Annotated in this window: 68 protein-coding genes (2 of these 68 running past the window's edge); 47 read left to right on the top strand and 21 right to left on the bottom strand. The window is 61.4% G+C overall.

Annotated elements, in window-relative coordinates; translation table 11 throughout:
* Positions 1-25: the 5' end (the start) of a helix-turn-helix domain-containing protein gene (locus HTY61_RS04840; protein ID WP_175275728.1), read on the bottom strand. 389 nt of this gene lie to the left of the window's left edge; 25 of the gene's 414 nt are visible here — the first part of the coding sequence; the start codon lies at positions 23-25; its stop codon lies off the left edge, out of view.
* 13 nt (positions 26-38) lie between these two features.
* Here HTY61_RS04840 and HTY61_RS04845 point away from each other — a divergent pair, with 13 nt between their 5' ends.
* Genes HTY61_RS04845 through HTY61_RS04855 form a run of 3 tightly spaced genes read left to right on the top strand, consistent with a single transcriptional unit; the run spans position 39 to position 954 of the window.
* Entirely contained in the window at positions 39-311 is a 273-nt protein-coding gene (locus tag HTY61_RS04845) for a hypothetical protein (protein ID WP_175275729.1), read from the top strand.
* The gene (locus tag HTY61_RS04850) at positions 308-787 is read left to right on the top strand and encodes a YdaS family helix-turn-helix protein (protein WP_246272932.1); all 480 of its coding nucleotides are present in this window, start codon (positions 308-310) and stop codon (positions 785-787) included. Before HTY61_RS04845 ends, HTY61_RS04850 begins: the two co-directional genes overlap by 4 nt.
* Entirely contained in the window at positions 784-954 is a 171-nt protein-coding gene (locus HTY61_RS04855; RefSeq protein WP_175275730.1) for a hypothetical protein, read from the top strand. Before HTY61_RS04850 ends, HTY61_RS04855 begins: the two co-directional genes overlap by 4 nt.
* Before the next feature lie 2 nt (positions 955-956).
* Here the strand turns inward: HTY61_RS04855 and HTY61_RS04860 are convergent, their stop codons facing one another.
* On the bottom strand, positions 957-1,202 hold the full coding sequence (locus HTY61_RS04860) for a hypothetical protein (RefSeq protein ID WP_175275731.1): 246 nt from the start codon (positions 1,200-1,202) through the stop codon (positions 957-959).
* Between the two features lie 88 nt (positions 1,203-1,290).
* Between HTY61_RS04860 and HTY61_RS04865 the strand changes: the two genes are divergently transcribed.
* Entirely contained in the window at positions 1,291-1,818 is a 528-nt protein-coding gene (locus HTY61_RS04865; RefSeq protein ID WP_175275732.1) for a hypothetical protein, read from the top strand.
* 194 nt (positions 1,819-2,012) lie between these two features.
* Here the strand turns inward: HTY61_RS04865 and HTY61_RS04870 are convergent, their stop codons facing one another.
* A complete protein-coding gene (locus tag HTY61_RS04870; RefSeq protein ID WP_175275733.1) occupies positions 2,013-2,195 on the bottom strand; it encodes a hypothetical protein in 183 nt (60 codons plus the stop codon).
* 606 nt (positions 2,196-2,801) lie between these two features.
* Between HTY61_RS04870 and HTY61_RS04875 the strand changes: the two genes are divergently transcribed.
* The 5 genes from HTY61_RS04875 (at position 2,802) to HTY61_RS04895 (ending at position 5,757) form a co-directional block, all read left to right on the top strand.
* Positions 2,802-3,587: a DNA cytosine methyltransferase gene (locus HTY61_RS04875; protein ID WP_197945366.1), complete on the top strand. Its 786-nt coding sequence runs from the start codon at positions 2,802-2,804 to the stop codon at positions 3,585-3,587.
* Positions 3,587-3,865: a hypothetical protein gene (locus HTY61_RS04880; RefSeq protein ID WP_175275735.1), complete on the top strand. Its 279-nt coding sequence runs from the start codon at positions 3,587-3,589 to the stop codon at positions 3,863-3,865. The genes HTY61_RS04875 and HTY61_RS04880 overlap by 1 nt, the downstream gene beginning before the upstream one ends.
* A 25-nt stretch (positions 3,866-3,890) precedes the next feature.
* On the top strand, positions 3,891-4,343 hold the full coding sequence (locus tag HTY61_RS04885) for a hypothetical protein (protein ID WP_175275736.1): 453 nt from the start codon (positions 3,891-3,893) through the stop codon (positions 4,341-4,343).
* An 8-nt stretch (positions 4,344-4,351) separates the two neighbouring features.
* Positions 4,352-4,840 (top strand): helix-turn-helix domain-containing protein, encoded by a 489-nt coding sequence (locus tag HTY61_RS04890; RefSeq protein WP_175275737.1) that lies wholly within the window; start codon positions 4,352-4,354, stop codon positions 4,838-4,840.
* Positions 4,841-5,172: 332 nt separating this feature from the next.
* Positions 5,173-5,757, top strand: coding sequence for a hypothetical protein (locus HTY61_RS04895; RefSeq protein WP_175275738.1), 585 nt, complete (start codon positions 5,173-5,175; stop codon positions 5,755-5,757).
* A 1,189-nt stretch (positions 5,758-6,946) separates the two neighbouring features.
* On the opposite strand, the gene HTY61_RS04900 is transcribed toward HTY61_RS04895, so the two are convergent.
* Together HTY61_RS04900 and HTY61_RS04905 are read right to left on the bottom strand one after the other, a co-directional pair.
* Positions 6,947-7,276: a helix-turn-helix domain-containing protein gene (locus tag HTY61_RS04900; protein WP_175275739.1), complete on the bottom strand. Its 330-nt coding sequence runs from the start codon at positions 7,274-7,276 to the stop codon at positions 6,947-6,949.
* 15 nt (positions 7,277-7,291) lie between these two features.
* Positions 7,292-7,729 carry a hypothetical protein gene (locus HTY61_RS04905; protein ID WP_175275740.1) on the bottom strand — a complete coding sequence of 146 codons (438 nt, stop codon included), beginning with the start codon at positions 7,727-7,729 and terminating at the stop codon, positions 7,292-7,294.
* 499 nt (positions 7,730-8,228) lie between these two features.
* Between HTY61_RS04905 and HTY61_RS04910 the strand changes: the two genes are divergently transcribed.
* The 10 genes from HTY61_RS04910 (at position 8,229) to HTY61_RS04955 (ending at position 15,750) form a co-directional block, all read left to right on the top strand.
* The gene (locus HTY61_RS04910; RefSeq protein ID WP_175275741.1) at positions 8,229-8,627 is read left to right on the top strand and encodes a terminase small subunit-like protein; all 399 of its coding nucleotides are present in this window, start codon (positions 8,229-8,231) and stop codon (positions 8,625-8,627) included.
* The gene (locus tag HTY61_RS04915; RefSeq protein ID WP_175275742.1) at positions 8,608-9,837 is read left to right on the top strand and encodes a PBSX family phage terminase large subunit; all 1,230 of its coding nucleotides are present in this window, start codon (positions 8,608-8,610) and stop codon (positions 9,835-9,837) included. The genes HTY61_RS04910 and HTY61_RS04915 overlap by 20 nt, the downstream gene beginning before the upstream one ends.
* A gap of 59 nt (positions 9,838-9,896) precedes the next feature.
* Positions 9,897-11,213 (top strand): DUF4055 domain-containing protein, encoded by a 1,317-nt coding sequence (locus tag HTY61_RS19435; RefSeq protein ID WP_175275743.1) that lies wholly within the window; start codon positions 9,897-9,899, stop codon positions 11,211-11,213.
* 39 nt (positions 11,214-11,252) lie between these two features.
* The gene (locus tag HTY61_RS04925) at positions 11,253-11,972 is read left to right on the top strand and encodes a hypothetical protein (protein WP_175275744.1); all 720 of its coding nucleotides are present in this window, start codon (positions 11,253-11,255) and stop codon (positions 11,970-11,972) included.
* A 14-nt stretch (positions 11,973-11,986) separates the two neighbouring features.
* Entirely contained in the window at positions 11,987-12,997 is a 1,011-nt protein-coding gene (locus HTY61_RS04930; protein ID WP_175275745.1) for a phage coat protein, read from the top strand.
* Positions 12,998-13,061: 64 nt separating this feature from the next.
* Positions 13,062-13,346 carry a hypothetical protein gene (locus HTY61_RS04935; protein ID WP_175275746.1) on the top strand — a complete coding sequence of 95 codons (285 nt, stop codon included), beginning with the start codon at positions 13,062-13,064 and terminating at the stop codon, positions 13,344-13,346.
* A gap of 9 nt (positions 13,347-13,355) precedes the next feature.
* Positions 13,356-13,883 (top strand): DnaT-like ssDNA-binding protein, encoded by a 528-nt coding sequence (locus HTY61_RS04940; RefSeq protein WP_175275747.1) that lies wholly within the window; start codon positions 13,356-13,358, stop codon positions 13,881-13,883.
* Positions 13,880-14,236 (top strand): hypothetical protein, encoded by a 357-nt coding sequence (locus HTY61_RS04945; RefSeq protein ID WP_175275748.1) that lies wholly within the window; start codon positions 13,880-13,882, stop codon positions 14,234-14,236. The genes HTY61_RS04940 and HTY61_RS04945 overlap by 4 nt, the downstream gene beginning before the upstream one ends.
* The gene (locus HTY61_RS04950; RefSeq protein ID WP_175275749.1) at positions 14,236-15,297 is read left to right on the top strand and encodes a structural protein; all 1,062 of its coding nucleotides are present in this window, start codon (positions 14,236-14,238) and stop codon (positions 15,295-15,297) included. The genes HTY61_RS04945 and HTY61_RS04950 overlap by 1 nt, the downstream gene beginning before the upstream one ends.
* Complete coding sequence (locus tag HTY61_RS04955; protein WP_175275750.1) at positions 15,298-15,750, top strand: HK97-gp10 family putative phage morphogenesis protein; 453 nt, start codon at positions 15,298-15,300, stop codon at positions 15,748-15,750.
* Here the strand turns inward: HTY61_RS04955 and HTY61_RS04960 are convergent.
* On the bottom strand, positions 15,728-15,961 hold the full coding sequence (locus tag HTY61_RS04960; RefSeq protein ID WP_175275751.1) for a hypothetical protein: 234 nt from the start codon (positions 15,959-15,961) through the stop codon (positions 15,728-15,730). The two genes, HTY61_RS04955 and HTY61_RS04960, sit on opposite strands and share 23 nt — an antisense overlap.
* On the bottom strand, positions 15,961-16,323 hold the full coding sequence (locus HTY61_RS04965; RefSeq protein ID WP_175275752.1) for a hypothetical protein: 363 nt from the start codon (positions 16,321-16,323) through the stop codon (positions 15,961-15,963). Before HTY61_RS04965 ends, HTY61_RS04960 begins: the two co-directional genes overlap by 1 nt.
* A 39-nt stretch (positions 16,324-16,362) precedes the next feature.
* On the opposite strand from HTY61_RS04965, the gene HTY61_RS04970 reads away from it, so the two are divergent.
* The 20 genes from HTY61_RS04970 (at position 16,363) to HTY61_RS05065 (ending at position 32,523) form a co-directional block, all read left to right on the top strand.
* A complete protein-coding gene (locus HTY61_RS04970; RefSeq protein ID WP_246272933.1) occupies positions 16,363-16,782 on the top strand; it encodes a DUF4128 domain-containing protein in 420 nt (139 codons plus the stop codon).
* Between the two features lie 51 nt (positions 16,783-16,833).
* Positions 16,834-17,295, top strand: a complete 462-nt coding sequence (locus HTY61_RS04975) for a phage tail tube protein (protein ID WP_175275753.1) — start codon at positions 16,834-16,836, stop codon at positions 17,293-17,295.
* 13 nt (positions 17,296-17,308) lie between these two features.
* Complete coding sequence (locus tag HTY61_RS04980) at positions 17,309-17,665, top strand: hypothetical protein (RefSeq protein ID WP_175275754.1); 357 nt, start codon at positions 17,309-17,311, stop codon at positions 17,663-17,665.
* Between the two features lie 230 nt (positions 17,666-17,895).
* On the top strand, positions 17,896-19,674 hold the full coding sequence (locus HTY61_RS04985) for a phage tail tape measure protein (RefSeq protein ID WP_175275755.1): 1,779 nt from the start codon (positions 17,896-17,898) through the stop codon (positions 19,672-19,674).
* Positions 19,671-20,327, top strand: coding sequence for a hypothetical protein (locus tag HTY61_RS04990; RefSeq protein WP_175275756.1), 657 nt, complete (start codon positions 19,671-19,673; stop codon positions 20,325-20,327). Before HTY61_RS04985 ends, HTY61_RS04990 begins: the two co-directional genes overlap by 4 nt.
* Entirely contained in the window at positions 20,324-20,905 is a 582-nt protein-coding gene (locus HTY61_RS04995; protein ID WP_175275757.1) for a DUF2163 domain-containing protein, read from the top strand. The genes HTY61_RS04990 and HTY61_RS04995 overlap by 4 nt, the downstream gene beginning before the upstream one ends.
* Positions 20,905-21,333, top strand: coding sequence for a DUF6950 family protein (locus tag HTY61_RS05000; RefSeq protein WP_175275758.1), 429 nt, complete (start codon positions 20,905-20,907; stop codon positions 21,331-21,333). The genes HTY61_RS04995 and HTY61_RS05000 overlap by 1 nt, the downstream gene beginning before the upstream one ends.
* 3 nt (positions 21,334-21,336) lie before the next feature.
* Positions 21,337-23,808 (top strand): phage tail protein, encoded by a 2,472-nt coding sequence (locus HTY61_RS05005; RefSeq protein WP_175275759.1) that lies wholly within the window; start codon positions 21,337-21,339, stop codon positions 23,806-23,808.
* The gene (locus HTY61_RS05010) at positions 23,808-25,385 is read left to right on the top strand and encodes a hypothetical protein (protein ID WP_175275760.1); all 1,578 of its coding nucleotides are present in this window, start codon (positions 23,808-23,810) and stop codon (positions 25,383-25,385) included. The genes HTY61_RS05005 and HTY61_RS05010 overlap by 1 nt, the downstream gene beginning before the upstream one ends.
* Positions 25,386-25,394: 9 nt before the next feature.
* Positions 25,395-27,725, top strand: a complete 2,331-nt coding sequence (locus HTY61_RS05015) for a hypothetical protein (protein ID WP_175275761.1) — start codon at positions 25,395-25,397, stop codon at positions 27,723-27,725.
* A gap of 2 nt (positions 27,726-27,727) precedes the next feature.
* Entirely contained in the window at positions 27,728-28,246 is a 519-nt protein-coding gene (locus HTY61_RS05020) for a DUF4376 domain-containing protein (protein ID WP_175275762.1), read from the top strand.
* Between the two features lie 64 nt (positions 28,247-28,310).
* On the top strand, positions 28,311-28,946 hold the full coding sequence (locus tag HTY61_RS05025; RefSeq protein ID WP_175275763.1) for a glycoside hydrolase family 19 protein: 636 nt from the start codon (positions 28,311-28,313) through the stop codon (positions 28,944-28,946).
* Positions 28,943-29,122 (top strand): hypothetical protein, encoded by a 180-nt coding sequence (locus HTY61_RS05030; RefSeq protein ID WP_175275764.1) that lies wholly within the window; start codon positions 28,943-28,945, stop codon positions 29,120-29,122. The genes HTY61_RS05025 and HTY61_RS05030 overlap by 4 nt, the downstream gene beginning before the upstream one ends.
* Positions 29,110-29,493 (top strand): hypothetical protein, encoded by a 384-nt coding sequence (locus HTY61_RS05035; RefSeq protein WP_246272934.1) that lies wholly within the window; start codon positions 29,110-29,112, stop codon positions 29,491-29,493. The genes HTY61_RS05030 and HTY61_RS05035 overlap by 13 nt, the downstream gene beginning before the upstream one ends.
* 340 nt (positions 29,494-29,833) lie before the next feature.
* Complete coding sequence (locus HTY61_RS05040; protein WP_175275766.1) at positions 29,834-30,469, top strand: S1 family peptidase; 636 nt, start codon at positions 29,834-29,836, stop codon at positions 30,467-30,469.
* A gap of 1 nt (position 30,470) precedes the next feature.
* On the top strand, positions 30,471-30,698 hold the full coding sequence (locus HTY61_RS05045) for a hypothetical protein (protein WP_175275767.1): 228 nt from the start codon (positions 30,471-30,473) through the stop codon (positions 30,696-30,698).
* A 42-nt stretch (positions 30,699-30,740) separates the two neighbouring features.
* Entirely contained in the window at positions 30,741-31,778 is a 1,038-nt protein-coding gene (locus HTY61_RS05050; RefSeq protein ID WP_175275768.1) for a hypothetical protein, read from the top strand.
* On the top strand, positions 31,775-31,921 hold the full coding sequence (locus tag HTY61_RS05055) for a hypothetical protein (RefSeq protein ID WP_175275769.1): 147 nt from the start codon (positions 31,775-31,777) through the stop codon (positions 31,919-31,921). The genes HTY61_RS05050 and HTY61_RS05055 overlap by 4 nt, the downstream gene beginning before the upstream one ends.
* Positions 31,918-32,100: a hypothetical protein gene (locus HTY61_RS05060; protein WP_210268623.1), complete on the top strand. Its 183-nt coding sequence runs from the start codon at positions 31,918-31,920 to the stop codon at positions 32,098-32,100. Before HTY61_RS05055 ends, HTY61_RS05060 begins: the two co-directional genes overlap by 4 nt.
* Positions 32,101-32,301: 201 nt before the next feature.
* On the top strand, positions 32,302-32,523 hold the full coding sequence (locus HTY61_RS05065; RefSeq protein ID WP_175275771.1) for a hypothetical protein: 222 nt from the start codon (positions 32,302-32,304) through the stop codon (positions 32,521-32,523).
* 377 nt (positions 32,524-32,900) lie between these two features.
* On the opposite strand, the gene HTY61_RS19665 is transcribed toward HTY61_RS05065, so the two are convergent.
* The 6 genes from HTY61_RS19665 to HTY61_RS05090 all read right to left on the bottom strand — a co-directional run bounded on the left by HTY61_RS19665 (position 32,901) and on the right by HTY61_RS05090 (position 36,457).
* A complete protein-coding gene (locus HTY61_RS19665; protein WP_428978277.1) occupies positions 32,901-33,290 on the bottom strand; it encodes a DUF551 domain-containing protein in 390 nt (129 codons plus the stop codon).
* A gap of 3 nt (positions 33,291-33,293) precedes the next feature.
* Entirely contained in the window at positions 33,294-33,623 is a 330-nt protein-coding gene (locus HTY61_RS05070) for a hypothetical protein (RefSeq protein ID WP_175275772.1), read from the bottom strand.
* Positions 33,624-33,664: 41 nt separating this feature from the next.
* A complete protein-coding gene (locus HTY61_RS05075) occupies positions 33,665-34,522 on the bottom strand; it encodes a phosphoadenosine phosphosulfate reductase domain-containing protein (protein WP_175275773.1) in 858 nt (285 codons plus the stop codon).
* A gap of 26 nt (positions 34,523-34,548) precedes the next feature.
* Positions 34,549-34,833: a hypothetical protein gene (locus HTY61_RS05080; protein WP_175275774.1), complete on the bottom strand. Its 285-nt coding sequence runs from the start codon at positions 34,831-34,833 to the stop codon at positions 34,549-34,551.
* 180 nt (positions 34,834-35,013) lie between these two features.
* Positions 35,014-35,514, bottom strand: coding sequence for a GIY-YIG nuclease family protein (locus tag HTY61_RS05085; RefSeq protein ID WP_246272935.1), 501 nt, complete (start codon positions 35,512-35,514; stop codon positions 35,014-35,016).
* Between the two features lie 28 nt (positions 35,515-35,542).
* Positions 35,543-36,457 (bottom strand): helix-turn-helix domain-containing protein, encoded by a 915-nt coding sequence (locus HTY61_RS05090; RefSeq protein WP_175275776.1) that lies wholly within the window; start codon positions 36,455-36,457, stop codon positions 35,543-35,545.
* Between the two features lie 50 nt (positions 36,458-36,507).
* On the opposite strand from HTY61_RS05090, the gene pobA reads away from it, so the two are divergent.
* The gene (gene pobA, locus HTY61_RS05095; RefSeq protein WP_175275777.1) at positions 36,508-37,680 is read left to right on the top strand and encodes a 4-hydroxybenzoate 3-monooxygenase; all 1,173 of its coding nucleotides are present in this window, start codon (positions 36,508-36,510) and stop codon (positions 37,678-37,680) included.
* An 80-nt stretch (positions 37,681-37,760) separates the two neighbouring features.
* Here the strand turns inward: pobA and HTY61_RS05100 are convergent, their stop codons facing one another.
* From HTY61_RS05100 to HTY61_RS05125, 6 genes are all read right to left on the bottom strand, one after another.
* Positions 37,761-39,065, bottom strand: a complete 1,305-nt coding sequence (locus HTY61_RS05100) for a TRAP transporter large permease (protein ID WP_175275778.1) — start codon at positions 39,063-39,065, stop codon at positions 37,761-37,763.
* Entirely contained in the window at positions 39,062-39,571 is a 510-nt protein-coding gene (locus tag HTY61_RS05105) for a TRAP transporter small permease (protein WP_175275779.1), read from the bottom strand. The genes HTY61_RS05100 and HTY61_RS05105 overlap by 4 nt, the downstream gene beginning before the upstream one ends.
* 75 nt (positions 39,572-39,646) lie before the next feature.
* On the bottom strand, positions 39,647-40,771 hold the full coding sequence (locus tag HTY61_RS05110) for a C4-dicarboxylate TRAP transporter substrate-binding protein (protein WP_175275780.1): 1,125 nt from the start codon (positions 40,769-40,771) through the stop codon (positions 39,647-39,649).
* Positions 40,772-40,799: 28 nt separating this feature from the next.
* Positions 40,800-41,675, bottom strand: coding sequence for an amidohydrolase family protein (locus HTY61_RS05115; RefSeq protein ID WP_175275781.1), 876 nt, complete (start codon positions 41,673-41,675; stop codon positions 40,800-40,802).
* Complete coding sequence (locus tag HTY61_RS05120; protein WP_175275782.1) at positions 41,672-42,154, bottom strand: MarR family winged helix-turn-helix transcriptional regulator; 483 nt, start codon at positions 42,152-42,154, stop codon at positions 41,672-41,674. The genes HTY61_RS05115 and HTY61_RS05120 overlap by 4 nt, the downstream gene beginning before the upstream one ends.
* Before the next feature lies 1 nt (position 42,155).
* The gene (locus HTY61_RS05125) at positions 42,156-42,950 is read right to left on the bottom strand and encodes a crotonase/enoyl-CoA hydratase family protein (protein WP_175275783.1); all 795 of its coding nucleotides are present in this window, start codon (positions 42,948-42,950) and stop codon (positions 42,156-42,158) included.
* A gap of 144 nt (positions 42,951-43,094) precedes the next feature.
* Between HTY61_RS05125 and HTY61_RS05130 the strand changes: the two genes are divergently transcribed.
* Together HTY61_RS05130 and HTY61_RS05135 are read left to right on the top strand one after the other, a co-directional pair.
* On the top strand, positions 43,095-44,957 hold the full coding sequence (locus HTY61_RS05130; protein ID WP_175275784.1) for a feruloyl-CoA synthase: 1,863 nt from the start codon (positions 43,095-43,097) through the stop codon (positions 44,955-44,957).
* Positions 44,954-45,718: an SDR family NAD(P)-dependent oxidoreductase gene (locus tag HTY61_RS05135; RefSeq protein WP_175275785.1), complete on the top strand. Its 765-nt coding sequence runs from the start codon at positions 44,954-44,956 to the stop codon at positions 45,716-45,718. Before HTY61_RS05130 ends, HTY61_RS05135 begins: the two co-directional genes overlap by 4 nt.
* A 69-nt stretch (positions 45,719-45,787) precedes the next feature.
* Here HTY61_RS05135 and HTY61_RS05140 read toward each other — a convergent pair whose 3' ends face one another.
* Both HTY61_RS05140 and HTY61_RS05145 read right to left on the bottom strand, forming a co-directional pair.
* A complete protein-coding gene (locus tag HTY61_RS05140; RefSeq protein WP_175275786.1) occupies positions 45,788-46,816 on the bottom strand; it encodes a hypothetical protein in 1,029 nt (342 codons plus the stop codon).
* 132 nt (positions 46,817-46,948) lie between these two features.
* Positions 46,949-47,620 carry a GntR family transcriptional regulator gene (locus tag HTY61_RS05145; RefSeq protein WP_175275787.1) on the bottom strand — a complete coding sequence of 224 codons (672 nt, stop codon included), beginning with the start codon at positions 47,618-47,620 and terminating at the stop codon, positions 46,949-46,951.
* 137 nt (positions 47,621-47,757) lie between these two features.
* Between HTY61_RS05145 and HTY61_RS05150 the strand changes: the two genes are divergently transcribed.
* From HTY61_RS05150 to HTY61_RS05170, 5 genes are all read left to right on the top strand, one after another.
* On the top strand, positions 47,758-50,982 hold the full coding sequence (locus tag HTY61_RS05150; protein ID WP_246272936.1) for a 2Fe-2S iron-sulfur cluster-binding protein: 3,225 nt from the start codon (positions 47,758-47,760) through the stop codon (positions 50,980-50,982).
* A 12-nt stretch (positions 50,983-50,994) separates the two neighbouring features.
* Positions 50,995-51,876: an NAD(P)-dependent oxidoreductase gene (locus HTY61_RS05155; RefSeq protein WP_175275788.1), complete on the top strand. Its 882-nt coding sequence runs from the start codon at positions 50,995-50,997 to the stop codon at positions 51,874-51,876.
* A 251-nt stretch (positions 51,877-52,127) separates the two neighbouring features.
* Positions 52,128-52,859, top strand: coding sequence for a PIG-L deacetylase family protein (locus tag HTY61_RS05160; RefSeq protein WP_175275789.1), 732 nt, complete (start codon positions 52,128-52,130; stop codon positions 52,857-52,859).
* The gene (locus HTY61_RS05165; protein WP_175275790.1) at positions 52,859-53,551 is read left to right on the top strand and encodes a 4-carboxy-4-hydroxy-2-oxoadipate aldolase/oxaloacetate decarboxylase; all 693 of its coding nucleotides are present in this window, start codon (positions 52,859-52,861) and stop codon (positions 53,549-53,551) included. The genes HTY61_RS05160 and HTY61_RS05165 overlap by 1 nt, the downstream gene beginning before the upstream one ends.
* Positions 53,544-53,788: the 5' end (the start) of a 4-oxalomesaconate tautomerase gene (locus tag HTY61_RS05170; protein WP_175275791.1), read on the top strand. 811 nt of this gene lie beyond the right edge of the window; only the first 245 of its 1,056 coding nucleotides appear in the window; its start codon is at positions 53,544-53,546; the stop codon falls past the right edge of the window. Before HTY61_RS05165 ends, HTY61_RS05170 begins: the two co-directional genes overlap by 8 nt.

Here is a 53,788-nt window from a genome sequence, read left to right on the forward strand (position 1 = left end):
TGCATTTTCTTGTCCCCATTTCCATCGGGAAGTTTCCCTTGACACATCGGGGACGCATCCCCTATATTGGCTCCATGATGAGCAAGAACAGACTTCACCTGACACAGGACAAGATCAGAGAGGCCCTCATTTCCAGGGCCGAGGCGTTCGGCGCGAAGCGTGGGATGAGCCTTTCGTCAATTGGTCTCGCATCCGTGCGGGATTCCAAGTTTCTGCATCGCGTGAAGAACGGCGAAAACTTCAACATCAACACGTACCAGCGTGTCGTTGACTGGCTCGATGCTGCCGAGAGGGACGGGAGGGCGGCATGAGTTGCGCGACTTTCATCTACGCACTTGAGTGCGAAGGGTTCGTAAAGATTGGGGTGACATCCAGCCCGCGCAACAGGCTTGCAGTCGCTCAGACGATGTCCCCGTTCAACGTCGAACTCATAGGCTTCTTTGAGGGCACAGAAGGTGACGAGCGCGATCTCCACGAAAGGTTCGCTGATTTTCACCATAGGGGAGAGTGGTTTAAGAAAGAAGGGGACCTTGCGAGGTGGTGTGATGGCATCGCTGGTCGCGGATTGAATAACAGCGCGATTGTTCATTTGAGGAAGTACCTGAAGGCCAAACGCGGTCGTCTTACGTCCCTTGCCAACGGCATTGGTGTTCGACCTGGAACAATATCGCAATGGGATCGCATCCCTGCTGATCGTGTATTCGCGGTTTCGAGGCTTACGGGAATCCCTATCGAGGAGCTCCGCCCTGACCTCGTTAATGCATGCGATGACGGGAGGGCGGCATGACCCGCATCATTCTCATAGTAGCGACGGTATCTCTCGCAATCACCTGCATTGCTGCGGCCATCATCTGCGCGGGTGCTGGAGACCCATTCATGCCGCTCATGTACCTGTTCGGCGCAATGCTGAACGGAGCGTTCGCCGGCGCACTCATTGGGATTGGGCGAGAGTAATGTTACGCCTTCATCGCCCATACCTTCCCGCCAAGAAACGCGGCAGTCCCCTTGATGCAATCCGTTATGACTGCTCTCGGCATAATGGCCTTCGCGATGATGTGTTTCTCGCGGGTGCCATCCAGGCCGGATCGCTGCTCGGAGTAAAACGCTATCCTCCACACATTCGGCGCGACCTCCTCCGCGTATGCGATCCCAGAGATAAAAACATCCGGCACATAGACCGGCTCGATGAACTGGTCCGACACGTATCACTCCCCAACGTAAGGGAAGTTTCACGCCACAATCCTTACCGAAAGGTAAACGGATTCGCTCACATTTGCGGGAGGGCATGAGATGGGTAAGCGTTCCAGCTTCAAGCGCAGACCGCAGGACGATTACCCGACCATTGACGGTCGGGCCGTGCATGCCCTGCTGCCGTTTATCCGCGACGTTCACTTCTATGCCGAGCCATGCGCCGGCAAGGGGAGGCTTATCAGGCACCTCGAGGCATTCGGGAAATATGCGGCCTTCTCCGGTGATATCGCGGATGGCTTCAATGCGCTTGAATGGGACGGACAGTCCGATCAGCCGTTCGACGCTATCATCACCAATCCACCATGGTCGCGTCCAATACTGCACCCGATGATCGATCGGTTTCAGCGGATCGCGCCTACCTGGCTGCTGTTCGATGCTGACTGGGCGCACACCAAGCAGGCCGCGCCGTTCCTCCCACATTGCAGCGATATTGTTTCGGTCGGTCGCCTGAAGTGGATCGAGAATTCGCCGTACACGGGCAAAGACAACTGCGCGTGGTACCGATTCGACGCCAAGCACGTGGCTGGCCCGAGGTTCCATGGACAGAGAGTTGAGGAGGCTGCGTAAATGGCTTGGGTTATCGCTGCATGGCTGTACGTTTGCGGTACGTTTCTTTTGTTCGCCTTTGCGAGAGGGGAGGGCATTCTCCCTTCCAAGGCTGCAGACTGGCTTTTGTTTTTTGCGTGGCCCCTTTGGGCGTGGGTGGCTCCAGTGTGGGGCATCGTTGATTGCATTCGCGCGAAGGGGAAAGGCTGACATGCTCAGAGCCCCCTCAGCACCCGCACAATCGCATCATGGATATGCACGACATTGCTATCCAGTTCAGTTTGCGCGCGAGGTTTCTCCTCCCTCCCTCGCAGCGCCCCGCGACGGCCGTTTGATCGGCAATCCTCCTCCCTTGTTGGCGCGGCCGTCGCGGGCTCGATCGTTTTCATCTCCTTCATCGGTAAATCTCCGTTCCTGGCAGAACAGAGAAAAGCACGATGGAGAGACAAGGTGTCGGAGAAACACACCGCAGGCTTGGAAAGGTGTTCCAAAAAGAGAATGCCGCAAACAACAGGGAAAGGCGAAGGAATGTCAGACGTAGTATTCGCCAAGGATCTAATTCGAGAGGCGTACCCTCCGAACAGGTATGGCAACGCAAAGGCGGCGATATGGGCCGCGTACCGTGGGCTAGGTCTCCGTTCAATACGGCGTGCCCGTGGCCTCTACAACGGAGAGGTCCGCAGGGTCGATGCGTATGAGATGGATATCCTCAGACGGGCAGCATTGGAGCAAGCAAGACATGAACGTGATAGAGCTATGGCGCGGATCGAGGCGCTTGAGGCCTTTGTCAAGGGTGAGGTTCATACTGGCGTATAAGCTTCGCCTTCTCGCCAACCGTATCGAGGGCGACACATGGCGGGAGGATGAGCACGTATGATCACCCGCATCCTCCACCTATTCCGCAAGCCCCACCCGCAGACTCTCAAGCGCCTCACATGCTGGGACGGCACGGGCGCCAACAGGCACGCAGTCAGGCTCACGATGTATGGCAGGGAGATTGCGGGGTGAGCAAGCTCAAGGTTCTAGACCTGTTTAGCGGGATAGGCGGGTTTTCTCTCGGTCTGGAACGAACGGGCGGGTTCGAGACCGTCGCATTCTGCGAGATAGAGGATTACCCGCGCCGCGTTCTCAAGAAGCATTGGCCGGATGTGAGGATTTACGATGATGTCAGAGAGCTTACCGGATCAAGGCTTGCTGCCGATGGCATTACCAGAGTGGACGTCATCACCGCAGGATTCCCATGCCAAGACATCTCCATTGCAAATGGGGTCTGGGGCAAGCGACTCGGACTCCGGGGAGAACGATCAGGCCTATTCCATGAAGCCTGCCGTTTGCTTGGGGATCTGCGACCTTTTGTGGTCATCTTCGAGAACGTGCGAGAGCTGCTCAGGAACGGGTTGCTCGAAATGCTCAAATCCCTTGCCTCGCTCGGGTATGATGCAGAATGGCACGCTATACCAGCTTCCTACGTTGGCTCCCTCCAGAACCGAGACCGAGTTTGGGTTATTGCCTACCCTCGCGAAATCGGAATCAAAGGACTTTTCGAGGGGAGAGGTGTTGGCAAGGCTCGACAAGGGTGGACGTGTTGCCAGGCGGATTTGCCGCGAATCTTCGCTGCGCCACTCGTCGGAGATAGTTGGCCTCAACCCATTATTCGCAGAGGCTCTAACCGGCCTGCCTATTGGGTGGACAGAATTGCAGCCTGCGGAAACGCAGTCGTTCCCCAGATCCCGGAAATGATTGGCTATGCAATCCTGGACGCAATTGAAGGCGAGGAGGCCGCAGCCTGATGGGTATCCCGAAATACAGAGCCAAGCGAGACATATCCGAGCCTGAAATCGTAAGGGCACTGGAACAGATCGGCATGACGGTCTGGCGCATGGACCAGCCGGTAGACCTCCTCGTTGGCTGGCGTGAAAAGACGCATTTGGTTGAGTGCAAGACCGGCAAGGGCAAGCTCAACAAGAACCAACTCGAGTTCACGAACATTTGGCGCGGCTCTCCGGTGGTCGTCCTCAGGGACGCTCAGGAGGCGATAGACTGGGCTATTGAGGTTAGCCAGTCCTGATTTTCATACATCGAAAGGGCACACGATGGCGAAAAAACCGCTCACAACGAAGGCAGACGAGACGCCTGAATTTGTCGAATTCTGGGAGGGTCCGCTTTTGCCTGACGGCACGCGAGACCGTCGCAAGGGATGGCGATCGATAGCGCGGCACACGGACGGCCGTGGCGATGCACGCGATGCCTTCCTGAAACACATAGAGGCCGGCGCAGACGGGCAGGACATAGCGGACGGCGGCAAATGGTTCATCCACAATCTGAAGGACGGTGACCGGCAGTATGTCCCGCTTGTGGCCACCTGGATCAATCGAAGGGCCTACGAGGACGGCGCGGAGATGTGGCGAGACATGCAGGAGAAGCTGCAAGAGGCTTCAATACGCAGATCCGACAATGTGACGCGCATCCAGCAGCCCCCGAGGCGCAAGACGGCATTTCTTGAGGCATACGAGCGCGAACAGGCGAAGAAGCAAGCCGCACAGTGAGGTGAGTCATGTTGGTTGATGCGTACAGTGAACCGAAAACGGCGGCGGAGATTTTTGCACGCCGGGCCGAGTTGAAGAGGAAGTTTTTCCCGACACGGGTGAAGAACGTTGCGCGTGAGTGCAAACGGGAATGGACCGAACAGCACGATGCGCACGTGAAGGCGTATTTGTCTCATGAGGCAGAAAGGAAATTCCGAGAGGTCATATCCAAGTACCGCGTCGTTGAGACGAGCGCCGGTAAGATTTCAGTAGAGCAGATCATTCGCGAGGAGGCAGCACGCGCCGGTATAACTCCTGGGGAGCTGAAGGGACGCAGGCGGAAGAAGAACATCGTCGAGGCGCGGCAGAGAGCAATTGCGCGGGCATACCGCGAGCGTCCAGATCTTTCCCTGCCGCAACTTGGCCGGCTTTTCGGTGGTCGTGACCACAGTACGATTCTGCATGCAGTGAAGAAGCTCGGCGTCCATACGCCATGCGAAATCGAATACAAGAGGTAGCCCGATGGAAGGCACTCCAGAAGCGGCTCTGGCGTCCGCAGTCATAAGCCAGGCAATCGCGGACGCAACCAGGAACGGTCTTGGGTGTGAGTCGATAGGTAGCCGTCTGGTGGCTATCCGTGAAGCCCGTATGTTTCTGACGGATACTAGCGGGAAATGGAAAGAGGCGCGAGAGAGTTGGTGTGCGTGTGCCGGTGTAGACCCTGAGGAGATCAGGCGCAAGGCAATCAAGATGATCGAGGAATCGGATTCTGGCATCAATCCGCTGAGCGGCAAAAGACGCGCCAAGCTCAAGCGCGGTAGGTTGTCAGCCGACAACTTAGAGGGCACACATGGCTAAACGCCGCAGGCAAAGGCGAACAGAGAAATCGACGGCGACGCACTTGATGCCGGCAATCCAGGTGAATTCAAAAGCGCAGGTGCTATACGTTGAGGTGGATAACCCCCGCTATGAGCGAGCGCATGACGGGCGGAAGGACAACCCGAGAAAGACCGGCGCCTTTCTCAATATTCGCGAGAGTCCAATTGTCTGGTATCGCGCAAGGAGGCAGGTAGATGACGCTCAAGCATTGGCCGGCGATGCGTTCCGGCGCTATTACGAGATGGCAGGTGGTGCTGGCGTGCAAGCAATGGACTACACGAAAGAGCCGGTGGACGGCGGGTTCATCTCGGACGGTCTCACGGATGCAAAGGCTCGCGCAGCCATGAAGCTTTCGGAAGCACACGACATTCTAGGCGTGCAGGGATATAGGCTTGTCGAGAGTGTTTGCGCGCATGGCATGTATGTGAAGGACATGACGCGCAATCATCGAGAGGCAAGCATCATGCTGAACAATCTGCGCATGTGTTTGGATGCATTGGCAGAGAGCTGGGGAATGCAGACACGGAATCGCATCAGGCATTCAAGGGAGGCTTGATTGACGGGAGTAGTTTTGGTAAAAGAGTGATAATAGGTGATTTGCGCGAAGGCGCATACATGTATTCGGGGTCGCTACCCTGTCCAGTGACTCCGTCTCAATGCGGGCAGGTGCTCGGTATATAGGCGAGGGTGTACCGATAAGATAACCCTGTTGTAGCGCGCCTTCAGGGTATCTCGCCACAGTTTTGCGCGAAGGCGCATACGAGTTGGGGTGTACATTCGGCAGGTGCAGTGGTCGGCCTGCCGTTAATCCCGTTAAGGGCCACTATGCGGGATGCCCCATTCATTCAAGCTCACCTGCCACGTGTAGGAGGAGCTTTCGAGGCCGCTGAGGTTTCTTGGCGGTCTCAGCCACTCTGGCGGGGCGCTAGGCGCGTACCGACCGAACGGGTGGAGATGGCCGCCCGCCTGTGAGGATCGATAAGAGAGAAGCTGCAAATGCTCTCCCCCGCTCCAGAGGTTTTTGAGACAGGATTGAAATAGCGGGACCGCATTGCGCATATGCGCGGCGGATACCCAAAGGCTCACCGTATGGGGGCCGCCCGCTAGCCCCCTTGCTTGCTGACAAGGCCCCACAGGCTTCGGAAATGATAGGCAAGATCGCCGATATGGTGGGGGCTAGCCCGCATCTTATGCGCTATGTCTCTGAGGGCATCGATGACAGAGGGCGCATTGAAGGAAAAAACATGGGCGTGGTACGCTGACGCGGCTAGCAAGCCCGTTGATGACCGGCTCATGCGACTTGTGGTCATGCGCATCAAGCAGCGACAGGAAGAAGAGCGCCGCAATTCATCGCAGTGATGCGATCACGCTCCCTCAACGCGGCAGAAATCACAGATAGGGCCATGACGGCAGAGGTCATAAACATACAGTCGAGGCGCGAGGCGTTCATACACGTATCTGACCATGACGATGGGCCTGTGTGCATTCTGTGCGGTCACAAGTTCTCTGAGGGCGAAAGGTACGTCAGGTCGGAAGATGGTGCAGGCTGTCCTGCGCAGATGTGGGGCAGGCAACAGGATTGTTACGCGCCAGTCGATGGCGAATAGTTCACACAGATAGGGCCGGCGGACTCCTTACCCTGCCTCTACCCGGCGCGGTGGGCCAGCCTCGGATCGTCTGCGCAGAGCAGCATGTCACCGCCGGCCTCTTGCATTTCGGGGCATGTAATCCGAGGAAAGCCGGGGTTATTGGTCGGTCTGATCGATTGCCAGGCGCAGTCTGATCATGGCCTCAACAGTCATAGCGCACCGGACGGACGGCCACCGGCCGTGCTCGCCGGAATAGGCCATTTCAATCTCGTCGGCGGCATGTTTGCGGATCAGGTCAAGCGCGGCCTCTGCTGCTTCGTCCATGAGGTCGTAGAGGTCAGCCAGCTCTTTGATAACGCCCAGAGGCGGGTCGTTGCGACCCTGACCCCACTTCTTGATGGTGTTGAGCGGGACGTTGAGGAAATCGGCGGCCTCCGATTGTGAGAGGCCGCAGATCGAGAGCATTTGAGCAAACGGGGTGGTCATTGCTGGGGTCCGTCCTTACTTAGCCAGTCTTTCAACAGCATCCTTGAAGCTGGAAGCGTCGAAGATGTTGAAATCAGGATTCGGGTGGTCTGCGCTTGTGCGCTCGTGGTCAGAAACGCGGATGGTTTCAACGTCAAGTTCGTCGTTCGGGATGACAAGATCGATGTAGACAGAACCGAACTGCGGCGAGATGTAGATGCGATTGATTTCTCGCCCGGCTTCTTCTGCGGCCTTTACGACCTTCTTGACGCGGGCCTTGAACTTCACGCGAGCCCATTCGGACTTGTGGATGTTCCAGCGGTCGCGGAAGCTGTCGGTTTTGGGGAAAAGCTTTTTGACGAAATCGGGTCCGTAGGCGCGGGCGTAGAATGCTACTTCAGCTTCCCAGCGGTCGCCAAAGGCGTTCTGCAGCGTTTCGATCTGGTGGGGTTTGAGCATCTCAATCGGGTTCATTTTCAGGTCTCCGTTACCTCTTGCAGCAGGCCAACCCCGCCGCGTTGATGGTCTGAATATAGGCACTAAAAGTGCCGTTGTCAACAGGTAGTGAGCGAAAAAATGCACCACACACTCGCACAACTCGCATGGATCATGACGACGGCTCCGATCGATTCCATGTCAGACGAATACGCAGCTATCGTGAAAGCACATAACGTGCTGGCGAGGACGGTGGGATGACGGCTGAGATCGTAACCCTCTACGACACCAACCATCGCGATCCGGCCGGCAAACTCCGTTCAATAGCAGACACCATAGACGCAGGTGAGTATGGCGAGGTTGGCTGTCTCGCGGTTGTCCTATTGGGGGACACGACAGAAGTGTTCGGGGCTGGCCCCGACAGTGACGCCCCTTCGGTCGCGCTTCTTCTCCATGCGGGATTCATGCGCCTTTCCTGTGCCGTCGCTGATCACGGCAGAGAGACGGAAGCATAACGCAAGGCAATTTGTACAGATTGATGGGTAACGATATGGCAGGCAGACCGACAGACTATACGCCGGCAATAGGCGATGAGATTCTGTCCCTCATGGCGGAGGGGTTTTCCCTTGCCGCTGCGGCTGCCGAACTCGGTATTCATCGCCAGCGCGTTTACGATTGGGAGGCCAAGCACCCTGATTTTGCGGACACTATAAAGCTTGCACGTGCAAAGCGGCAGCTATTTCTGGAACGTAGGCTCCTTTCTGCAAAAGAGGGTCCGGTTGTAACATCATCTATCTTCGCCCTGAAGAATGCTGCGCCCGATGACTGGCGCGACAAGCGAGAGCATGAAGTGTCAGGGCCTGGCGGCGGTCCGATGGAGCAGGTAACGCGCATCGAGATCGTTGCGGCTGAAACGGATGACAACGGCAAGGATTGAGCTGCCGCCCAAGCTGGTTCCGGTATTTGCGAAGCCGAGGGGCGCGGTCCAGTACCGTGGGGCATATGGCGGTCGCGGTTCTGGCAAGTCGTTTAACTTCGCCAAGATGGCCGCGATATGGGGCTATACGGAGCCTCTACGCATACTGTGCGTTCGCGAGTTCCAGGTATCCATTGCTGAATCGTTCCACGCCGAGCTGAAGGCGGCTATTGCGTCCGAGCCTTGGCTTGATGGGGCGTACGAGATCGGCAGGGACTACCTACGGGGCAAGAACGGTACCGAGTTCATCTTTCGTGGGTTGAGGCGCAACACGCAGTCGATCAAGTCGCTGGCGAAGATTGACTTGACGATTGTTGAGGAAGCGGAGGACGTGCCCGAGGAATCGTGGCTTGCCCTCGAAGCGACCGTGTTCCGCCAGCCGAAATCGGAACTATGGTCGATATGGAACCCGCGCGACGAAGGGTCGCCGGTAGATCAGCGTTTCAGGAAGTGCCCGCCCGATAATGCCGTCATCGTGGAGATGAACTGGCAGGACAACCCGTTCTTCCCGGAGGGGCTAAAGACGCTTCGGGAGAGGGAGCAATCGCGCCTTGATCCGAATACTTATGCGCATGTTTGGGAAGGCGCGTATCTTGAGAACAGCGACCGCCAGGTGTTCGGCGGGAAGGTCAAGGTAGACGAGTTCACGCCAGGGCCTGACTGGGATGGGCCATATCAGGGCGTTGACTTCGGATTTCGGCCTGATCCGCTCTGTGCGGGCCGGGTGTGGGTTCATGACGACCGGGTATGGATTGAGCGTGAGGCTTATGGCGTCGGGGTAGAGATCGACGCAATGGCTGGCTTCATCAAGGAGAATATACCGGATTTCGACCAGTACGTGACGAGGGCAGATAGCGCGGAGCCGAAGACGATCAGCTATGCAAGGCGCAATGGCCTGCCGAGAATAGAGCCGGTCAAGAAGTGGCCTAACAGCGTGATGGAAGGTATCCGGTTTTTACGAGGGTTCCGTGAGATCGTCATTCATCCTCGCTGCCCCGGCTGCATCCGTGATTTCAGGCTCTACAGCCACAAGGTGAACACGGCTGGCGATGTTCTGCCGGACCTGATCGATGCGGATAACCACGGCCCGGACATGGTTCGGTATGCGCTCGCTCCGCTAATCAAGGGTAAGCCGACCGCACGGACATTCATTGGCAAAGGGTTCTATTAATGGGCGTTGAGACAAAGCACCCAGATTTCACGTCTGAGAGGCAGGAAGAATTCCGTCTCATGCGTGACGCCTCTGCCGGTGAATCCGCGATCAAAGCGGCCGGCAAGCGTTATCTGCCGATCCCGAATGGGTTTGCTACCCAACCTGACGGCGGGCGGAGCATGTATGGCGCTTACATCGAGCGAGCGCAGTTCCCTGAGATCGTGGCCCCCTCAATCGCGGCTATGGTCGGTATCGTCCATGGCAAGCAGATTGAGATCGAAACGCCGGACTCCATGGGGTACCTGTGGGAGAAGGCTACCAGTGATGGCCTGACGCTTGAGGCATTCCACCGCAGGATTACTGCCAACCTGCTCCGCCTGGGCCGCTACGGCGTTCTGGCAGATGCTCCGGCCGATGGTGGCGACCCATACCTCGCAGGCTATGCTGGCGATCTCGTTATCAATTGGGAGTCGGACGGTTCGTTTTTCGTCATTGACGATAGCGGGATGGTTCGCAATGGCTTCGATTGGATAGACGAGGAACGCTACATCGTTCTGCGCCTTGAGGAAGGCCGGTACGTCCAGGAGATATACGATAGCGGCGGGCCGATTGATGAACCTGTGATCCCGACTGCGCTTGGCGGGCAGGCCCTGCCTCGCATCCCGTTCGTTGTTGCGAATGCACGGGACATATCGACTGACATGGTCCCGCCGCCTCTGATCGGCGTAGCGCGCGCTGCAAAGGCGATCTACCAGCTTTCGGCGGACTACCGATGGCAGTTGTTCCTGAGCGGCCAGGAAACGCTTGTAGCGATTAATGGCGCAGCCCCGACGATTATCGGTGCCGGGGCTATTCATGAGATGGTTGGCAGCGGCGAGCAGGGGACACAGCCGGATCTCAAGTATGTTTCGCCGTCCTGTAAGGGCATCGAGGCTCACAAGATCGCGATGGAGGACAATCGCGAGGCTGCAATCATGGCCGGTGCCAAGCTGCTCGCGCAGGAAACGTCCAATACGAACGAAAGCGGGTACGCCCGCAAGCTCCGGTTCGCGTCCGAGACCGCCACGCTGTCCACTGTTGCGAAGGTATCGTGCGAAGTTCTGGAACGTTCCTTGCGCAATATCGCAATGATGCTTGGTCTTTCCGACGCCGAGCAAGAGAAGATCACGGTACGCCCGCCTGAAACGCTGATGGATACGACGCTGACACCGCAAGAGGTCAAGGTGCTTGTTGAAAGCTGGCAGGCTGGCGGGTTCAGCTACCGAACTCTTTACGAGAACCTGCTTCGTGGTGGCATAGCCAACCCTGAGCGGGAAGTTGAAGACGAATTGTTGCAGCTAGGCGATGACCCGGATGCAATCATTCACGAGCGGGCCGAAGAGGATGCCGCTTAACCCGCCGTCGATGACGGCTACCAGAACAGGACTAGAGCGATGCTCAAAACAGTGCTTGAAACCCTTGATGGCGTCGATGACGCGATCAAACCCTTCTATGCCGAGAAAGACGGCAAATTCTTCCTCCAGGTCGAAGGCATCAACGAACACCCAGACGTGGTGAACCTAAAGAATGCCTACGAACGAGTGAAGGCGGACAAGACCAAGGCCATCGAGGAGCGCGACGCGTTCAAGGCTAAGGCAGAGGCCGTCCCAGACGATTTCGACCCGAAGGTTTGGGACAAGGCCAAGACCGGCAAACCCGACGAAGCGGAAGTCATCAAGATTCGGCAGGAGCTTGAGGGCAAGCTTGCGGCGACGGAACAGGCCAAGGCAGAGGCCGAAGCACGGCTTCACCGCTTCGCCATTGAGCGTGATTTGGGCGACGCCCTGATTGCAGCCGGCATTAACGAACCCGCCTATGTAAGGGCCGCACGTGCGCTGCTCGAAGGCAACGTGAAGGCCGGTGAAGACGGTAAGGCCATTGTCGAGACGGATATGGGACCGATGCCGGTCACCGAATACGTCAAGCGGTGGGCTGCAGGCGAAGGCAAAGCCTTTGTGACGCCACCGAATGGTGGCGGTCGCAGCGGCGGTGAGGGTGAAGGCACGCGCAAGAAATGGAGCGAAATGACCGGTGACGAAAAGGTTGCGCTCCATCGTGAAAACCCAGCGGAATACGAGCGCCTCAAAAAGGAAGCGGGCGCTAACCGCAAATGATGAGGTAAATCAAAATGGCTGCTACTCAGCTTTCCGATATTATCGACGTAACGGTCTTCCAGGACCTTGACCCTGTCAACTCGCCCGAGAAGACGGACTTCTTCCAGGCAGGTCTTGCGGTCCGCACCGACCTGTTCGACACGCTCGCCAATGCCGATGGCAAGATCGCGGAACTCCCGTTCTGGAAGGATCTGAATGCGGATGACGAGCCCAACTATTCGACCGATGACACCGGTTCCTCGGCCACGCCGAAGAAGGTGACGCAGGGCGAGCAGATCACCCGCAAGGCGTTCCTGAACCAGGGTTGGTCCGCGACCGACCTTGCTGTCGAGCTTGCTATGGGCACGGACGCCATCCAGCATGTCCGCAACCGTGTTGGCACCTACTGGATGCGCCAGTGGCAGCGTCGGCTCGTCGCTTCCGTTCTTGGCGTTCAGGCCGATAACGCGGCGAATGACGGCGGTGACATGACGCACGATATTGCTGTCGAGGACACCACCGCGCAGGGGCCTGGAACCCGCTGGTCAGAGCAGGCGTTCATTGATGCCGCCTACACCATGGGCGACATGGTGGATGGTGTGACCGCCATTGCTGTCCACTCCATGGTTGCCAAGCAGATCACGGAGCAGAACGGCGCGGAAGACGTTCGCGACTCCGAGGGCAACCTGCTTTATCGCTCGTACAAGGGTCGCCGCATCATCGTTGATGACGGCCTGCCGGTCGTTGCCGGCACCACGAGCGGCTACAAGTACCTGTCGGTGCTGTTCGGCCCCGGCGCGTTTGCTTATGGCGAGGGTTCTCCGACCGTTCCGGTTGAGATCGATCGTGCGCCCGAGCTTGGCGACGGTGGCGGCGTTGAGACGCTGTGGACCCGCAACACGTGGATCCTGCATCCGTTCGGCTTTCAGCAGACTGGTACGCCGGCCGGTGTGTCGTTCACCAATACCGAGCTTACTGACGAAACGGTTTGGGACCGTGTTGTCGAGCGCAAGAACGTCCCGATGGCGTTCCTGTGGACCAACTAGGCGAAGCATCGCTTTGCAGAGGGGCGGGCATTTCTGCCCCTCGACAAAACGATGGAGGCTTTTGATGGCTGATGTGAACAAGGATGGCCTCATACCGGGGCAGATCGTCCCCTTCGATGTCCTGATGCGCCTGGAAAAGGCGAGGATCAAGGGCGAGGCCAGGGCGAAACCAGCTGAGGCTGGCGACCGTGTCGATATCCCCGAGGATTGGGAATCCCTGCACTGGAAAAGGCAGGTTGAGCTTGCGAACAGGATTATAGGCGGCGAAGGCCCGCTTGTTCCGTCCGAGGGGCAGACTGTGGCCGAGAAGGCCCGCGCAATCATCATGTCTGAGGTTTCGGACCGCTAGGGGTGCGTCATGGCGCTTATCGTTGAAGATGGCAGCATAGTCGCTGGTGCGGACTGCTACGCGGACGTGGCGGCATTCGATGCATGGGATACCGACTTCTACGGTACTGCTTCGACCGCGACGACTGCGGACAAGGAAGCCGCCATTCGCCGCGCTGTCGTCTATCTCGATAGCTTGTCGTGGAAGGGGCGCCGCCTTGAGGGCCGCTCGCAGCCGCGCGCATGGCCGCGTGAGGGAGTGGCTGACGGGGAAGGTAACATAATTCCGACCGACGAGGTTCCGGCAGAGGTGATTTTTGCTCAGCATCGTCTTGCGCGTGCCGAACTGACGAGCCCAGGCGCGCTCGATGCCGAGTTCAAGGCGTCCGATGCGGTCAAACGTGAGAAGGTCGGGCAAATCGAAGTGGAGTACGTTCGTGGCGCATCTGTAGCGGATGACGCCCGCACCATCGTCGCAATGGCAATGGATGAAATCCAGGGTCTTCTGACCGGCGGTGACGTGACGGGCGGGGGCACTAGCTGGGTATTGCGGGCATGACATTCAATTACGCCAAGACGCGAGATACTGCGGACAGGCTTATCGCCCGCTTCGGACAGGTCGCCAAGCTGATTGTGCTCGATGCGACCGGTGGAGACCCGTGGAATCCGACCGTCACGGAGACCGAAACGGAAGTCACGGTTGCGGTGTTCGATTTTGCCAATAGCGAGGTCGATGGAACGCTTATCCAGCAAGGCGACAAGCGTGTTTACCTCGCTTCGGATGGCGGCAGGGTAACGCCGGATACGAGCAACAAGCTTGAGATCGGCGGCGTGCGGCATGAGATAGTCAGGGTATCGCCAACATCGCCGGGCGGGCTTGATGTGTTCTATGAGATACAGGCGAGGCGCTAATGGCCCGCAAGACCGATGCGCAAGTGCTGGAGGAGTTGCTCAGCAAGCATGATCCAGCCGTCCGTCAAGCCTTTCTTGAGGCAGTGAGCGAGATCAGCAACAGCATCATCCTCAGCACGGTCACATCGCGGTTGGAGCATGGCGATATTTCGGGTGCGATAGAGGTACTCAGTCTTGACGAGGACGCGTTTTCGCGTGTCGAGGTTGCACTGCTGGAAGCCTATAACGATGGCGGGCAGTCCACGGTGGATAACCTGCCCCGTGTGACGCAGCCAGATGGTGTGCCAATTCGGTTTTCGTGGGGTGTTCGCAACACTGTGGCCGAGCGTGCCCTGAGGGACCATGCCGCCAACATGGTGCGGGAAATCACGGCCGATCAGAAGGACGGGTTGCGTGAGGTTCTGACCGAAGGTCTTGCGCATGGCGACAATCCTTGGTCAACGGCCCGTCGCATTGCTGGCTACCGCATGAATGGCAGCAATGAGAGAACTGGAGGCCTGATCGGGCTAACGTCCCGCCAGATGGAAACCGTAAGCTGGATCAGGCGGGCCTTGATCGAAGGCGATACGGTCAAGCTCAGGCGGTATCTTGAATTGAAGAACAGGGATGCCCGCTTCGACAGGACAATAGCCAAGATCATTCGCGATGGCGGCAAGCTGCCAGCAGACAAGGCAGATGGTATTGCAAGCCGCTACGCAAGCATCGCGCTGGACAAGAGGGCAAAGACCCTTGCGCGGCATGAAACGTTCCTGGCGCTCTCCAAGAGCCGCCATGATGCCATTCAGCAGCAGATCGACGCGGGCAAGCTGGTCGCGTCCGATGTGACTATGACATGGAAGCACACGCCACGCGAAAACCCACGCTTGCAGCATATCGCGATGAACGGACAGAAGGTGCGGTTCGGAGAGGCTTTCACTGCCCCGGACGGCACGACGCTTCGTTATCCGCACGATCCCGATGCGCCGATCCGGCACACCATCAACTGCATGTGCCGGGCGGAATACAAGATCGACCACACGGCTGCGGCTATTCGCAGGTATCGGGCGAGGGTGGGCGGATAGATGGCCACCTACCGCTTTGCCGCCACCGTCGAGGAATGGTGCAAGGACGTAATTGAGGCGCAAGAGGCGATCTTCCGCGAGGCCAGCCAGCGGCTTGTGCATGAACTGGACGACCTGATCACGCAACTGATCTACAGCGACCCGAGCACGGACTATCGCCGCACCGGGTTTTTGCGCGCCTCTCTGGTCGCATCGACAACGGCCATGCCGGGGCTCACCAAGCCCAATCCGGGCGTGCCGGTGCAGGCCGATTACGGCGACGTGATCCTGACGATCAACGGGCTTGAGATCGGGGAAACGCTGTATCTCGGCTACACGGCCAAGTATGGCGCATACGTTCACTACGGCACGTCGAAGATGAGACCCAGGCCGTGGGTTCAGATGGTCGCGCAGCGGTGGGAAACGATTGTCGAGGAGGAAGCGGCGAAGGTCAGGTCTCGCTTCGGTCTTTGATCTTGGCGAGCATTTCCTTGACGGAGAACAGAACGACATCGCCGGATCGTAGCTTTTCGAGCCTGAGAAGCGCAGCGATATCGCAAGACACGACGAGGCGCAAAATCTCCTCACCGAACGGCGTTTCCGCCTTGAGCGGCACAGAGACGCGCAATCGGTCGTGAATGAAGGTTTCGATCTCGTCGTCGGATAGCGGCTTATCCTTGGACATCACTGCCCTGTCATGGCGCGAACACGGCTCATGTAGCCATCCATGAATGAGCGGGCGCCGGCGTTCCAGGTGAAGTCGTTTAGCCCGACCATGATGTTCCCGGTGACTGTGGTCGGTGACGATCCAACGATGGAGAATGAGTGTTTCAGGTCCGATCCGCCGCGAAAGCGCTGCATGACAACCTGATGGTCGCTCTCGCGCTGCACGATGAAGCCGTCTGCGGAATAGACGCTGACAATGGTGGCCTTGGTCGCGTCTGCAGGTGCGTTGAAGGTGTAGGTCGGCGGTGTTTGCGGTTCTGTGCTGACGCAGCCTGCCAGGGCGAGTGCGGACAGCACGGCGGGTATCGACTTCCTGATCATTGCTCTCCTTCCATTTGACGAAGGCAGGAAACTAGCATCATGGCCAACACAACGCCAGCCCGGATATTCAACGGCCTGATGCGGCATCTGCACGCGCTGTCGCTCACGCCGGCCCTGCCGATTGCAGATCCGAATATCGACTTCGATCCGCCAGCCGATGGCCGGTACCTGCGCGCGACATTCGTGCCGAATACGACCGATCGGCTGTTCATCCAGTCAACCGGGCTGCACCGCTACACCGGCCTGTTCATGGTCGATGTGTTCGACAAGCCGGGCACGGGCGAGACGCGAGCCCGAGACGTGGCCGGGCAGGTCGCAGAGCACTTCCCGTGCGACGACCGGATCACGGAAGAAGGCGTGACGCTTCGGATCATCACGCGACCGAATGTCGGGCCTGCCATCATCGAGGATCAGGCCATTCACGTACCTGTGACAGTCGAGTTTTGGGCTTTCGCCTGACGCCGCTGACGCCCCTTCGGCAAGGGCAATCATCAGAAAGAGGAATGTCTCATGGCACTCACCCTTGTGTCTGGGAGCACCATTGAAATCGGCGGTGTTCTCAATGACAAAGCAACTCCATTCGTGGAGTCCGATTTTGACGGCCAGTCGTGGATATCAATCGACGGTTGGCAGCAGGCCGGCGCCATTGGCGATACTGCCGAGATCGTCACGTCGCAGCTCATCAACCGCGGCCGCGATATCAAGCAGAAGGGCACGGCCAACGGCGGCTCGATGGAGAACATCTTTGCCATCATCCCGGATGATCCCGGTCAGGATGCGCTTCTTGCTGCCGCCGATGGCTCGAACAAGAACAACTACGCGTTCCGCATCACGTGGCCGACCGGCGAAAAGCGCCTGTTCATCGCGCTTGTCACGACCAGCCAGGAGGCAGGCGGCACGGCCAACACCATCCAGACCCTCAACGTGACGCTGGAGATCAACTCCAACATCGTCCGCGTGGCGGCACCGTAAGGAGGCATGAAGCATGGCTGACAAGCCGAAAATCGGTGCCGGAAACGTCGAAATCGAACTGGACGGCGTTCCCTACACACTCAAGCCGACGCTGCGGGCAGCTCGCATGGTCTCGCAGAACTTCGGCGGATTCCAGAAAGCGCTTGCCGCAATCGGCAATCTCGACCTCGATGCGTATGTCAGCGTGATCGCTGCCGGCGTTGGCGCCAAGGCGAGCGATGTCAACGAAATCGCGGAAGCCGTGTGGCGCACCGGGATGCCCGGCCTTGCCGATCCGGTCGTGACCTATCTGACCAACCTTGCGAATGGCGGGCGTCCGCTCGACAACGCCGGAGGGTCGGGAGACGAAAACCCTCAGACGGATCAGTAGATCCGGATGAGGCGTTTGCCACCTTCGCGGCTAATCTGGAAAAGATTGCGATTGGTTGGCTTGGCTGGAGCGAGGAGCAGGCACTCGACTCCGACATCAACGCGATCCTCGTGGGATTTGAGGGCCGCGTTGAGATGTTCGAATTCGTCGGCTGGGTAAAGCGCGATGATCGTGCACCGGACCAGCCGCTGACGCCTGAACTGTTCGACGCCATGTTTTGAGGTAACGCAATGACCGTTGCGAAGCTCGGCTACGAGATCGAGAGTTCCGGCGCGGCCAAGGCTGCGGCTGACCTCGAAAAGATGAGCAGCGCCGCCACCAAGGCGGAGGCGGGGCAGAAGAAGCTTGCATCTGCCTCGAAACAGGCGTCGCAGGCCACGTCCAGCATTGCCACAGCGTCGCGCAGTGCGGCCGCTGCGTCCGCCCAGCTCGCCGGCGCGACAAAGACCGTCACGACAGCGACCAATGCGCACACCGCCGCTGCGAAGGCGAACGCGATGGCGGTGCAGGCGCAAATGAAGGCGGCGCGTGCTGCATCGTTCCAGTCTCGCCAGTTGTCCTATCAGCTCATCGACATCGGGCAGGCCATCGCAACCGCGCCGACGATGGGGATCTATGCGCTCCAGAACCTTGGCTTCCAGGTCGCGCAGATCGGGCAGCTCTACATGGGTAACGGCGGCTTCAACCAGGCGATCAAGGACAGCGCGAGGCAGATTGGCACGTTTGCGGCAAGGCTTGGCCCGCTAGCTGTGGTGGCCGGAGGTGTCGCGGCCGCATTCGCAGGCCTGACCTACGAGATCAACCAGACGGAGGGAGCGACGGTCGGCATGGGCGACGTGATGCTCGCCACGCTGTCGCTGATCAAGGACGGCATCTACAACGTTATCAAGCCCGCCATCGACGCGCTTGCGCCTTGGTTCGCCAGTGCGTGGGATATGATTGTCCGAGGCGTGAAGGTGTATACGAACTTCCTTGTCGGCTATTGGGTAGGGGCGTTCAACGCCGTCAAGGCCGTGTGGGAGGGCCTGCCGGGCGCCCTGACTGATTTGGGTTACAAAGCAGCTCAGGGAGTCCTTGATGCATTGGCATCAATGGCGCGGGGCGCCGCCGGGATCTTCAACGACATGATGCTCGGTATTCAGAAGCAGCTTCGCAAGATCGGAGTGTATGCTGATGTCCCGACAATCGACGCTGCGATCTATGCGCCGCAACTCAACAACCCGAGAGCTGGCGCTGCGGCTGATCTGAACGCGGCGATCAACAAGGCATACGAAGACGCATTCAGTAAGGACTACGCCGGCGCGGCATTCGACGCCATCGCCAAGCGTGCCCGCGAGATCGCAGCGGCCAACGAGGAAGTAGAGAAAAGCGCGAATAAGGCCGGCAAGGCGCTCAAGGACGCTGCCGACAAGGCCAAGAAGGCGTGGGAGGAGATGCAGCAGAAAATCCAGTCCGCCGTGTCCGGGCTGGGGCAGAGCGTTGGCGGCATCTTCCGCGGGCTTCTGGACCAAACCCTGTCGTGGAAGGATGCCGCGCTGCAGGCGCTCAATTCCGTGTTGAAGTACCTGAACGACATCAATCTTGCTCAAGGCGGTTCAGGCGTCTTCGGCGGCGGGTTCTTCCAGTCGCTGGTGGGCGGCTTCCTTGGCGTCAACTTTGCCGGTGGCGGATACACCGGTCCGGGCGGCAAGTATCAGCCAGCAGGCGTTGTCCATGCCGGCGAATACGTCATGACGGCGGAGGCCACGCGCAAGATCGGCGTCAAGAACCTCGACGCGCTCAACTACGGCTACGCCAAGGGCGGGTATGTCGGGGCGGCGAACAGCAATGCTCCGGGTGCTGCAAACGACAGCATCAACGTCACCTATGCGCCGCAGATCGACGCCAGGGGCGCGGATAGCGCCGCCGTGGCGCGGCTTGAGGCCGTCATCGCCAGAGACCGCGCAGAATTCGCAACCCGCGTTGTCGAGACCATCCAGAGTGCGCAGAAGCGCAGGGTATTGAAATGACGCTGACCTTCCCGCGCCAAATCCTCAACGACCGCCTCGCGGAGTGCACAATTGACCTCGATCCCGGCACGGAACAGGCCGTTCACAGCCGGGGCAGGCGCGCAACCGTGTCGCGGGTCCGCGAGCCGGTATGGTTCGGCACGTTCGAAACGCCGCAACTCATGGATGGCGACCGCATTGCGTGGCAGTCGTGGGGCAAGTCTCTGCGCGGCGGTCTCCGCACCTTCCTCGCATGGGACGCTTCGCGTGACCTGCCGTTGGCCTATATGTCCGATGGACAGATGCCAGACGACGGCGGCTCGCCGTGGGATGGCGTGGCGACGGTATCTAGCCTTGCGACACCAGGGCAGATCGACCTGACCGGCGTCCCGGCTGGCTATCAGGCAACCGCGGGCGACCGGATCGGGCTCGAACAGGAAATATCGTCACGCGATCGGTATGGCTATTTCGAGATTATGGAGGACGCAACGGCTGATGGCTCCGGCAACCTGTCCGTGACCGTTGAGCCGCTTGTGCCGTCCATGTTCACCACGGCAGCCGTCGCCAAGCTTTATCGCCCGTTGTGCGAGTTCCGGCTCGTCAAGGACAGCTTTTCGGCGCCGTCCCGCGTCGGCTACCCGGCAGTCTCATTCCAGGGCGTGCAGGTGCTATGAGGAACTACCCGACAGCAGTTCTAGCCATGCTGGACGAGGGCAGGACGGCCATTGCCGGCATGATCCGCTTCGATCTTGGCGAAGGGCCGTTCGGCATCATCCAGGCCGTGTCGCCATACGAATGGGGTGGCATCACTTATCACCCTTTCCCGGCCGGCATCATCTCGATTTCCGACATTCCCGGCACGACCGGCACGGCAGCGCAGGGCTTCACGATCACACTGTCCGAAAGCAGCGATGACGGCCTGACGCCGCAGGTAATCCTCGATATCGAGAGCTACGACTACCGCGACCGGCCGGTGACGATCTACGACCTTCATACGCATCCGGATACGGGTGTGCCGCTTGGTGATCCGATTGCGATGATGCGGGGCTACATCAATGCCATCTCGCACGCGGAGGAGCCGGATACCGGCCATATTGCCACCATCGAGTGCGAGAGCCGCGCCATCGACTACAGCAGGACCAATGGCCGGATCAGAAGTGACGATGACCAGAAGCGCCGCAATCCCGGCGACCGTTTCTTCGAGCACGCCGCGACCACGGGGCGCGTGAAAGTCAAGTGGGGTAAAGACTGATGCGCCGCATGGATTGGGAAGCACGGCTGAAAGCCGTCATCGCGAAGCACATCGCCGCACCGGGCAAATGGGGCCGTTCCGACTGCTGGTGCATGGCGTGTGACGCGTACAAGGCCGTGACCGGCAAGGCGCTGCTGCCGCACCTGCGCAAATACTCGAGCGAGGCGGGCGGATACCGCCTGTTCAAGAAGCACGGCTTCTCCACCGTTGGCGAGGCGCTTGCGAGCGTTCTGCCAGAGGTCAACCGCCTGTCCGCGATGCGCGGCGATCTCGCGACCATCATTCGCGATGGTGTCGAAAGCTGCGGCGTCGTCACGTCACGCGGGCTGGAGGTCAAGACGCTGTACGGCGAAGGCCGGACCATCACGCATTCAGCCGTCGAGGTCTATCCCGTCACGGCGATCAACAAGGCATTCAGGGTCGAATAATCCATGCCAATCATTTCCGCGATTGCCGGGGCCGTTGGCGCGGTCGCCGGGGCCATAGGCACGGCTGTAGGTGCGGTCGGCTCGTTTGTCGCTGGCCTCGGCGCTATCGGCAAGGCCGTCCTGTCCATCGGCCTCAATCTCGCGATCTCCGCGCTGTTCAAGCCGAAAGAGGCAAAGCCTGTCTCCGGTGTCGAGCTGGACGTGCAATACGGCGCCGACCAGTCGCGCACTGTCCGCTGCGGGCGCTGGGGCATTGCGGGCCATTACGTCTATGCCAACACGATGGGCGCCGCGAACAAGTATTTCCAGCAGGTCTATGCGGTCTCGGACTTCTACTGCACGTCTCTGGACCGGGTGTGGATCGACGGCGAGGAAGTCACGCTCGGCGCTGTCGAGGGCGGCAGGGGCAATGTCGTGGATAGCGGCGAGTATGCCGGGAAGATATGGGTCAAGTTCATTGACGGTCGCCAGACCACGGCAGACAGCTACCTGGTCAACGGATCGGATCCTGCCGGCCGGTGGACTTCGGATCATGTCGGCCTCGGCGTGGCATATATCATCGTCACGCTGGAATACGACCGCGAGAAGCTTGGCAATGTCGTGAATTTCTTCTTCGAGGGGAAGGGCGCACCGCTCTACGACTGGCGCAAGGACAGCACGATGGGAGGCTCCGGCAATCATCGCTGGGACGACCCGTCCACGTGGGAGTTCAGCGAAAACCCGGTCCTGATGGATTACGCCTATCGTCGCGGGTTCAAGATCAACGGCGACCTGTTCTGCGGCATGGACGAGGACGCCAACAACCTTCCAATCGAGCGCTACACCATCGCGGCGAATATTTGCGATGAAGTTGTCGAGGATGGCGGGCCGCGCTATCGCTGTGCCATCGGCTTCGACTGCAACGCGGAACACGGCGACAATATCGACGCGCTGATGACTTCGTGCGGCGGGATGGTGGTGCACGCCGTGGATGGCGTGTGGCCGATCATCGGCACGGATCAAACGCCGGTCGCAACGCTGACCGATGACGACCTGATCGTCGGTGAGCGGGTGCAGTTCCAGAGGCTGCGTCCGGCAAGTGAGCTGGTGAACTCGGTTTCCGGCACGTTCCCCGACCCCGACAACCAGTGGTCGCCTGTGTCCTACGAGCGCGCCACGGACGTCATCATTGTTGCGACGGATCGCCGGTCCAAGGACGTGTCGATGAACTTCGGCACGGTCCCGTATGCACGGCAGGCCGCGCAGCTCGCGTCGATCTATTTCAGCGAGAACCGGTTCGAGGCGACTGCGACGATCACGGTGCGCCCGCGATGGCAGGTTCTGGAGCCCGGCGACTGGATCGTGTGGGAATCCGAGAAATACGGCACGCGGACATATCTCGTGACCGACACGAGCCTTGTGACGCTGCAGAGCGACAAGCCGCGCTGCGTCGTGCTGCAGTTGCAGGAGCGTTCCGGCGACATTTACACATCGGTCGGCACAGTTGCCCCGCCGCCCGTGCCGCTTGGACCGGCCACGCCTGCATACCAGTCCGAACTGCTCGATTTCTCGGTCACGGGCGTGACGGGCGCCGGCAATGACGGTCGGCTTTACCCGGCCATCCGGGCAGGCTGGACGGCGGTCTATGACCCGACCATCACGGCGATCACGCTGGAGTACCGTGCCAAGGATCACCCGGACGTGGTATTCGAGCGCACGGTGCAGAGCAATGCGACCGTGGCCTACCTGGCAGAAGGTGTCCTGAGCGATACGGTCTACGAGGTCCGGTATTTCTTCGAGACCGATCCGACGCGCTCAGTCACGCCGTCAGCATGGGTTGAGGTCACGACGCCGGATGTGCCGACCGGTGATGTTTCTGTCGGGCTTGGACAGGTCAAGGACGACATTTCCGACCTGCTCAAGCGCCATTCGACGCTGCTTGACGAGTTGGCGCGCAATGTCGAGCTGATCGCGGCAGACACGGCCATCGGTGCCGGTAGGCTTGTCGAGCAGACGGCTGTTGTCAAGCGCACGGACAGGAGCCTCGCAGCCGCGATCCAGACGCTCGAGGCTACGGCGACGGAAACGGAGGCGAACGCGCAGGCCATCACGCAGGTTCAGGCCAACGTTGACAACTTGGCAGCCGGCGGCCTGATCAAGTTCGAGGCCAATGCCGGGCAGGGTAGCGTTCTGGTCACAATCGACATTCTGGCCCGCGCGACCATCAACGACCAGTTCGCGCAGTCCGGCCTGTCCATCCGGGTTTCAGACGATGGCAATGGCGGGTTCATCCGTGACGTGGTGATCGACACGGGCCGTTTCGTCGTGACTGACGGCACGAACGATGCGCTTCCGCTGGTGTTCGAGAATGGCGAGTTGGTGTCCGAGATCGCTCGCTTCCGCGAGGCCATCGCTGAGGGCTTCGAGACGCCATCCGGCAAGGCGAGGTTCGGCATTCTGGCGCCGAACGTCGAAGGTGTGGAGATCACGACCTGATGCCAAAGATGTGGCTCTATCACGACAGCAACGCGAACCAGAGTGCGTTGCGGATTCTGCGTGACGGCATATCGGCAGAACCGCACGAACTGTCCGTCTCGGATTGGGGGTCGATGCACTTCGACTCGCTGAATCCGAACCAGTTCGAGCCGATCAGCATCTTCACCAAGGAAGCGCGGGATTTCGGGTCGTACGGCGATTTCAGCTATCGCTTCTGGCCGTCCGGCACGAACAAGAACACGGCTCAGTATAGAGTATTCTACGGGTCGTCATACCAGTACGACATTTACGAGCTGATCAAGAACACGCTCGGTTACAACTATCCGAATGTCTGCATCTCGAAGAAGTTTACGTCAGGCGGCTGGCTGAACGGGAATTACGGCTATCGGTATGTGAGGCAGGCTTCTGGCACCGGCGGGTCTGTCATCTTCACCGGCCACTATACGACCTACGGATCTCTCGCCAGATATTGGTGGAACACTGGCGAAAGCCAGGCGAGTGGTGGCTACGTGGGATGGGAGTTGTACTCTGATCTCAACTTTGCCGATCCTGGCTCCTCCTCTTATGGGAGTGGGAACGATCAATATCCGATCATTTACTGCCACCTCCCGCTACCAGCCGATAACCGGGCGTGGAACCCGGTCAGCGGGACGCCATCGCCGGGGCAGAAAATCGTCAGTATCACGCCGACGCAAGCAAAGGTCGCGCGCCCCGGTTTCGATGTGGACACGGCAAACGCGAACCAACTGCTGATCGACTCGACAAAGACGCCGCTCAAGGTCGTCAAGTCGGGCCAAGTCACCATTTCTGCAAACTCGACAGAGACGATTCCGCTTCCGGGCGGCATAAACTACGGCTCGAACCTGTTCGTGGATTACATCGTCTGGCGATCAGGGACGCCGGCATATCACCCGCCTCTGTACGAAGGCGGCGGATCGGACTCGAATTGGGCGCTCGGTGTTCAGTCGAAAGTGAGCGGGGGAAATCTGCTGCTGCGGAACCCGACGCAGTACAACGTCATCTGCCGATACATCGCATTCGGATACGACGACAGGCCGCAGACCAGCGGCGGGTCGAAGGTGTTGTTCAAAGGCGTCGCGGACGGCGAAGAATACATCCAGATCAAGAAGCCCGGGTCGGCTGCAACGCCAAACCTCGCGGACGTTCTGGTCGATAGCCGGTTCCCGTACTGCCCGGTGATCGCAGAGGGCTACGTCACGGTCAACGCGAGCAACAAGACGCGGGTCATCAACTTCCAGAACCCCGGCGGGAAATTCTATCCGTACCCGATCTGGATGGCTCAAATCTACAGAAGCGTCGGGACAGGGTACACGTACTATTACGGCCCGATGGCCCGTAAAATGATCGCTCTGAACATGTCGCAGGGCCACCAATATCACGGTCAAATGTCAGCCGACAGTTGCGTCGCAAAAATCGAAGACACCAAGGTCACGTTCATCACCGAGCCGGGCAATCCGAGCGGCCTTACATGGAACAGTAATGACGGCCTCGTCGTCCAGTACGAGGAGAGGGTCGTCGGCATCCGCTATTACATCTTGGCCCTTCCAGTCACCTAGAGGGAAATCATGACGCAGAGATATTCGGACGGGACCGTCACGGTCTCGAACGGCAGCACGACTGTAATCGGATCCGGCACCGCCTGGGAGGTCGCTCTCGTAGCGGGCGGCATCCTGTTTGTCGGCACCGATGCAGCCGTCATCGAGGAGGTGGTGAGCGACACCGAGCTGACGCTCACCCGCCCGTGGACCGGCGATCCGGCGACGAACGCATCCTATGACATTGTGCTCGACAGCGCGGAGGCTGCGCGCACCATCATCGCCAACCGGCAGATGGCCGATATCGTGGCGAGGATCAATGCAGGTATCGCTCTGGATGATATCGGTGCAATGGGCACGCTGGCCGAGCGCGACGATTACGACGACGAGGCGCAGGGCTTCATCTACGGCGTCACCGATGACGCGAGCGGTGATCTGGTCGTCTACGTCAAGGCGTCAGCGACCAATGGCGATTGGGCCGGTCCGTTCGCGTGGCGCGGTCCTGCCGGTCAACAGGGGCCGCAGGGGCCGCGTGGCGACGGCTTCGACTATACCGGGCAGGGCACGCCTTCCGACAGCATCGGCAATGACGGCGACACCTATCTCGACACAGACACGGGCGACACATACGTCAAGGCCGGCGGAACGTGGGGCAGCCCGTCCGGGTCGATCCGCGGGCCGCAGGGCGTGGACGGCGCCGATCCCGGCATATTCATGACCTTCGACACGGCCACGGCTGACGCCGATCCGGGCGCCGGCAACTTCCGGGCCGACGATAGCGACCTCTCCGCCGCGACCGAACTCTACGTGTCGAAAACGAACCGTGGCGGCAGCGATGTTTCGGCATGGCTCCTCGCGCTCGACGACAGCACGTCCGCCGTGAAGGGCACGCTGACCATCACGGACCCCGACAGCGAGGCGCAGACCACGTTCGACGTGACCGGCGTCACCGATGCGACGGGCTACGTCAAGGTAGCGATCTCCAATCATGGGGGCGCGACTGCGTACCCCGACGAAACACCGATCGGCCTCATGTTCTCCCGGACCGGTGATGCCGGCACGGGCGCTGTCTCAAGCGTCAACGGCAAGAGCGGCGCCGTCACGCTTGTTCCGGGTGATCTAGGCGCTGGTACTGTCGGAGAGGGTGTTTTCGAGGCTGACACTCAGTCCGAAGCGTGGACTGCGCTTGGAGAAGTGCCGGAAGCGAATCTCACCAACGCGCTTGCGGCCACGCTCTCAAACTCTGGATTGATATACAACGGGACGGTAAGCAGCATCGACATTGATGCCGTTGATGCCGGGTTCAAAGGTCTGGTGGACCCCGATGGGGTCGGAAACTCTGGCACCTTCCCGCCGGAGACCGCATCATTTTGGTCGATTTCTGTTGAGGCGCAGTACAGCGGAACAGGCCGGGCCGTTATGCGCGCTGTTAGCTATTCCGCCGGCGACCCTGACGCGTCGGGCCAGAACGTGTCCACATGGGTACGATATAAGGGCTCTTCGTCATGGGGACCGTGGTCTCAGGTTCTGACGAGCGGCAATCTCCCGCAGGCCACGCAAGCCGAGATGGAGGCCGGTACCGAAACGGCGGTTCGCTCCATGTCGCCGGCGAACGTGGCTCAGGCAATCGCCGCCCTTGCGAGCGGTGGCGGCGGTGGCAAAAACTTGCTGATCAACGCGCTGGGCACGATCAACCAGCGCGGCTATACGAGCGGATCGGCGACTTCCAGTGCAAACGAATACACCGTTGACCGATGGCGTGTCGTCACATCTGGCCAGTCGCTTTCGTGGACGGAAAGTGAAGGCGTCCGCACGTTCACGGCGCCTGCTGGTGGCGTCGAGCAGGTCATCGAGGGCGGGGCTATCCTGTCCGGCGATTACGTTCTGTCGTGGGATGGGACGGCAACGGCAACTGTCAATGGCAATGCCGTATCCAACGGTGGCACCGTCACGCTGACCGGCGGCAGTGATGTGACGGTTCGGTTCTCCGGCGGGACGTTCTCACTGCCTCAGCTTGAGATGGGCGACAAGGCGACAGATTTCGATGCGCGCCATCCGGGGCAGGAATTGTTCCTGTGCCAGCGGTATTACGAGGAAGGCACCGATCTGAACGGCATCTATGTCCAGTACAATGCTTCGTATTGTCGGTTCAACCGCGTTGGGTTCAAGGCCACAAAGCGCGTCTCGCCAACAATGACGATTTCCGGGACGCGAGTTGGCGGCGGTTCCGGCACGATCGGCTCGCTGTTTAACTCCAATGAAGATGCAGACGGATTTGCACCGATCTTCTCGATATCCGGCGGCGCATCCGGCAATGTTTTCGTTGGAACAGTCACGTTCACGGCTGATGCGGAGTTGTGACCATGATCGACAGCGCGAAATACACCGTGTCCGGCACGATCATCGCCATCATTGACGGCAAGCAGGTATCTGTCCCGGATGATCCTTCCAACCGGCATCGCCGGATGATCGCGGAATGGGAGGCGAGCGGAGGTGTGATCCAGCCATACCAGACGCCCGCGCCTACCGCCGCAGACGTGAATGCCGAGCGCGACCGGCGCATTGCGGATGGGTTCATGTTCAATGGCGTCCAGTATCAATCCGGGCCGGAGGATCGCGAGAACATCGCGGGCGCAGCTACGGCGGCGCTGGGCGCGATCATGAACGGCGCGCAGCCCGGCGATTACCACTGGCATGGCGGATCGAGCGATTTCGTCTGGATCGCGGCTGACAACACCGAGCACGCGATGGACGCGCAGACAGTTTACGCATTCGGGCAGGCAGCTTTGGCGCACAAGCAAGCGCACATTTTTGCGGCGCGCGCGCTCAAGGATTCCGACCCGATCCCGGCAGACTACGCAGACGATCAGTACTGGCCGTAAGGCAACCCCTCAACATCACCTGACACAAGCAACCGCGCCGGGCGACCGGCGGGAAAGGAACGCTATGGACCTCGACAAAGGCCACACGCGGTTGATCATCCGCACGGCGGAGAAGCATGGCCTGCTGCGTACCCAGCTGGCCTATGTCCTCGCCACGGCTTGGCACGAAACAGCGCACACTATGAAGCCTGTGAGGGAAGCCTACTGGCTGTCAGAAAGCTGGCGAAAGAAGAATCTGCGCTATTACCCGTGGTATGGCCGCGGCTTTGTCCAGCTCACCTGGAAGTTCAACTACGAGAAGGCAAGCCGCGAGCTGGGACGCGATTTCCTGTCCGATCCCGACGCGGTGATGGAGCCTGAGGCGTCCGCAGAGATCCTCGTGGTCGGGTCCAAGGATGGCTGGTTCACCGGCAAGAAGCTATCCGATTATATCACGCTGTCCAAGTCCGACTACCGCAATGCGCGCCGCATCATCAACGGCATGGACAAGGCCGCTGACATAGCGAAACTCGCCAAGGAATACGAAGCCGACTTGAAGGCCATCGGGTACGGCGAAAAGAAGGCCGCAGGCGCGCAAAAGCCGGTTCCCGCACCCACCCACCAGAACAACACAGAAACCGCGCCACGGGCCAATTCTGGCGGCATTCTGGCGCGTTTGATCGAAGCTATCCTGGATATCATCGCGAGGGCACGCAAATGACCGCATGGGCACGCATTCTTCTGCGCTATCTTGTTGGCGCGGCGTTTTTCGGCTCCACGGAGATCGGCCGAGAGCTGGCCGCCGACCCGGACTTGGTTGAGGTCGTGGCGGTTGTGATCGGCCTTGCCGTCGAAGGCTATTACGTCATTGCCAAGAAGCGGGGATGGTCGCTTTGATCGGCACCATCCTTTCATGGCTCACGGGCGGGACGCTAAAGCGCATCCTCGATACCGTTGACCACAAGGTTGATAACGAGACCGAGCGCGAGCGCATCAAGACGCATGCAGTTGAGACCTACGTGGAGGCTCAGGCGCGGATCCTGACCGGCCGGGGGTGGTGGTTCCCGCTGTTCTTCATTGCCCCCTTGGGTTTCTGGTTTGCGTCGGTGTGCATCTATTCGGTGTTCTTCTGCGCACGATGCGCGTTTCCTCAACCGTGGTCGATCGCCGCCCTGCCTTCTCCGCTTGATGAGTGGGCGGGCGTGATTATCGGGTCACTGTTCCTTGCGAGGTACGGTGAGAGCCTGCTTGCGAGGCTGAAGAAATGAGAGGCGGGACGGCTTGCGCCAGCCTTTTCTGCGTCCGGGTTCCCAAGGTTGCGACTTACGTGAGCAAGTCTCCCGACCTCGATGTGCGGTGTTACCGTCATCCGTGTCATCGACGCCGCCGCCTCTGCCTTCAATATACCATAACAGACTTGAGCCAATCAAGCATCTGAGCGGCCCCCGTACCAAGGGCACACAAAGGTACGAGGGCCTACCGCAACCCTCCTAGACAGGGCGCGGCTTAATCCTCCCATAGCCGCGAAATCGTAAATGAAAAATTGCATCATCCGCGTGGTGCTGCTCGCCTATGTCATGGGCGCGCTGCTCCGCAGAAAGGCCAGCCATGCTTAAATATGGTATCGCTGGCCTGAAATTCACCGTCCTTTGCTTCGCCGCCATCCTGGTCGGCGTGACGCTGAACACCTTCCAATCCCCCCAAACAATCCCCGTCGATTCCGCCGTGAAGGTCATCAATGGCACCGGTCACGGCACAGGATTCTATGTCGGCCATGACATGGTGATCACCGCGCAGCATGTCGTGGATGATGCGGCTACCGTCACGATAAAGACAGCCGATGGCGAGACCGTGACGGGCGAAGTCCTCTGGACCAACGTCAAGTACGATATCGCGGCAATCCGCGTATCCCTACCTATCTCCCCAGCCTACCTCTCATGCACGACGCCCGCATATGGCGACGAAATCGTGATCCACGGCAATCCCGTCTCCGAGGAGTTCGTGTCGGTATGGGGCCGCGTCTCTGGATCCGAGCATAGCGCCGGCCGGTGGGCGTCCATTGTCCCCATCAATGCCGCTGTTGTCCCCGGTCAATCCGGTGGACCGGTATACGGCATGGATGGTGCTGTCGTCGGCATGATCGTCGGGGCTCCAATCGCACGCTTGGGTATGGCCGCATCGCTGACCGGCCTTGGTGCCATTGTCCCCGGAGTCGAAATCTGCCGGATGATGGGGAGGGCCTGAGATGACCGCAAACGAGCGTGAGCGTCTTGCCGTCCTCGAGACGCAGGTGGAAAGCCTGCTCAAGCAGGTGGCAAAGATGAACGACAAGCTGGATGACCTCGACAAGAAGTTGACGGGCAGCAAGGCATTCCGGCTCGGGCTTCTCACCGCCCTTCCTCTTGGCGGCGGGGGCATCGGCGCGTGGCTACAGAGCTATTTCGGATCAGGAGGGCCAACAGGAACGCACTGACGTTACCGACACTTTTCCGAAATCTGTCTGTAGAGGCACAATATGGCTAAACGAGACCCGCGTGCAATCACACCGGAACAGCACGAGGCGGCGAAGCTCGCTGTCCAGACGCATGGAACCAAGAAGGACGCCGCGCAATCGCTCGGCATTTCAGAAAGCGCCCTGCAGCGCTGGCTGAAAGCAACCTTCGAGGACGATGAAGACCGGATCGAATATCCAGACTTCGTGACGCTCGGAGACGACGAGGAACCAATCGAGGCAATCATAGACCGTCTCGAAAAGGGCTTCAAGCGCAAGCACAAGGCCGCAGCCGCAAGGAAGTGGTTTCAGGTCCGCGTGAAGGAAACCAAGCCCTATGGCGTCATCGCCTTCGGAGACCCGCACCTTGGCGATCCGGGCTGCAATGTTCCGCTCCTGAAATCCCACCTCGAAATAGCCCGCCGCGACGGCGTGTACGGCATCAACATAGGAGACACGACCAACAACTGGGTCGGGCGTCTCATGAGGCTGTATGCTGAGCAGGAGACCAGCGCGGCGACAGAGAAGCGCCTTGCCGAATGGTTCATGTTCGATGCCGGGGTAAAGTGGCTGTGCTGGATTCTCGGCAACCACGACGAGTGGAACGGCGGATCGGACTTCCAGAAACGATTGGGCGGGACGCATATCCCGATCATTGATTGGAAAGCGCAGTTCAAGGTCACGCACCCGACCGGCACCGAGATCAAGGTGGACGCCGCGCATGGCCGCAAGGGGTCTTCGATCTGGAACGAGCTGCACGGGACGCTCAGGGCCGCGAAGCTCGGTGACATGGCTGACGTGTATTACACCGGCCACACGCACAATTTCGCGCTTCAGGATTTGGAGATACCCGACAAGGGCCACAACGCATGGCTTGTCCAGTTACGCGGATACAAGTGGCATGACCACCATGCATTGGTGAACAGCTTCCCCGAGTACCAGCGCGGCGCTTCCGTGTTCACGATCTGTGATCCTCGACCGGACGCAAGACGGAGGGTACAATGTTTCGAGGACGTTGAGTTCGGGGCGGACGTTATGGAATGGATGCGAGGCAGAGCATGACCGATAACCCCAAGGTCTCCGATTACCTGTTCCGGCTGCAAATACTCCTGCACGTGTCGGGGTATGAGGCTATCGAGTGTCACGACATGATTGATGAAGAGGGGTGCGGTGAGGTGTTCGCCGCGCTTGTGTTCCAGCGATGATGGAATCCCGCGACTGGATCAGGATGCTCTATATGCACCGTGACGGTAAGGGCATCTACGTCAACACGCCGGATGGTCGCGTCTACATCTCAAGGCTCACCGCAGCTCAGGTGCTGAAACATAATGCTGATGCGCTGGCAGGGCAGTTCGTAGCCGATAACGAGTTTGACGAGCGTTAGACATCGTTGAATATCTCGTCATGCTCACGCCAGCGCTGGCATACCGTGCATTTAGGGTCAAACTCGATGCAGCGCGGCCCCCACAGCCGGCGCAGATACAGCCACGAAAGGAAATGGTCGATTAAGCCTGACATTGAGGTATCCTTGACAACCAACGCATTATAGCCTTTTTCTGCCCCCTTGCCAACAAGGGAGAGAATGATGGCAGAGAGAACAGTTGAACAGGTTGAGGCAGAGATTGCGCGGCTCCAGGCTGAGAAGCTTCGGCTTATGGAATCCGAGATAACCGAGAAGAAGAAGCAGGCGAAGGAAGCCCTGCTATTCCTCCACGATGCCGGCGCACTACCAAAGGCATTGAAGGAGGCATTGACCGACAAGCGCGGGCAGATAGCTATCAAGAAGTTCTTCCCTGAGCGCGATTGATGTGGTATAGGGAAGGCAGAGGCGGCGGCGTGGGAAGCAGACACGCATCGTAGACTGACGTAAAGCGCCGTTTGGGCATATTATGTCCGCTGCGAAAAGCAGCTAGGGAACGGAGATGCATCGAGTCCGTAAACGCGGATGCCGGAGTAGCGCCCGGCCCGCCTCTCACCCCACCCAATAGAACACCACAGACAGCACCACCGCCACGGCTATCAGCTTGAGAGGGTGACGCCAGATCAGGCGGTGCATTACAGCAGCCATTCCGGCAAAAAGCCAAACATCCAGAGAAACACCTCAATCGTAATAATCGCCATGATGGTGCTCTTTGTCGTTGACCATACCCTTCCCATCTTCCAATCTCCTATCTCTACCTGGTGTCAGTCTTGAGTTTTGGGCGGCTCGTAGCTAAATATGCCCGCAGGGCCATCAACCGGGTCTCCCGTGTCCAGATCAACGACTAGCGAGCCCTCTAGACATTCCGCGTGGCATATACCGAGGTCGATATCAGTAGAACAGAGGTCGCCCGTCTTGAATGGTACGGCGCAAATCGGGCATTCGTGATCGTCTTGCATGTGTTTGCCCCCTGTGGGCGGCGCCGGAAGAGGCATCCAGTGGGTAGGTTCCCAAGACGCCCCGAAGATTTGCCAGCCTCCAACATCTTCTCGCCACCCTCCGATCTTTATACGCCAATCGTTCGGCATGAACTCACAAGCCAAAAGCAGCAAAGCATCCTTCGGCGCGGTCTCAATTAGTCTCCATTCGGTCATTCTTTAACCCCTTCCTTCGCCATTCGCCGGCATCGACAGCACCGACGATATGTCGCCAAAGTCGCTGACCAGGTAGCACGGCACCAATCCGTGCATCTCGCCCGGATCGCGGCACGGCACGTCCAGAGCGCGCTTGTATCGCACCTCGCCATCCGCGTTGGCCTGTATGAGCCCGAGACGCGCCACGGGGACGTTGCCATCGTATCTGCACGCGCGACCATCTTCGCGGCGATAGAACGTGTTGCGCACCTCGCCATCCAGAACGTCGCGCGTGACGAACAGCGTTCCCGTTGCCAGATCACCGACGCGGTGCATGTCGCGGTGTGCGGTCATTCCTCGGGCCCCCTTCTACAGTGGTGGGTTAGGCGTCAAAACTACCACGCGCATTCTCCGGCTTCCGCTTGGCATAAGATGCCCTGATCATCAAAGATCCAGTCGCCCTGCCTCTCAATGAATTGGCGAAGCTCGTATTTTGACCATTCTTCTCGGAATCTGGCCCCATTTGGCAGCCTCGCTGTATTCTCTGCCATTTTTTCCATACGTTCCCACCACGCATGGCGCTCTGGGAACTCCCTGGCTAAAGCCGCTTGATTCTTCTCGCTCTTTAGAAAGCATCCATCGCAATTCCCGAGCCAGCAATTGCCCCCAACGTTCGGGAGTCTAAGATCAAAGGTCTGCGAGGCCCAAAATTCTGCGACGTCGCGCTTTGTTACTCCTGCGTCAATTAGTGGCTGCCATGCGTAATGTCGTGTTCCCTTCACCTTTACGCCCTTAGGTTGGCGTCGGTTCGGCTCGTCTGCGCGGATCCCGGTGCAGTTGGTCCATTCGGACCACCCACAAGCGACCAGATAACGTCTCGACGTGTGCACTTTCATTTCCACAGAGCAAAATCGGTTGACGCGATTTGGCAGGAACCCGCGCCGTTTTATCAACTCCTCGAACGGCTCCCCATTTCGAGATGCGCTGTTGTGATTTACTACCTTATAACGCGGTGGCTCGTTCATGTACTCCAGCCATATGATTGGGACACGCCACCGCTCCGAGCATTCTTGGATAAAATCGAGCGTTTCCGGCATCTCGCGCCCCGTGTTTTGGAATGTGACTTTGACGCGATCAGGCAGGTCGCCATTGGCCTCTAGTATACAGTGCAGCATGTATGCGCTTGTACGCCCACCAGAAAATGCAATATGCACATTCCCCTCTGGTAGCCTGTAGTGGTGATGGAATGCCATCTTCCTATCCTTTCTACAGTGGTGGGTTAGGCTTCGATCGCTTCCGAAACCAGATCGGGAAGCCGTTCCCTCAATTTCGCGACAAATTCTTTCTTCCACTGGAGCTCCAATTCTGCTCTGGATGGGCGGGACGGGATGCTACCGGCACCGGCTTCGCTTACCTGCCGCCGAAGTTCCTGCCACAACGCCTCGCATCGTTCGCCGTGTATCTCGGATGCGGTTTCAGGATCGATCTTCCACAATCCAGACTTCTCCGCCTCGAACGCTGACTTAGCCAATGCAAGGATACGTTCGTGCTCTCCCGTGGCCATTCTCTCTACCCTTTTCCACAGGCCCCGAAAACTGTTGATGGCGTGGGGCACCCGCCATGTAACCGATTGATTCATAGTGACCGTAAGCGCATGGCGCGTGGGGCACATTGATGCCGGAAAACAAGGGGTTCCAGCGTTTTTTCGAGTCCGTCCGGGGGCACCAGTATATCGTCCCATCATTCACGAATCCGGACCTCGTTTTCGCGAATCGGCCAGTTCGGACGGTTGCCGAGGCGCAACACGAGATGTGTCGCCATCGAATTTCAGGAGATGCGACTCGCAGGTCCGGCAGTCGGTGCTGCCGAAGCCGCGGACCGCGATGTCGAGGGCCGGGTGCCGGAGCAGCCGCTGTACGAGGCCGCATTCATTTCCGCCCGGTACGGGCAAGGCCGCGAGAGCATCGGCCGCGACCGTCAGACGATCGATATGCCAATGCAGGTTCTTGTCGTGGCGGAAATGACGTCGCAATCGCGCGCGCAGGCCGCCGGGGCCCCGGGCGCTGCCGCAATAGGCATACCAGCCGGGGCGCAGCTCGAGTCTTCCGGTGCCCGGGAGCCGGGTTTCCAGTGGCCCGGCGAGGCGAACCAGAAGGACATAGGCTCCCTTCTCGTCGGTAGCGTCCTCGATATCCGCGGGTGTCAGAGGAGGGGCGGAAACCCCGCATTCGTGAAGCGCGGCCAACAGAACGTTCAAACCTGCCAGCGCCATGTCAAGCGGCGGCGCCCTGCGTCCCGCCGACGCGCTCGCGGAAATCCCGTGGCGCCATGCCTGTCGCCTGGGAGAAAACGCGGCTGAAATAGGCCGGGTCGTTGTAGCCGAGGGCATAGGCGATGCGAGAGACGGGCAGGTTGGTGTAGACGAGATTGCGACGCGCCTCGCGGATCATGCGGTCCTCTATGACACGGGATGCCGGCTGTCCGATCGCCGCGCGGGTGACGCGGCTGAGATGCGTCGGAGATACGGAAAGTGCCTTGGCGTAGTCGGCAACGGACCAGTGTTCGAGAAAATGCTCCTCCACCAAAGTTTCGAAACGTCGGAACAATCCGGAGCCGTCGGGGTTGCCGGTCGCAATCCCGTCATCGGACAGGCCACGGGCCACGCGACCTAGCAGTACGCCGGTCAGCGATCTGAGGATCTGCGCGCGGGCATAGCCGCGGCCAGCATGTTCGGTGAAGATCTGCTGCATCAATGGTCGGGCCATCGAGTCGGCGGGAAAGACGGCCGGACGGGCAAGCGCATGCCGCAGGCCTTCGGATGGCTCGAGCGTCTCGTCCATCATTTCGGAGGCAATCGTCACCACCCAGCCCTCGGTGCCCGGCGTGAAGGAAAAGCCGTGCACGGCACCGGTCGGCACATTGACGAGGGTATGAGGGCCAAGCGGCCATGCATCGTCTTCTAGCGTGGCGCGACCGCCGCCAGCTTCGATCAGGAGAACCTGATGGAGGCGGGCGTGGCGGTGGGGAACGAGCTCCCAGTCGTGCAGCTTCGAGCGTGTCTCGATGGTCTCGCAATGCACGACATCCGGCAGGTCGCCGGCTTCGCCAAACAGGTTGCAGTTGAGTATCGACGACGGATCGGGCTTTTCCATGTTCGATTTGTACAAGAGATATCCCGTGACGTCCATTCATTCTGCCGTGCCGTTCGGTAGTTTCGTCCAAAAATGGAGGAAACGTCATGAAAACGCAGGTTTGCATTATCGGTGGCGGTCCGTCGGGGCTGATGCTGTCGCAGCTCTTGCACCTGAAGGGCATCGACACGGTGGTGCTGGAGAAGCGCAGCCGGGAATATGTCCTGTCGCGTATTCGTGCCGGCGTGCTGGAGCACGGCTTCGCGGAACTGATGCGCGAGGCGCAGTGCGGCGAACGCATGGATCGCGAAGGCGAGATCCATGAAGGCTTCTACATTGCCCATGACGGGGTGCTCGACCGGGTGGACCTGCACAAGTACAGCGGCGGCTCTTCGGTGGTGGTCTACGGGCAGACCGAGCTCACGCGCGACCTTTATGAAGCGCGCGACAAGATGAACGGCGTGGTCATCCACAATGCGGAAGACGTGACGCCCCATGACCTGACCTCGGACAAGCCCTACGTGACCTATCGCAAGGGCGACGAGGTCATTCGCATCGACTGCGACTTCGTGATCGGGGCGGACGGCTTCCACGGCGTCAGCCGCAAGTCGATCCCGCGCGACGCCATTACAGAATACGAAAAGGTCTACCCGTTCGGGTGGCTCGGCGTCCTGTCGCGGACCAAGCCGGTGTCGCCGGAACTGATTTATGCCAAGCACCCGCGGGGCTTCGCGCTTTGTTCGCTCCGCTCCCAGGTGCTCAGCCGCTACTACATCCAGGTTCCGCTCACCGACACGGTCGAGGACTGGTCCGACGACGCGTTCTGGGCCGAGCTGAAACGCCGCCTTCCGGAGGAGGTGTCCGCGCGCCTCGAAACCGGACCGTCAATCGAGAAGTCGATTGCGCCGCTGCGTTCCTTCGTCGCCGAACCGATGCGTTACGGAAACCTCTTCCTGGCAGGCGACGCGGCGCATATCGTGCCGCCGACCGGTGCGCGCGGCCTGAACAGCGCGGCATCGGACATCTATTACCTCTACCATGCGATGGTGGATCACTACATCAACGGCAGCGACGAGGGGCTCGAGAACTATTCCGCCAAGGCACTTGCCCGGGTGTGGAAGGCGCAGCGGTTCTCTTGGTGGATGACGACGCTGCTGCATACCTTCCCCGACAGGATTCCCTACGACCAGAAGCTCCAGCAGACCGATCTGGAGTACCTGTTCTCGTCGGAAAAGGCGCTCGGCTCGCTTGCCGAGAACTATGTCGGCCTGCCTTTCTAGGCTTCGCCGCCGCTAGACCGCGAATTCGGCCCGGGTGCAATCGGAAAGCACCCGGGCTTGTCGTTTCCGCACTCCGGAAATCAGTTCATCAGTGATGGCAGGAACAGGACGATCGCCGGGAAGGAGATCATGACCGCCACGATGACCAGGTCGGCTAGCAGGAAGGGAATGACGCCCTTGAATATCTGAACGACCGTGGCGTATTCGCTGGCCACGTTTCGTATGACGAAGACATTCAGGCCGACGGGCGGCGTGATCATGCCGATTTCCAGAAGCTTGACGCAGAGAACTCCGAACCAGACGAGGTCGATACCCTGGGCCTTGAAGATCGGCAGAAGGACCGGAAGGGTTACCAGCATCGCGCCGAACGGCTCCATGAACATTCCGAGGAGCAGGTAAAGCACCACGACGATGAGCATCAGTTCGACATAGCCGAGGCCGGCGCCGCTAACCGCGCCGGAGATGAAACCCGTCAGCCCGGTGAGGCCGAGGAACCGGGTAAACATGGATGCACCGACGCCGATAATGAACAGCGATGACGAGGTCATCAGCGTCTCGATCATCGATGTCTTGAAGATGTCCCATGTGAGGCGCCGCATGGCGAGCGAGATCAGGATCGCGCCGAGTGCCCCAACGGCGCCGGCCTCCGTGGCCGTGAAGACGCCCGAGAAAAGGCCGCCGAAAACCACGAGCATGAGCAGCAGAACAGGCCAGATATCGAGGATGGCCCTGCGTCGGTCGATCTTTTCGGCATCGAGCGGGCGCGGTGGCGCAATGTCCGGTCGCAGCCAGCAGGTCAGCAGGACCACGATGGAATAGGCGAGGGCGGTCAGCAGTCCGATCGTGATGCCACCCACGAAGACCTTGATCACGGATGTCTCGGCGAAAACGCCATAGACGATCATCAGGATGGACGGCGGGATGAGTGCGCCGATGGTGCCGCCGGCAGCGATCGACCCGGTCGCGAAACTCGGCGAATAGCCCGACTTCACCATTTCCGGAATCGCGATCCGGCCCATGGCGGCGGCGGTGGCGAGCGACGACCCGCAGACTGCCGCGAATCCCGAGCAGGCGAAGATCGAGGAAATCGCGAGCGCGCCGGGAATGCGGCGCAGCACCGCCTTTGCTGCATCGAACAGACCGCCGGTCAGCCCGGTGTGGAAAGCAAGAAAGCCCATCAGGAGGAACATGGGCACGGCCGACAGGGTCCAGTTGGCGACGAAGGAAAACGGCGTCGAGGACAAGAGCCCGATCGCCGGAGCCCAACCGAGAAGCCAGGCGATGCCGAGCACCGGCACGGCGATGAGCGCCAGGGCCACGGGAACGCGCAGCGCGAGGAGCAGAAAAAGGGCGATGATGCCAGCAAAACCGGTCGCGACACTCATCCTGCGATCTCCGGATGTCCGGTGTCCCGCCGTGGCAGGATCATGCGGATGAAGGTGGTGAGCGCGGCGAGCCCGAAACCGAGCGGCACGAGGAAGTAGGCCGGCCAGGTCGGGAAGGCGAGGTTCTGGGCCATGACGAAGACGCCGGTTTCGAAATTCTTCAACGCGGTGAGCCACGTCACCCATGTCAGCGCGCCATACACGATCGTCGAAACCAGGGCGACCAGCCGATCCGACCAGAGCAGCGCGCGGGCGTTCAGAAGTGGCTCGATCACTTCGACCTGCACCATGCCGCCGCGCCGTTCGACCCAGGCCAGGGGAACGAATGCAAGCGCGATCATGTAGTAGTTGGTTACGATCTCATAGGTGGCCGGAATGGGCGTGTTGGTCGTGTTGCGCAAGGCCACGTCCGTAACGACGTGGATCATCAGCGCGACGATGGCCAGGGCACCGATCAGTGCGAGAAGGGCAAGGAAGCCATCCTGCAGGCGATACAGCAGGCGCATGGGGGAAATCCTCAAACGGTGGTGACCGGAGAACAAGCCCGGGAGCCTCGAGGCTCCCGGTTGTCTGCGGGGAGATCAGCCGCCGTAGGTCGAGACATCGACTTTCGACCAGACCTCTTCGTAGACCCGTTCGGCCATGGCTTCCGGATCGCTGTCCACTTCCGCGGCTATGGCCTGCCATTTTTCGACAAGTCCGAGGAACTGCTGGATCTGTTCCGGCGCGTCCGAAATGCCGAACTGTTCCCTGGAGAATTCGCCGGCCGTCTTTATATCGGCCTGCACGAAATCCTCGATCGCCTGTATCAGCGACGGATCCGCCTCGATGAACTCGATGCCGGCCTCCCGGGCAGCGGCCTCGGCCTCCTCCGGCATGTCCCGGCCCCAACGGTTGGTGAAGTCCGCATTGGCACGGTTGGCGGCGCGGACCATGGCGGCACGGTCCTCTGCCGAGAGGCTGTCCCAGGTCGGTTTGGCCACCGTGAAGTTGGAGGTGGAGTGATACAGTCCGAGCGGCGCGGGCGTGACGTATTTCACGACCTCGACGAGGCGGAAGGACAGCATGTCGGCGACCGATGCCATCGTGCCGTCGATGGTGCCCGAATTGATCGCTTCGAACTGGTCGAGCACGGAGATCTGTGCAGGAGCGGCGCCGAAATGTTCCGCCAGGCGCGCCCAGGGCGCGCCGCCGGAGCGCAGGCGCAGTCCCTTCAGGTCCTCGGCGGTGCGTACCGGCTTGGTGGTCATGAACTCGTAGACATCGGACGCACCGGATCCGAGGAAGACGAAGCCGAGCTTCTTCATTTCCTCCTGGCAGGGCGCGCAGTTGACTATGAACTCGGTCACGGCGGCTCCCATCGCCTGGGAGTTGGTGCCGATCAGCGACAACTGCCCGGTGACAGCCATCATCGGCAGGTCAGCGGGGAAATAAAGCGGAAGCAGATTGCCGACCTCGGCGATCTGGGTCTGCAACGCATCCTTCATCTGGCCGAGTCCGACCACTTCCGGACCCAGGACCTTGGCGGTGAGCCGTCCGTCGGATTCCTCGGGAAGATATTCGACCATCTTCTGGTAGAGATGGCTGTTGGACGGATGGGCCGGTGGGGCGCCGGGCGCAATGCGCAGTTCGCGCGCATCCGCAATGTTGGCGGCGCCGAGCATCAGTGCCGATGCCGCAAGCAGGGTCGAAAGCAGTCGTTTCATGATTTTCCTCCCAAGATGCATAGCCAGATCAGAGACCGAGGATCCTCCTCGCGTTCTCCTTCAAGATCAGGGGGCGCACCTCGTCCCTGATCTCGATCTTTTCGAAGTCGTTGAGCCACCGGTCGGGCGTGATCGCGGGCCAGTCCGATCCGAACAACATCTTCTCCTTGAGGAGTGTGTTGGCGTAATGCACGAAGATCGGCGGGAAGTATTTCGGCGACCAGCCGGACATGTCGATGTAGACGTTGGGCTTGTGCTGCGCGACCATCAGGCCCTCCTCGGTCCAGGGGAAGGACGGGTGGGCGAGGATGATCGGCGTGTCCGGAAAGTCGACCGCCACGTCGTCGACATGCACCGGGTTGGAGTATTTCAGGCGCATGCCCATGCCGCCGTGCATGCCGGAACCGACTCCCGTCTGGCCGGAATGGAACAGCATGACCGCTCCTTCCTCGGCGATTGCCTCGTAAAGCGGATAGGCCCAGCGCTCGTTGGGGAAGAAACCCTGCATGGTGGGATGAAACTTGAAGCCGCGAACGCCGAATTCGCGCACCAGGCGGCGCGCCTCGCGGGCGCCGGCCTTTCCCTTCGCCGGATCGATGGAGGCAAAGGGCACCATGATGTCGGAATTCTCCGCCGCGATCTCGGCGACCTCCTCGTTGGAGTAGCGGCGGAAACCGGTTTCGCGCTCGGCATCGACAGGGAAGATCACGCAGCCGATGTTGCGCTCGCGGTAATAGGCCGCCGTGTCCTGCACACTCGGAAGCATTCCGTCCTTGCCGGCCGGGTTCCTGAAATATTTCGCCATGCCGGCCTGGAACTCGTCGTAGCCGTCATCGCGGTGTCCGCAGCACGGCTCCTCGGCATGGGTATGGATGTCGAAAGCTTTTAGGGCGTCGAAATTCACTTTTGCTCCTCTCCGGGAAACCCGGCATATTTGCGCAGCAGTCGCCTGAGCGTGACCAGTTCCGAGTCGGTCAGGGGGGCGTTCAGGTTCTTCTCGTGCTGCTTGAATGATTCGCGGTAGTTTCCGAGAAATTCCCGTCCGGCCTCCGTGAGGGTCAGGCGGACGGACCGGCGGTCGTGATCGGGAATGGTCCTCTCCACCAGGCCGCGATCCTCGAAGGCGCGGATCAGCTTGGTCATGTGTGCCGGCTTGATGCGCAGCGTCTGGGCGACCAGCCCCTGCCGGATGCCGGGATTGCGCCCGATCAGAAGCAGGGTCGAGAACTCGCCCGGCCGCAGGCCGTGCGAGCCAAGATCCTCGAAAAAGACCTCGTATGTCCTGACCTGCGCGAGGCGCGTCAGAAAGCCGATCGAATCCGTCAGGTCGCGAAGATCGATCTCTTCTTCCGTCGTTGCATCATTCTCGGCGATTGCGGGCATGTCAGTCCTTCTCGGGAATGTTCAGCCGCTTGGTTCGTTTCTCCAGGAACGCACGGAGGCGCTCTTCGGCTTCCGGGCTGGTGGCCGTGAACGAGGCCATCAGCGATTCCACGAACAGGCCGTCCTCCTTCGCCATGTCCTGGATGCGCGGCAATGCATGGATGATCGCGAAATTGGAGAGCTCGGCATTGCTGGCGGCCGATTTTGCCAGTTCCATCGCCCTGGTCCGGGCCTCGCCCGGTTCGACCAGGTACTGGATCAGGTTCCAGCGTTCCGCTTCCTCGGCCGAAGCGACCCGCCCGGTCAGCATCATGTCGGTCATGCGCGCGGCGCCCATCAGGCGCGCAGCGCGGACCGAGCCGCCGCCGCCGACGAAAATGCCGCGCTGGCCTTCGGGCAGGGCAAAGAAGGCGGTCCTGTCAGCCACGCGGATATGGGTGGAGGAGGCCAGTTCCAGACCGCCGCCGACCACGGCGCCGTGAAGCGCGGATACCCAAGGTATCGCACCATGCTCGATCATCGCGAACACGGTGTGCCAGCGCCGCGACCCGCGCACGCCCTCGAAGGGAGTCTTCTTTACATGCTCGGCAAGGTCGAGGCCCGCGCAGAAGTGATCGCCGTGACCGAAGATGACGCCCGCCTTCGCCTCGCTTTCGGCGCGCATGACCGCCTCGGCAATGGCCTCGACGAATGCGTCGCTGATCGCGTTGCGCTTTTGCGGGCGGTTCAGGCCGATGACCGCAACGTCGCCATCCAGTTCATATGTGACGAAACCACCGTCAACCACCTTGTTCATGCCTTGCATCCGTCCGTTCGAGTCGGGGAATATGCCGCCGAAATTGTTTACTGGGATAATGTTTTGAATTATACGAACGCAGCTGATCGCGTCAACCGCATTCGGTTTGCGCGGCACGGATACGGACCGATCTGGGAGGAATGGATGTCCAATGCTCCGCTCAGGGAGATCAAGACCTGGTCTCCGGAAATCGACTCGGAACAACGTCCCGACGGGACCTGGATCATCCGTCGCAAGGATACGCTGGGCGCCTATCCGGACAGGGTGACCGACCGGCTGGTCCATTGGGCGGAAAGGGCGCCGGACCGGCCGTGGATGGCCGAGCGCGACGCATCCGGCGAATGGCGCAAGGTGACCTACGGCGAGGCGCTGGTGAAGGTGCGGGCGATCTCGGCATTCCTGCTCGAAAACAATCTCTCGGCGGAACGTCCGCTGCTGATCCTGTCGCACAATTCCATCGAGCACGCGCTGATGGCGCTGGGCGCGCAGCATGCGGGAATTCCCTCGGCGGCGGTTTCGACAGCCTATTCGCTGATCTCGGAGGACTGCGCCAAGCTGAAGGACATTGCCGCGCAGCTGACGCCGGGCATGGTCTTCGCCCAGGACGGTTCGGCCTACCAGCGCGCGATCGAGATGGTGTTCGGACCCGATGTCGGCATTGTCGTCGTAACGGAACCGTTCGGCGGCGGGCGGGAATGCCACCTGTTCGACGATGTCGTCGGCACGCAGCCCGGGCCGGAAGTCGACGCGGCGCACGAGGCGGTCGGCCCCGATACCGTCGCCAAGTTCCTTTTCACCTCCGGCACGACGGGATCGCCCAAGGCGGTCATCACGACGCACCGGATGCTGTGCTCGAACATCGAGATGGCCACGGACTGTTACGCCTTCATGCGCGACGAGCCCCCGGTCGTGGTGGACTGGGCGCCGTGGAGCCATGTCGCCAGCGGCAACAAGGTGTTCAATCTCGTCATCCACAATGGCGGCACATACCATATCGATCACGGCAAGCCGTCGCCGGCGGGGATAAAGGAAACCATCCGCAACCTGCGCGACGTGTCACCAACCTGGTATTTCAACGTGCCGGCGGGATACGAGATGCTTGTCGACGCGATGGAGACCGACGACAGGCTGCGCGAGAGCTTCTTTCGCCGCCTCAGGATGATGATGTATGCGGCGGCGGCCATGGGCCAGCATACCTGGGACCGGCTGAACGAGTTCGCCGTGCAGACCACGGGCCATCGCGTCTTTCTCGGTAGCGGGCTCGGAGCGACCGAGACATCGCCATTCGCATTGATGTGCATGGAAGAGCAGGAGATCGCGGGCAATGTCGGCGTTCCGGCGCAGGGCATCGAGCTGAAGCTGGTGCCGCATGGCGACAAGCTGGAAGCGCGGCTGAAGGGGCCGAACGTGACGCCCGGCTACTGGCGCAACGAGAAGCTGTCCCGCGAGGCCTTCGACGAGGAGGGATTCTACAGGCTGGGCGACGCGCTGCGCTTCGCGGTCCCCGGCGACCCGGCGAGGGGATTCCATTTCGACGGGCGCATCACCGAGAACTTCAAGCTGCGCACCGGAACCTGGGTCGGCGTCGGCGCGCTGCGGGCGAAGCTGGTGGACCAGTTCGAGGGCTATGTGCGCGACGTCGTGCTGGTCGGCGAGAACCGCGACGAGCTGGGCGCCATCCTCATTCCGTTCTATCCGAAGCTGCGCGCGCTGATCGATGGCGGCCAGGAAATGAGCGACCTCGAGGTGCTGGCGCATGATGCGGTGCGGGCGAAGATGGAGGAACTGCTCGACGCCCACGCGGCGCAGGCGACCGGCTCGGCGACCCGCGTGGTGCGGGCGATCTTCCTGTCGGAGGAGCTGTCCTTCGACGCTGGCGAGATCACCGACAAGGGCTCCGTCAACCAGCGGGCGGTCCTGCGCAATCGCGAGGAGCTTGCGGAATCTCTCTATAACGATCATGACCGGCGCGTGTTCCTTGCGCGCAAGAAAAGGGAGGCGTCATGAAACTCGAAGGTGCAGGTGCAATCGTCACGGGCGGAGCTTCCGGTCTCGGCCGGGCCGTGGTGGAACTGTTCGCGAAGGCGGGCGCGAAGGTCGTCGTTTTCGACCTGAACGCGGAGGCCGCCGCGAAGGCGGCGCAGGAGGCCGGCGGCGTGGCCGTGGCGGGGGACGTGGCCAATGAAGAGGATGCCGACCGCGCCGTGGACGCGGCGATCGAAAGCTTCGGCAACCTGCGGATCCTCGTCAATTGCGCCGGCGTCGGCACGCCGGGCCGCATCGTCAACCGCGACGGCAACCCGCAGCCGCTGGCCGATTTCGAGAAGGTGATCCGCGTCAACCTGATCGGCACATTCAACATGCTGCGCGTGGCGTCGGCGCGGATGGCGGCGCAGGAGCCGCTGGAGGACAACGAGCGGGGCGTCATCGTCAATACCGCCTCGGTGGCCGCCTTCGACGGCCAGATCGGGCAGGCGGCCTATGCCGCTTCCAAGGGCGGCATCGTCTCGCTCGGCCTGCCGGCGGCGCGCGAACTGGCGCGGTCCGGCATCCGCGTCAACACCATCGCGCCGGGCATTTTCCTGACGCCGCTGCTGCAGTCGCTGTCGGAAGAGGTGCAGCAGAGCCTGGCAGCGGCAATCCCGTTCCCGTCGCGTCTCGGCAAGCCGTCCGAGTTCGCCGAACTGGTGCGGTTCATGGTCGAGAACAGCTACATGAACGGCGAGGTGGTGCGGCTCGACGGCGCGATCCGCATGGCGCCGAAATAGGGCGCACGACACCGGGCCCGCGCCTCGTCGCCGAGGCCGGGTTTCCCGTGATCCGCCATGCGCTTGCCGCTACGGGTCGTCCTTCGTGGCCCAGAAGGCGAGACGCTGGCATTCCCTCAGAACCTCGTCGATGGCGTGGCGTTTCCGCTTCCGGTATCCCGGCGGCGGGCCGGGGCGCATGGCGGTGTAGATGACCTTCCGGCTGTCTATGGGACGGTGGCGGCGGCGCGCCTCGTGACGGGCAAGGCGCCGGGCCTCGCGGTCGATGTTGTCCAGCGCCATGCGCGCCGAGACCAGGCGGCGCAGCAGGGTGACGGCGGGAACGGCATCGCCCGGCAGGCGCAGGTCGGGTTCCGGCTCCGGCGGGCGGCGCATGTAGACCGGGAACGGGTTGTCGCCCAGCAGGCGGATGCGCGGACGGCTGCGGCCGTAGCGCCTGCGGGGACGGGTGAAATCGAAGCGCTTGCGCGGATCGACCAGCGGAAAGGCCGGGATGGGGCCGAGCGGCACCGGCCCGTCCATGTCGTCCTCCTCGGGTTCCGGCTCGGGAAGGTGGCGGATGTTGGCCAGCCCCAGGTTCACCGGCACGCGGACGAGCTGCGGGGCGGACGCGGCTGGTTTTTCCGGCGGCGCGGGCGGCTCGGGGCGGATGGTGACGGTGACGGGGGCGGCTCCATGGCCGGCGACCCCGCCGCATGGCGCGTTCGTCGCCCGAAGCGATTCGCCGGGGGAGAAGGGAGGGCGCGCTTCTCCGGCATCGCGCCCCTTCTTCGGCTTCAAGGCAGGCGCATGGCGGACCCGCACCTCGATGTCCCGCGCGGCAATGACGATCAGCCTTCGCACCGCGGCCTCGGCGGAGCGCAGGATGCGGCGGACGTGGAGAACGGCGTAACGCGGCAGGGTGGCCGGGAGGACCGACGGAAGGGCGAACGAGCCGGCGTCGCCCTCCGGGGCTTCATGGGGACCGGAGGCGGGATCATGGCCGGCGGCAGCGGGCGCCGCGTCGAAATCCAGCCCGGCGAGCGCGAAGAGGTCGCGCAATATGCGCAGCAAGTCCTTCCTGTTCCTCTCTATCGCCAGTGTCCAGTCGAACTGCATCGTCCGTCTCCCAGGCCGCACCATGCGGCGGGAAGAAGGATAAGGGAGGCGGGAGAGGGGTGGACAAGTTTCCGGGGAAACGCCGGACTTCCGGGCCATCCGGAAAATTCGATCCACCGAACGGGCAGGGCGTCAGTCCTTCGGCGAGAAAAGGTCGGAATAGTTGAGCGTCGCGTGGCTGTGCTCGCGCATCATGGCCTCGGCGCGGGCGGCATCGCGCTTGCGGATCGCGTCGAGAATGATGACGTGCTGGGAATAGCCGACCATGAGCCGGGTGCGCTCGCGCTCGTGATCGGCGTTCTCGAAGGCGAGGGTGCCAAGCGCCGCGAAGGGCAGGTGGCGGATGCGTTCAAAGGTATGGGCGATCATCCCGTTGCCGCACTCATGCATGATCGTTTCGTGGAACACGGTGTTCGATGCCTGATACTCGTCCATCAACGTCGGACCGGCATTTTCCAGCGCCGCCGCCATTCGCTCGATCGAGCCGACGAGCCTTGCCTCGGTTTCCGGCGCGATGCCGTTCATGGCGAGCGTGCGCGCGGCCAGCCCCTCCAGCACTGCGCGGATCTCGATCGTGCCGCGGATGCCGTCGGCATCGAACGGGCGCACGGAGTAGCCGCGGCCCCTGCGCTTCTCGATCAGCCCCTCCGCCTCCAGCGCGGCCAGCGCCGTGCGCGCCGGGGTGCGCGAGACACCCAGCTCCTCGGCGATGGCAACCTCCGATATTCGGTCGTCGGGGCCGTAGTCGCCATTGACGACCTTGCTGCGGACGATCGCCAGGACACGTTGCGCGCAGGATTCCATTCGATGCTCCATTATGGATACATAATCTCGTTATCGCCGCACAATAATACGTGACAACCGCGATTTTCCAATATTAATGTATCCAAACTGAATGGCGCCGGTCGCTCAAGGCGTCATGCATGGCTGGGGAGGGTTTCTTGGGCATACGATTCTTTTCCGACAAGCATCGGCCGGTTCACATGGGGCCGTATCCGCTGGAACGGCTGAAGCGGGCCGACGCGATGCCGGATCTCTCGGCCGTGCCGCCGATGGCACGCCTGACATTCAGCCGGCCCGACAGGCCGGAAAGCCTGGTCAACGCCATGGGCGAGTACCAGGCGATGATGGACGCGATCCGCGACGGGCTGGTCAACAGGGCACGGGCGGAGTGCCCCGATGACCCGGTCGAAAGGGCGAATCACATCAAGGGCTTTGGCTATTTTTCCGATGCCAGCATGGTCGGCATAGGACCGTTGCCGGAAGACGCGCTGCTGGCGGAGCCGATCCGCAATCCCGGGATCGACCGGCTGGCGCACGACCTGAGAACGCGCCAGACGAAGACGCTGGCTTCCGGCATCGACCTGATCATGGCCGACCTGAAGGAATCGATGGAGGCGCCTCCATCGACCATCGACGGCCATAGCCATGCGGCGGTGTTTCTCTACGAGTATCCGCGCGACCCCGATCCGGACGAGCCGGGCGCGGAATGGATCCTCGACGCGCAGGCCGAGCGGGCCTGCCTGAGGGCCTCTGAGACCGCCGTCGTCATCGCCAACTACATTCGCCTGCTGGGCTACGATGCCAAGGCGCACACGGCGACCTCGACGGATGTCGATCTCAACCGGCTGGCGGTCGCGGCGGGGCTGGCAAGCGTCGAGGGCGGCCGGCTGGTCAATCCCTATGTCGGCGACCGTTTCGGCGTCGCGGTGGTGACGACCACCTTCGCCATGGAGCCCGACGGGCCGCTGGCGCCGCTCGACCAGCAGCCGTGGTTTCGCGCCAAGGGACCTGCCTGGTGGGCGGGCGCGGGCTTCGCCAAGAATGCCTTCAACCGCGAACCCTACGCCAGGCGCCGCTTCGTCGACGGGGCGCATCCCTTCGAGCGGCTGAAGCGCGTCGACACGCCGACGACCCATATCGACGAGGCGCGTGTTGCCCGCGTGCCCAAGCGCACCGACATGTTCGCGCGCGCGCAGTTCGGCGACATGGGCAAGGCGGTGCAGGACGGCGCCAAGGGCGGCCACTACGCGCGCAAGGCGGCGCCGTCGATGGGCCAGCGCCGGGTGCTCGGGGCCTTCGTGCTGTTGCAGGACGGCGAGCCTGCACCGGAGGCGGCGGACTCGACGCGAGACGCACGGCGCAATGCCGAGGCGATCAAGGCCGCAAGCTATTTCCTCGGCGTCGACGCGGTCGGCCTGTCGCGCTGCCCGGACTGGACCTGGTACTCGCACGATGCCGCCGGCGAGCCGATCGACCCGCCGCACGACCAGGCGATCTCCATGATTATCGACCAGGGCTACGAGACCATGGAGGGCGCGTCCGGCGACGACTGGATTTCCGTCGCCCAGTCGATGCGGGCCTATCTGCGTTTCTCGCTGCTGGGCGGCGTGATCGCCAAGCAGATCCGCAATCTCGGCTACAAGGCCAAGGCGCACACGGTCCTCGACGGCGAGGTCCTTCAGCCGCCGCTGCTGCTGCTGTCGGGCCTCGGAGAGGTCAGCCGGATCGGCGAGGTGATCCTCAATCCCTATCTCGGACCGCGGCTGAAATCCGGCGTGGTCACGACAACCATGCCTCTGGAGCACGACAAGCCGATCGACTTCGGGCTGCAGAATTTCTGCGAGAACTGCAACAAGTGCGCGCGGGAATGCCCCTCCGGCGCGATCACCGCCGGGCCGAAGCTGATGTTCAACGGCTACGAGATCTGGAAATCCGACAGCCAGAAATGCGCCACCTACCGCATCACCACCGAGGGCGGGGCGATGTGCGGGCGCTGCATGAAGACATGCCCGTGGAACCTGGAGGGCCTGTTCGCGGAGGCGCCGTTCCGCTGGATGGCGTCGAACGTTCCCGCGGCCGCGCCGTGGCTGGCGAAGCTGGACGATGCCGTCGGCAATGGCGGAATCAACCCGGTCAAGAAATGGTGGTGGGATATCGAGCTGGAGCCTGACGGAGCATACAGGCCGACGAAAAAACCAGTCAATACAAGAGACTTGCAGCGCGATCTCAAACTGAAATACGAGGATCAGACCCTGGCCGTCTACCCGGCGAACCTTGCGCCGCATCCCTGGCCGTACCCGTTCCCGATGGACCGCGAGAAGGGGATCGAGGCCTACCAGGCGATGGTGACGGCGGAGGAATACAGGCGGCGGCTGGCCGAAGGCGACGAAAGCCATGTCCACCGCTACACCGCCGCCGGCGAAAGCCCGGTGCTGCGGGTCGTGGTGTCGAAGGTGGAGAGGATGACGCCCGACGTGACCAAGTACGAGTTCCGCTCGCTCGACGGGTCCGACCTGCCGGAATGGGAGGCGGGCGCGCATCTCGATATCGTGGTCGCGCCGGAATATCTCAGGCAGTACTCGATGTCGGGCAACCCCGCCGACCGCTCGGTCTACCAGATCGGCGTGCTGCGCGAGGACGAGGGGCGCGGCGGATCGAAGCTGATGCACCGCATCTTCACCGAGGGGCGCAAGGTGTTCATCTCGAAGCCGATCAACCATTTCCCGCTCGACGAGACGGCGACGAAATCCTTCCTTATGGGCGGCGGAATCGGCATCACGCCGATGATCGCCATGGCGCACCGGCTGCACGCCATCGGCGCCGATTTCGAGGTGCACTACTCGGCCAAGTCGCGCGAGGGCGCCGGCTTCCTCGATGACCTGGCATCCTTCCCGTGGAAGGACCGGGTGCACCTGCATTTCACGGCGGAAGGGACGCGCGCCGATCTCGACACGGTGCTGTCCGGCTACCGCGAGGGCTGGCATGTCTACACGTGCGGACCGGACCGCTACATGCAGGGCGTCATGGATGCGGCGGAGCGGCAGGGCTTCCCGGAGGAGGCGCGGCATCTCGAATATTTCTCGGTGCCGGAGCTGCCCGAATGGGAGAACCATCCCTTCACGCTGCGACTGGCGAAATCGGGGCGGGAAATTCCCGTGCCCGCCGACAAGTCGGCGGCGGACGTGCTGATCGAGAACGGCATCCATGTCGACATCAAGTGCTCTGACGGGATATGCGGGGTGTGCAAATGCGGTCTCGTGGACGGCGAGGTCGAGCATCGCGACTTCGTGCTGTCGAAGCGGCAGCGCGAGAGCGAGATCGTGCTCTGCCAGTCGCGGGCCGCGCAGGACGGCGGTATCATCACCATAGATATCCAGGAATAGAGACGGAAAACCATGCACATAGCCTTCATCGGATTCGGCGAGGCGGCGCGCGCCTTCGTATCCAGCCTCAAGCCGCTCGGGATCGGGCGCTTCACCGCCTACGACATCAAGCAGGGAACGGCCGAGGCCGACCCGGTCGAGGCGGCAGCGGCGGAACTCGGCGTCGCGCTGGCGGAGGGGCCGGTCGCGGCCATCGAGGGGGCGGACTGGGTGATCGCCGCGGTGACGGCGGCGAGCAGCCTCGAGGCGGCGCAGTCCGTCGAGGGCGGGCTGAAGGCCGGGCAGGTCTATGTCGACATCAACTCCGTCTCGGCCAGGCGCAAGCAGGACACCGCCGCGCTGGTGCGGGCGAGGGGCGCGGCCTATCTCGACATGGCGGTGATGGCGCCGGTGCATCCGCGCGGGCACCGCACGCCGGTGCTGGTGGCCGGCGATCACGGCGGCGCGGTGGCGGAGGCGCTGTCGCGGCTCGATTTCGACTTCCGGGTGGCCGGCGACGAGGTGGGCGCGGCGACCTCGATCAAGATGATCCGCTCGCTCTTCGTGAAGGGGCTGGAGGCTATCACCGTGCAGGCGATCTCGGCGGCGCGTGAGGCGGGCTGCTTCGACGAGGTCTACAAGTCGCTCTCCGGCTCCTACAAGGTGCTGGGATGGCCGGAATTCGCGGAGTACCAGTTCGAGCGGATGATGCGCCACGGCGTGCGCCGGGCCGCCGAGATGCGCGAATCCGCCAATTCCATGCGCGAGCTGGGCTTTGCCAATGGCGGCGCGCTGGCCGACGCTATCGCTTCACTGCACGACGAGGTGGGAAGCCTCGGCTGCTCCGTGCCGGAAGGCGGCGACCTGGGGGCGATCGCCGACACGGTGCTGGCGGCGCGGCGCGAAAAGGGCTGATCGCCGCGGCGCTTCCGGCCGCCGGTCTATAGAGAAAAATTATGATGCGGGCCGCCGTCGAATTGGCGGGCGCAAGGGGGCTGCGCTAAACCAAGCTGGCCGTTCGTCCGGCAGACGGAGGAGTGCGCGCCGTCCCCGGGGGAGATGCCGGCGCGCGGACAAGATCCGGCCGGGGAGCCGTAGACGACAGAAATCTTACACGCGCCCGGAGCCGCCCGGCTCCGGAACCGCAAAACGCACAGGAGCCCGACATGGCAAACAAGACAGCATTGGTGATCAGCGCGCACTCCGCCGACTTCGTCTGGCGGTGCGGCGGCGCGATCGCCCTCCACCAGAGCCTCGGCTACAACGTGACCGTGGTCTGCCTGTCCTATGGCGAGCGCGGCGAAAGCGCCAAGCTGTGGAAGCAGGACGGCATGACGATGGAGAAGGTGAAGTCCGAGCGCCGGAAGGAGGCCGAGAACGCCGCCAGGGCGCTGGACGCCCACGACATCCGCTTCTTCGACGTCGGCGACTATCCGCTCGATCTCGGCCCCGAGACGCAGGAGCGCATGGTCGACGTGATCCGCGAAGTGCAGCCGGCCTTCATGATGAGCCACTCCAAGTGGGACCCGTACAACACCGACCACATGCGCACGACGGACTTCGCGCTGACCTGCCGCATGATCGCGCAGGCCTGGGGCCACAAGCCGGGCCAGAAGGTGCTCGGCGCGCCGCAGCTCTACCTGTTCGAGCCGCACCAGACGGAGCAGATGGAGTGGAAGCCGGACGTCTTCCTCGACATCACCCCGGTGTGGGAGAAGAAATGGGCGGCGATCCAGTGCATGCAGGGCCAGGAGCACCTGTGGAACTTCTACAAGAACGTCGCCGAGAACCGCGGCAACCACTTCCGCCGCAATTCCGGCGGACAGGCCGGCGGCCGCGACTGCAAGTACGCGGAAGGCTTCCAGTCGATCTTCCCGCGCACGGTGGACGAACTCTGATGGCGGGCGCAACGACACAATCGGGCGTGGTCGTCCAGAACATCGAGCGGGCCGACCCGGCCGTGATCGCCGGGCTGGCGGAGGCCGGCGTGGCGACGGTGCACGAGGCGCAGGGCCGCAAGGGCCTGCTCGCCTCCTACATGCGGCCGATCTATCCGGGTGCGCAGGTCGCAGCCTCGGCGGTGACGATCTCGGCGCCGCCCGGCGACAACTGGATGGTTCACGTGGCCATCGAGCAGGTGAAGAAGGGCGACATCCTCGTGCTGGCGCCGACCAGCCCCTGCGAGGACGGCTATTTCGGCGACCTGCTGGCGACCTCCATGCAGGCACGCGGCGGGGTCGGCCTCGTGATCGACGCCGGCGTGCGCGACACGAAGGACCTGACGGCGATGAAGTTTCCTGTCTGGTCTAAGGCCGTGTTCGCGCAGGGCACGGTGAAGGAAACCCTCGGCTCGGTAAACGTGCCGGTGGTCTGCGCCAACCAGCTTGTCAATCCGGGCGACGTGATCGTCGCCGACGATGACGGCGTGTGCGTGGTGCGGCGCGAGGAAGCCGAGGCGGTGCTGGAAAAGGCGCGCAAGCGCATGGCCGCCGAGGAGGAGAAGCGCAAGCGGCTCGCCGCCGGCGAACTCGGCCTCGACATCTACGACATGCGCGGCCGGCTGGCCGAGAAGGGCCTCAAATATGTCTGACGGCGTGCGCTGCATGTGGATGCGCGGCGGGACCTCGAAGGGGGGATACTTCCTCGCCGAGGACCTGCCCGCCGACACGGCGGAGCGCGATGCCTTCCTGCTGCGGGTGATGGGCTCGCCCGACCCGCGGCAGATCGACGGCATGGGCGGGGGCGACCCGCTGACCTCCAAGGTCGCCATCGTCAGGAAGTCGGAGCGGGACGGCGCCGATGTCGACTACCTGTTCCTGCAGGTCTT

Source organism: Oricola thermophila (assembly GCF_013358405.1).
In the GTDB taxonomy this organism is placed as follows: domain Bacteria; phylum Pseudomonadota; class Alphaproteobacteria; order Rhizobiales; family Rhizobiaceae; genus Oricola; species Oricola thermophila.

Bases quoted from the DNA above. Each gene is read 5' to 3' on its own strand.
- HTY61_RS05140 (WP_175275786.1), bottom strand. From the start codon at position 46,816: ATGCAGTTCGACTGGACACTGGCGATAGAGAGGAACAGGAAGGACTTG.
- HTY61_RS04955 (WP_175275750.1), top strand. From the start codon at position 15,298: ATGGCCACCTACCGCTTTGCCGCCACCGTCGAGGAATGGTGCAAGGAC.
- HTY61_RS05145 (WP_175275787.1), bottom strand. From the start codon at position 47,620: ATGGAATCCTGCGCGCAACGTGTCCTGGCGATCGTCCGCAGCAAGGTC.
- HTY61_RS05020 (WP_175275762.1), top strand. From the start codon at position 27,728: ATGATCGACAGCGCGAAATACACCGTGTCCGGCACGATCATCGCCATC.
- HTY61_RS05010 (WP_175275760.1), top strand. From the start codon at position 23,808: ATGCCAAAGATGTGGCTCTATCACGACAGCAACGCGAACCAGAGTGCG.
- HTY61_RS05000 (WP_175275758.1), top strand. From the start codon at position 20,905: ATGCGCCGCATGGATTGGGAAGCACGGCTGAAAGCCGTCATCGCGAAG.
- HTY61_RS05005 (WP_175275759.1), top strand. From the start codon at position 21,337: ATGCCAATCATTTCCGCGATTGCCGGGGCCGTTGGCGCGGTCGCCGGG.
- HTY61_RS05030 (WP_175275764.1), top strand. From the start codon at position 28,943: ATGACCGCATGGGCACGCATTCTTCTGCGCTATCTTGTTGGCGCGGCG.
- HTY61_RS04880 (WP_175275735.1), top strand. From the start codon at position 3,587: ATGGGTATCCCGAAATACAGAGCCAAGCGAGACATATCCGAGCCTGAA.
- HTY61_RS04995 (WP_175275757.1), top strand. From the start codon at position 20,324: ATGAGGAACTACCCGACAGCAGTTCTAGCCATGCTGGACGAGGGCAGG.
- HTY61_RS04990 (WP_175275756.1), top strand. From the start codon at position 19,671: ATGACGCTGACCTTCCCGCGCCAAATCCTCAACGACCGCCTCGCGGAG.
- HTY61_RS05080 (WP_175275774.1), bottom strand. From the start codon at position 34,833: ATGGCCACGGGAGAGCACGAACGTATCCTTGCATTGGCTAAGTCAGCG.
- HTY61_RS04915 (WP_175275742.1), top strand. From the start codon at position 8,608: ATGACAACGGCAAGGATTGAGCTGCCGCCCAAGCTGGTTCCGGTATTT.
- HTY61_RS04905 (WP_175275740.1), bottom strand. From the start codon at position 7,729: ATGAACCCGATTGAGATGCTCAAACCCCACCAGATCGAAACGCTGCAG.
- HTY61_RS04960 (WP_175275751.1), bottom strand. From the start codon at position 15,961: ATGTCCAAGGATAAGCCGCTATCCGACGACGAGATCGAAACCTTCATT.
- HTY61_RS04950 (WP_175275749.1), top strand. From the start codon at position 14,236: ATGGCCCGCAAGACCGATGCGCAAGTGCTGGAGGAGTTGCTCAGCAAG.
- HTY61_RS05045 (WP_175275767.1), top strand. From the start codon at position 30,471: ATGACCGCAAACGAGCGTGAGCGTCTTGCCGTCCTCGAGACGCAGGTG.
- HTY61_RS05135 (WP_175275785.1), top strand. From the start codon at position 44,954: ATGAAACTCGAAGGTGCAGGTGCAATCGTCACGGGCGGAGCTTCCGGT.
- HTY61_RS05035 (WP_246272934.1), top strand. From the start codon at position 29,110: ATGGTCGCTTTGATCGGCACCATCCTTTCATGGCTCACGGGCGGGACG.
- HTY61_RS04910 (WP_175275741.1), top strand. From the start codon at position 8,229: ATGGGTAACGATATGGCAGGCAGACCGACAGACTATACGCCGGCAATA.
- HTY61_RS05055 (WP_175275769.1), top strand. From the start codon at position 31,775: ATGACCGATAACCCCAAGGTCTCCGATTACCTGTTCCGGCTGCAAATA.
- HTY61_RS04865 (WP_175275732.1), top strand. From the start codon at position 1,291: ATGGGTAAGCGTTCCAGCTTCAAGCGCAGACCGCAGGACGATTACCCG.
- HTY61_RS05040 (WP_175275766.1), top strand. From the start codon at position 29,834: ATGCTTAAATATGGTATCGCTGGCCTGAAATTCACCGTCCTTTGCTTC.
- HTY61_RS05125 (WP_175275783.1), bottom strand. From the start codon at position 42,950: ATGAACAAGGTGGTTGACGGTGGTTTCGTCACATATGAACTGGATGGC.
- HTY61_RS04890 (WP_175275737.1), top strand. From the start codon at position 4,352: ATGTTGGTTGATGCGTACAGTGAACCGAAAACGGCGGCGGAGATTTTT.
- HTY61_RS05155 (WP_175275788.1), top strand. From the start codon at position 50,995: ATGCACATAGCCTTCATCGGATTCGGCGAGGCGGCGCGCGCCTTCGTA.
- pobA (WP_175275777.1), top strand. From the start codon at position 36,508: ATGAAAACGCAGGTTTGCATTATCGGTGGCGGTCCGTCGGGGCTGATG.
- HTY61_RS05050 (WP_175275768.1), top strand. From the start codon at position 30,741: ATGGCTAAACGAGACCCGCGTGCAATCACACCGGAACAGCACGAGGCG.
- HTY61_RS05060 (WP_210268623.1), top strand. From the start codon at position 31,918: ATGATGGAATCCCGCGACTGGATCAGGATGCTCTATATGCACCGTGAC.
- HTY61_RS05105 (WP_175275779.1), bottom strand. From the start codon at position 39,571: ATGCGCCTGCTGTATCGCCTGCAGGATGGCTTCCTTGCCCTTCTCGCA.
- HTY61_RS05065 (WP_175275771.1), top strand. From the start codon at position 32,302: ATGGCAGAGAGAACAGTTGAACAGGTTGAGGCAGAGATTGCGCGGCTC.
- HTY61_RS05100 (WP_175275778.1), bottom strand. From the start codon at position 39,065: ATGAGTGTCGCGACCGGTTTTGCTGGCATCATCGCCCTTTTTCTGCTC.
- HTY61_RS05075 (WP_175275773.1), bottom strand. From the start codon at position 34,522: ATGGCATTCCATCACCACTACAGGCTACCAGAGGGGAATGTGCATATT.
- HTY61_RS05070 (WP_175275772.1), bottom strand. From the start codon at position 33,623: ATGACCGCACACCGCGACATGCACCGCGTCGGTGATCTGGCAACGGGA.
- HTY61_RS19435 (WP_175275743.1), top strand. From the start codon at position 9,897: ATGCGTGACGCCTCTGCCGGTGAATCCGCGATCAAAGCGGCCGGCAAG.
- HTY61_RS04850 (WP_246272932.1), top strand. From the start codon at position 308: ATGAGTTGCGCGACTTTCATCTACGCACTTGAGTGCGAAGGGTTCGTA.
- HTY61_RS04895 (WP_175275738.1), top strand. From the start codon at position 5,173: ATGGCTAAACGCCGCAGGCAAAGGCGAACAGAGAAATCGACGGCGACG.
- HTY61_RS05090 (WP_175275776.1), bottom strand. From the start codon at position 36,457: ATGGACGTCACGGGATATCTCTTGTACAAATCGAACATGGAAAAGCCC.
- HTY61_RS04970 (WP_246272933.1), top strand. From the start codon at position 16,363: ATGGCCAACACAACGCCAGCCCGGATATTCAACGGCCTGATGCGGCAT.
- HTY61_RS05025 (WP_175275763.1), top strand. From the start codon at position 28,311: ATGGACCTCGACAAAGGCCACACGCGGTTGATCATCCGCACGGCGGAG.
- HTY61_RS04885 (WP_175275736.1), top strand. From the start codon at position 3,891: ATGGCGAAAAAACCGCTCACAACGAAGGCAGACGAGACGCCTGAATTT.
- HTY61_RS05015 (WP_175275761.1), top strand. From the start codon at position 25,395: ATGACGCAGAGATATTCGGACGGGACCGTCACGGTCTCGAACGGCAGC.
- HTY61_RS04965 (WP_175275752.1), bottom strand. From the start codon at position 16,323: ATGATCAGGAAGTCGATACCCGCCGTGCTGTCCGCACTCGCCCTGGCA.
- HTY61_RS04870 (WP_175275733.1), bottom strand. From the start codon at position 2,195: ATGAAGGAGATGAAAACGATCGAGCCCGCGACGGCCGCGCCAACAAGG.
- HTY61_RS04945 (WP_175275748.1), top strand. From the start codon at position 13,880: ATGACATTCAATTACGCCAAGACGCGAGATACTGCGGACAGGCTTATC.
- HTY61_RS19665 (WP_428978277.1), bottom strand. From the start codon at position 33,290: ATGACCGAATGGAGACTAATTGAGACCGCGCCGAAGGATGCTTTGCTG.
- HTY61_RS04975 (WP_175275753.1), top strand. From the start codon at position 16,834: ATGGCACTCACCCTTGTGTCTGGGAGCACCATTGAAATCGGCGGTGTT.
- HTY61_RS05130 (WP_175275784.1), top strand. From the start codon at position 43,095: ATGTCCAATGCTCCGCTCAGGGAGATCAAGACCTGGTCTCCGGAAATC.
- HTY61_RS05165 (WP_175275790.1), top strand. From the start codon at position 52,859: ATGGCGGGCGCAACGACACAATCGGGCGTGGTCGTCCAGAACATCGAG.
- HTY61_RS05110 (WP_175275780.1), bottom strand. From the start codon at position 40,771: ATGAAACGACTGCTTTCGACCCTGCTTGCGGCATCGGCACTGATGCTC.
- HTY61_RS05120 (WP_175275782.1), bottom strand. From the start codon at position 42,154: ATGCCCGCAATCGCCGAGAATGATGCAACGACGGAAGAAGAGATCGAT.
- HTY61_RS04940 (WP_175275747.1), top strand. From the start codon at position 13,356: ATGGCGCTTATCGTTGAAGATGGCAGCATAGTCGCTGGTGCGGACTGC.
- HTY61_RS04985 (WP_175275755.1), top strand. From the start codon at position 17,896: ATGACCGTTGCGAAGCTCGGCTACGAGATCGAGAGTTCCGGCGCGGCC.
- HTY61_RS05160 (WP_175275789.1), top strand. From the start codon at position 52,128: ATGGCAAACAAGACAGCATTGGTGATCAGCGCGCACTCCGCCGACTTC.
- HTY61_RS04980 (WP_175275754.1), top strand. From the start codon at position 17,309: ATGGCTGACAAGCCGAAAATCGGTGCCGGAAACGTCGAAATCGAACTG.
- HTY61_RS04855 (WP_175275730.1), top strand. From the start codon at position 784: ATGACCCGCATCATTCTCATAGTAGCGACGGTATCTCTCGCAATCACC.
- HTY61_RS04930 (WP_175275745.1), top strand. From the start codon at position 11,987: ATGGCTGCTACTCAGCTTTCCGATATTATCGACGTAACGGTCTTCCAG.
- HTY61_RS04925 (WP_175275744.1), top strand. From the start codon at position 11,253: ATGCTCAAAACAGTGCTTGAAACCCTTGATGGCGTCGATGACGCGATC.
- HTY61_RS04900 (WP_175275739.1), bottom strand. From the start codon at position 7,276: ATGACCACCCCGTTTGCTCAAATGCTCTCGATCTGCGGCCTCTCACAA.
- HTY61_RS04935 (WP_175275746.1), top strand. From the start codon at position 13,062: ATGGCTGATGTGAACAAGGATGGCCTCATACCGGGGCAGATCGTCCCC.